Consider the following 57,671-nt stretch of genomic DNA (forward strand, 5'->3'; position numbering starts at 1 on the left):
AATAAAGCCAACGCACCAAACTTAAATCCTGCTTCTTGTATTTTTTCCGGAACAGGTTTTCCTGTTAAAAGCTCTATAAGATAATAGAGTAAGTGTCCGCCATCAAGTACCGGTAACGGTAAAAGGTTAATTATTCCTAAATTAATGCTAATTAATGCTAAAAAGCCTAAAAAATAAACAAAACCATACCCTGCACTATCACCTGCTCCTTGAGCAATTGCAATTGGACCACTTAAATTCTTAACTGATACATCACCTGTAATTAATTTGCCAATCATATTAAAACTTAGCGTAATTAAGTTCCAAGTCCGGTGAACACTTTCTCCAATTGCTGGAAATAAGCCATAGCTAATGTCAATACGGTATTCATCTGGCCAGTTATCAGATTTAGGAGAAACGCCTAAGTAACCAATTAATTTACCATTTTGTTCAATACCTTGCGGTGTTACTGCTATTACCTGTTGGTTACCAGCACGCTCAATAGTTAACGAAACTGTCTCATTTGGGTAACGTTTAATTTTATTAGCAAAATCTAACCAACCTTCAGCTATAGTCTCATTGTTAATAGCAACAAGCTTATCACCTACTTGTAAGCCACTTTTTTCTGCAGGACTATCTTTACCGATCGCTGCTAGTTCGTTATAAACAGCTGGTCTGTACGGTGTAATTCCTAAACTCGTTAAAGCAGTTGTTTTTTCTGGTGAAAACTGCCAATCTTTTGTTAATAGACTGTGACTACTTACATATTGGCTATCGCTACTTTTTGTTTTGATTACAATAGTATTAGCGCCAATTTCGCCAATTAAAGCTAAATTAACATCCTGCCAATCTTGTGTTGTTTTACCCGCAACCTCAACAACTTGCACATCACTTGGTACTTGTGCTTGAGCAGCTATAGAATTAGGGCTAATACTGCCGATAACTGGTTTAATACTTGGTACACCAATTAAAAACATGAGATAAAAAGCAAAGATAGCAAAAGCAAAGTTAGCAAAAGGACCGGCAGCAATAATTGCTATTCGTTGGTACACCGACTTTGAATTAAACGTTTTATCTTTATCTTCTTCAGCAACATCATCAACACGCTCATCAAGCATTTTGACATAACCACCAAGCGGGATCATAGCGACAACATATTCAGTACCATCTTTTCCCGTTCTACGCCAAAGTGCTTTACCAAAACCTACAGAAAAACGTTCAACTTTTACACCATTTTTACGTGCAACCCAAAAATGACCATATTCGTGCACAGTAACTAAAATACCTAGGGCAACAACAAAAGAGGCTGCATTCCAAATAAAATCAAACATTATGCTTTTTGTTCCTTAATATACAGGTAAAACTCATGAATACTCTACTAACAATTGTTGAGCAAATTCTCTAGCTCGTATATCTAAGGAAATAACCTCATTTATATTACTTACCTGTTCTGAGACAAATTTTTTCACAGAAGTTTCATTTATTTTGTAAATATCGTTAAATTTAATTGTTTCATCTAAAAATGCCGCTACTGCAATTTCATTCGCTGCATTAAGAGCTGTACATGCAGCTTGACCGCTTTCACAAGCCTCAATTGCTAATTTCAAATTAGGATACCTTTTAAAATCAACAGATTGAAAATCAAATGACGTCGTATTAAAAAAGTCTAAGGGCGCAACGCCAGAGTCGATTCTTTCAGGATAAGCTAATGCATGAGCAATAGGTGTACGCATATCAGGATTTCCCATTTGCGCAATAACGGAGCCGTCGATATATTGTACCATTGAATGAATAGTGCTTTGTGGGTGTAACACAACTTCGATATCATCTGCTGTCACATTGAACAACCATTTAGCTTCAATAAACTCTAAGCCTTTATTCATCATGGTAGCAGAATCGACCGATATCTTTCTGCCCATTTCCCAATTAGGATGTGCACAAGCTTGGTCTGGTGTTGCCATTTCAATGTCACTTAACGACCAAGTTCTAAATGGTCCGCCTGATCCTGTTAATAATATTTTACTAATACCATTTTGACCTAACTGGCAGTGCCCCACTCGTCCTTGCTCTTGCCAAGGTAAACTTTGAAAGATAGCATTGTGTTCACTATCTATTGGCAATAATTCTGCTCCTGATTTCTTAACAGCCTCAATAAAAATAGCACCAGAAGTGACTAAGGCTTCTTTATTAGCTAATAACACTCTTTTACCAGCTTCTACTGCTGCTAATGTTGCCATTAGCCCTGCTGCTCCGACAATTGCAGCCATAACTGTGTCAGAATCCTTTGAAGCAGCAATATCTAAAAGAGCGTCATTACCAGATTCTACCGTGATATTATTAAGCCCTTCTTCTGCTAGACGTAGCGTTAATAATTCAGCATGAGATTCAGAGGTCATTACAACCGTTTTAGGTAAAAACTCAATACATTGCTCAACAATTTTATCAACACTTTCATTGGCAGATAAACTCACTACGTTAAATTTTTCAGGGTGTAAACGAACAACCTCTAACGTACTCTGCCCAATAGAGCCTGTTGAACCTAAAATACAAAGCTCACGCACAGTTACTTGTTTACCTGACTTTTCTTTTATCACAAATCTTACCAACCAAATAATACGTAACAAAGTGCAAAAACAGGCGCTGTTGCAGTTAAACTATCAATTCTATCTAAAATTCCGCCATGTCCTGGCAAGATAGATCCACTATCTTTAACACCTGCTTGGCGTTTAAGCATGCTTTCATTTAAGTCGCCTAATACCGAAACGGTTGTAATTAACACGGTCACTAACAAGACTGTAATAACCTGTCCTTGATTCCATGCTAATAGATAGGCAGCAATAGCAACCAGAATACAAGCAGAAGCAATACCACCAAGGAAACCTTCAAAGGTTTTTCCTGGACTAACATTTGGCATTAATTTATTTTTACCAAAAGCTTTACCAACAAAATAGGCACCTATATCAGCACTCCATACCATTAACAATAAAAACATTAACAACTGAGCACCATGATAGGTGTCGACTTGGTAGTCATTCGCACGAATTACCATAAATGCTAGCCAAGTAGGTACTAGTGTTAGCCAGCCAAAAACACCACGAACTGAGCGATGTTTAGACCAAAAACCACTCGCTTTAGGATATGAAAGCATTAAAAAAGCAGAGAATATCCACCACGCGACAGCTAGCCATAATACGGCCAAAGCATAGCTATGTAACTGCCCAGAACTTGTCCATAAATCATTCAGTGATACGGTAGTCCAAAGACCTGCAATCAGAAAAAGTGTCGTTCCAACGAAACCTACTCTTCGAGTTGTAGTGTCAAACCCCATAAAAGGTCCCCACTCCCAAGCACCAATACCAATAATAACTAGCAATAAAATTGCAAAATACATTAAAGGTAAATAAAAGATTGCCGCAATTGCCGCAGGTGCCAAAATTAAAGCAGTAATAATACGTTGTTTAAGCAAGTTATATCCTTTTTATTTTAGTAAGTGCTAAGCCATCTTTGTTATAGTTTTTCTGACTTAACTACTTTTATTCTTCTATTTGTTTAACTTGTTCACCCGTTTTACCAAAACGGCGCTCTCTTTGAGTAAAAGCATCAATTGCTTTATCAAATTGCATTTCATCAAAGTCAGGCCATAATGTTTCAGTAAAATAAAACTCTGCATAAGCGGCTTGCCATAATAAAAAGTTGCTAATACGATAATCACCACCTGTACGAATCAGTAGATCAAGTTCGGGTAAATCAGCTAAACAAGTTTGTTTGTGCAGTGAATTTTCATTGATATCGTCAAGCGACATCTCATTTTTTTGAACTTTGCTTGCCAGCAGTTTTGCCGCATTAGCAATATCCCAACGTCCACCATAATTTGCAGCTATCGATAACACTAAGCCATCATTTAATATCGTTAACTCTTCTGATTTTTTGATACTTTTTTGTAATTTTTCAGAAAAACGACTTAAGTCACCAATCACTTGAAAGCGAATATTATGCTTGTGCAAGCGTTTAACTTCTTTGGTGAGCACAAACATAAACAAGTCCATTAGGACACTAACTTCTTTTTCTGGTCGTTGCCAATTTTCACTACTAAAAGCAAATAAAGTTAGCGCTTTTACGCCTAATTGACGCGCGCCCTTAACAACAGCTTGAACAGAGGAAACACCAGCTTTATGACCGGCAACGCGCCCTTTTCCCTGAGCTTGCGCCCAACGACCATTACCATCCATTATAATAGCAATATGATCTGGAATTATTTTTCCTTCATCTAGTGATGCTATGTCAGTAGCCACTGATTATCCTTTCATGACAAGTAAATTTATTATACAAAAACGCCAGTCAGTAATTACTACTATCTGGCGTTATTTACAAAAAACGAATTAAATTTCCATTAATTCAGCTTCTTTTTTCTCTAAAATCTCATCAACTTGTTTCACATAAATATCGGTAACTTTTTGAATACTGTCTTCAGCTTGATGATGCTCATCTTCACTGATTTCTTTATCTTTTAACAAACTTTTGAAGTCAGAATTAGAGTCACGACGAATATTACGAATTGCTATTTTACCGCCTTCAGCTTCACCACGTACTACTTTAACTAAGTCTTTACGACGTTCTTCAGTTAATGGTGGCAACGGAATACGTATCAAGGTTCCGTTTGACTGTGGATTTAAACCAAGATCAGATTTCATGATGGCTTTTTCTACTGCTGCGATCATACCTTTATCAAAAACAGTAATTGAAAGGTTACGAGCATCCGGTACTGAGATATTACCTACTTGGTTTAAAGGGCTTTCCATTCCATAATAATCAACCGTAATATTATCTAGTAATGAAGCGTGAGCACGCCCAGTTCTAATCTTATTCAGACTACCCTTAAGAGATTCAATGCTTTTTGCCATACGCTCTTGCGCATCTTCGATAATTTCATCTATCACAATGTTTCTTCCTACAATTATTTAAATAATGTTAAATTCACAATTTATACAAACTTTATAAAGCTTAATTGCTTTTTTTTCTAAAAATCAATTAAGTTTATTTATTCTTAATTACTGTGCCTTCGTCCTGTCCCATGATGACAGCTTTAAGAGCACCAGGCTTGTTCATGTTAAAAACACGAATAGGCATATTATGGTCGCGTGCTAAAGTAAAAGCAGCTAAATCCATAACTTTTAATTCTTTGTCTAATACTTCATCAAACGTCAATTCGCTGTAAAGTTCAGCTGCCGGATTTTTCATTGGGTCTTCTGAATATATCCCATCAACTTTTGTTGCTTTTAACACAACATCAGCCTCAATTTCTATACCTCGCAAACATGCGGCAGAGTCTGTTGTAAAAAAGGGATTACCAGTACCAGCAGAAAAAATAACAACACGGCCTGATTTTAATAAACTAATGGCATTAGCCCAATTATAACGTTCACAAACACCCGCTAAATCAATTGCAGACATTAATCGAGTGTTCACAAAAGCACGATGTAATGCATCACGCATAGCCAGCCCATTCATTACTGTGGCTAGCATACCCATTTGGTCACCTACAACTCGATTCATTCCGGCTTGTGCAAGCCCTGCTCCACGAAATAGATTACCACCACCAATAACAAGACCTACTTGAATATCCATTTCAACTAACTCTTTAATTTCTTGCGCCATGCGATCAAGAATTTTTGGATCTATGCCAAAACCTTCTTCTCCCATAAGAGCTTCACCACTAAGTTTAAGAAGAATACGTCGATAAGATGATTTGGGGTTAGTACTCATATGTGAAAATTCCTATTTGGCTCGCTGAAAAAAGGCTAGGGTCAAAAAAGACCGCAAACATTTTAATACGTTTAGCTTATCCAAGAAAGCCTTAACTGAAAAAACCACTATTATTATTCCAATTTTATGAAAAACCTAAAAAAAAGTATAAAAAAATGTATAAAAAAACGCCTACCTTGCAAATGCAAAATAGACGTTTTTTATTAATTCAAAAATTTTGATGAATTTAACTTAACAACAGAAGGTATTATTAATATCACTCAGAAAAACTAGTGATTAAAATACCTCTTGATAATATTAACGCTATGACATCAAATATAAAGAATATTAAGCTTTAGCAGCTGCGATTTGCGCTTCAACTTCAGCGGCAAAATCTTCATCTTTCTTCTCAATACCTTCGCCCACTTCAAGACGAGTGAAAGAAGAAATTGTAATACCTTTTTCTTTTAATACTTCACCAACAGTTTTCTTAGGCTCCATAATAAAAGCTTGACCAGTTAAAGATACTTCACCTGTGAACTTACGCATGCGACCAGAAACCATTTTTTCAGCGATTTCTTGTGGCTTGCCTTCATTCATAGCAATTTCAATTTGAATTGCTTTTTCTTTTTCAACAACTTCAGCAGGAACGTCATCAGGAGTTAAAAATTCAGGCTTACTTGCAGCAACATGCATTGCAATATGTTTAAGTGATTCAGCATCACCTTCACCTGCAACAACAACACCAATAGTAGCACCGTGACGGTAAGAAGCTAACGCTGCACCTTCAACATACTCAACACGACGAATATTGATGTTTTCACCAATTTTAGTCACTAAAGCAATACGCTTTTCTTCAAATTGTGCTTGTAATTCTTCAATTGTTACTTTTGATGCAGCAGCAACATCTAATACTTCATTAGCAAACGCTAAGAAGTTAGCATCTTTTGCAACGAAATCAGTTTGACAGTTAACTTCTAATAATGCAGCAACGCCGTTTACATCTTTAATTAAGATAGTACCTTCAGCAGCAATGTTGCCTGCTTTTTTAGCCGCTTTTGCTTGACCGTTCTTACGCATATTTTCAATCGCAAGTTCCATGTCACCGTCAGCTTCTTGTAACGCTTTTTTACAATCCATCATGCCCGCAGCTGTGCGTTCACGAAGTTCTTTAACCATTGCAGCAGTAATTGCCATGAGTTAATTCCTCTGTTTGCAGTTACCCCCATCATTACCGCTTAAACATAAAGTGTTAAACAACAATGTGATGGGAATAAATAGTAAATTAGGTGTCATAAAAGCAAAGCTGTAAATATAAATTTTATAACAATGCTTTTATGATTAAACGAATTATTGTACTTAATTATTTTTAATTACGCTTAGTTAATGAAAAAGCGTAATCAAATAATTATTCAGTTTCAACAAAACCGTCTTTTTCTGCTTGAACAACAATGTTTTGTTCACGGCCAGAAATTACAGCATTAGCAACAGCATCACAGTATAAAGTTACTGCACGGATTGCATCATCGTTACCAGGTACAATGTAATCAATGTTATCTGGATTTGAGTTAGTATCAACAACAGAAACTACTGGGATACCAAGGTTATTTGCTTCTTTAATAGCAATATGCTCATGATCAGCATCAATGATAAAAATAACATCAGGTAAACCACCCATGTTCTTAATACCACCTAAGCTCTTATCAAGCTTTTCCATTTCACGAGTACGCATTAACGCTTCTTTTTTAGTTAAAGCTTCAAAAGTACCGTCAGTGCTTTGAGACTCAAGATCTTTTAAACGTTTAATTGATTGACGAACTGTTTTCCAGTTAGTCAACATACCACCTAACCAACGGTGATTAACGAAGAATTGGTCTGATTTAATTGCTGCATCTTTGATAGCATCACTTGCAGCACGTTTAGTACCAACAAATAAAACTTTACCTTTCTTAGATGAAACATTGTTAATGAAAGCAAGTGCTTCATTAAACATAGGAACTGTTTGCTCAAGGTTGATGATATGAACTTTATCACGAGAACCGAAAATAAACGGCTTCATTTTTGGATTCCAGTAACGAGTTTTGTGACCGAAATGAACACCAGCTTTAAGCATATCGCGCATTGAAACGTTTGACATTGTATTTTCCTTTAATGGGGTTAAGCGTTCATACATCCAATACACACGACCCTTTTACTGTAATCTTGAGTTACTTTATTAAGTAAACAACAAGATATTTTCCAGCGGGGCACCCCGGTATATCTTTGATAGATGTATGTGAGTTTATAATATAATCAAGCTGACTTTAGCAGACATGACCTGTTTAATTGGCACTAAAATAAGGACTACTTTTCGTTAAAAAGTAAACTCCAATATTTCAGCGCCGCATTTTATACCATAAAAACGCATCTTTAACCAGAAAAAAATTCACTGGGATAATTACTATTATCACGGTAAAATTACCTGTAAGTAAGATAACTAATACGCTCAAACAATCAATTTTTAGGTAATCCATGACAACACAGAACATACCTGCACAGCTGTTTTTTCTATATGACAGCCATTGCCCTTGGAGTTATGTAACTACCAAGCTTGTGAATGAAATTAATCAAGCATTTCCTGCCATTACTATAAATTTATGGCATGCTGCTTTTTTTGATGGTAAGAATGATGATTCTACCAGTAGTAAGCTTAACGAAATTAAAGCCGTTGAAAACTTAGCTAATATAAAATTTCCACCGGTTTATAAAAAACTACTCGAAACCAATAAAAGCTCTATATTAGCGGCTAACTTAATGACTTGGGCACAACATAAAACGCCACATTTAGCATTAACGTTGCTAAATGCATTACAAAAGGCGCATTTTGAGCAAGGCAACAAGTTAACTAATCAAGCTGATTTAGATGATATTATCAATGAACTGAAATTATCACCACCAACGAAAGTGTTTAAAAATGATAAACTCAGCAAAGATGTTTTTATGCAGCTAGAAGAAATATATTCACTGCAAGAAATGATGAATACTGAAGCAATTCCAGCTTTATTATTGGCAGTTAATGATCAATTAATATTATTGAACCACAATTTTTATTTAACTCAACCTAGTGCCATTATTGAAGCGGTTGAATTAGAGCTAAATAAATATCAATAGAAATAATCTATTTCAATTGATATAAACACACTTAAATTTAAGAAAGAAAAGAGAATTCAATGACCATACCAATTAAAAGCCAAGATGAAATTGCTAAAATGCGTATAGCAGGGCAACTCGCTTGTGATGTATTAGAAATGATTGCTCCACATGTAAAAGCAGGAGTCACAACTAATGAACTAGACGCCTTATGTGCTGAATATACTGAAAAGGTACAGCAAGCCATTTCTGCCCCCCTAAATTACCATAACTTCCCAAAGTCTATCTGTACCTCTATTAATCATGTTGTTTGTCATGGTATTCCAGACAATACAGTATTAAAAGATGGAGATATTATCAATCTTGATATTACCGTTATTAAAGATGGTTATCATGGTGATACCAGTAAAATGTTTTTAATTGGAGAAGTTTCTCCTGAAAACAGCCGCCTATGCCGTTTAGCTCAAGAAGCCTTATATATTGGTCTAAAAAAAGTAAAGCCTGGCGCTACTTTTGGAGAAATTGGTACTGCTATTCAAAAATTCATTAAAAGCAAAGGTCGCTATTCTATTGTTAAAGATTATTGCGGTCATGGCATTGGCGTTGAATTTCACGAAGAGCCACAAATTGTTCATTACAAAAACAATGATAAAACCAAAATGCAAGAAGGCATGTGTTTCACTATTGAGCCAATGATCAACTTAGGTAAGGCAACAACTGTTTTAGACAAAGATGACAATTGGACTGTTTATACCAGTGATAGTAAAAATTCTGCTCAATGGGAACATACACTGGTTGTTACTAAAACAGGCTGTGAGATTTTGACCTTAAGAAAAGAAGAAAGCATTAGCCGTATTTTACATAACTAAAAAATATCAGTCACTTTCTGAATCAAAGGTAAGCATGTGAATAATCATCCAATAGAAAGCCATATAATCCCTTCAGATTTTATAGAGCGCTTAGCCATTACCGCTGACACTTTATCTAGCAAAGATATTTGCCAATTAACACTTAACTTCAATGAGTGGCTAAAAGCAGCCTTTTCTGAACATGATGTTCAAGACCTTTTGACTGCTCGAGCAATGTTTGTTGATAACATACTTGCTAAGCTTTGGTGTCAACACCACCTTGACGAATCTCAAATAAGCTTAATCGCTGTAGGCGGTTATGGCCGTGGTGAACTGCATCCTTTTTCAGATATTGATATTTTATTATTAACTCAACCTGATATTGATTTAGTTTTAGAAGAAAGAATTTCGAGTTTTATCACTCAGCTATGGGATATAAAGCTAGATATAGGACACAGTGTACGTTCAATTAAAGAATGCATTAAACAAGCAATTAATGATGTCACTATAGCAACGAACTTAATGGAAATGAGGCAAATAGCTGGTAATGAAGCACTTACACAGCAACTATTACCTTTATTAAACGATGATGCATTTTGGACTTCTAAAAACTTCTTTCTAGCTAAACGAAAAGAGCAAAAACAGAGACATTTACAATATCACGGTGCAGCCTATACTCTAGAGCCGAACTTAAAAGCAAACCCAGGCGGATTACGTGATATTCAAACAATTGCTTGGGTTGCAAAGCGTCACTTTCTCGCTGATTCCCTTGAAGAGCTTGTAGAACATCAATACCTTTACCCTAATGAATTATCTGAACTAATTGAAGCACAAGACTATTTATGGCGTCTGCGTTTTGCCTTGCATTTTGTTGCTAAGCGTAGCGAAAATCGTTTGTTGTTTGATTATCAAGCCGATGTCGCGAAAATGATGGGCTTTGGTGATGAAGGTAAAGCACCTGTTGAACGAATGATGAAGCGTTTTTATCGCATCATTTCTCGAGTTTCAGAACTTAACACGATTTTATTGCATCGATTTCAACAAGAAACAATTCAAGATCCTAAAGAAGCTGATATTAAAGTAATTAATCAGGATTTTGAATCTGTTGATACCCTAATTAATGCAACCAGCAACAGAGTTTTTATGCGTTCAGCAAAAATGCTCGAAATGTTTTTAATTATTGCTCAAGAGCCCAATATCAAAGGTATTCATTCAAATACACTACGGTTAATGAGAAATGCAAGACGTCGGTTAGTTTCGGGGTTAGTTGATTATGCTCAGTGTCGTCAAATTTTCATGGCTATTATTAAACACCCAAGAGGACTAGGTTTAGCGTTTAATTTGATGCACCGTCATGGAATTATTGGTTCTTATCTCCCGTTATGGCGCAATATCGCAGGTCAAATGCAATTCGATTTATTTCATGCTTACTCTGTTGATGAACATAGCTACCGTGTTGTCAAAAACTTGTATCAGTTTAGCCAAAAAGAACATAACCACAAATTCCCTTTGTGTAGCAAAATAATGCAAAAAATACGTAAACCAGAAGTTTTGTATTTAGCAGGAATTTTTCATGATATAGCGAAAGGCCGTGGCGGCGATCATGCTAAATTAGGCGCTGTCGATGCGTTAATATTTTGTCAATCTCATCAAATGAGTAAACATGACAGTAGAATGGTTGCTTGGTTAGTTGAGCAACATTTAATAATGTCAGTAACAGCACAACGTCGCGATATTAATGATGAAAATGTTATTCGCACTTTTGCTGGCACTGTCCGTGATGAAGCACATTTAGATTATTTATACTGTTTAACCGTTGCAGATATGCGAGCGACTAATGAAAGCTTATGGAATAATTGGAAAGCCAACTTATTACATGACTTATACTTTAATACCCTAAGAGCACTACGTCGTGGTTTATCAAAGCCAGTTGAAACACGTTCTAAAATCCGTGAAAATCAGCAGCAAGCTAGAGATATATTAGCGACAACTCATATTGATAAAAGCCAATTGGATTCTTTATGGCGAGAATTCAGAGCCGATTATTTCTTACGGTACTCGCCAGAGCAAATAGCCAGACACTGTCAACGTATAATAGGTCACGATAGAACAGAGCCACTAGTCATTATTAGTACGAAGCCTTACCGAGGTGGAACAGAAGTTTTTGTTTTTGCGAAAGAAAAAGTAAATACCTTTGCTAGTATAGTACAAGTATTAGGGGCTAAAAAACTTTCCATACATGATGCAAAAATTATTACGACAAAAACAGGCTATACCGTCAATACCTTCATCATCCTAGACTCACGAGGAAAAGCCTTAAAAGAGAGCTACCAAACCGCTGAAATAACGAAAGCTCTTAGCGAAAAGCTTAAGCAAGATGATTGCGGTGATATTCCATTGCAACCGGCAAGAAGAGAAGTAAAACAATTTAAGTTTCCATTAAAAGTAAGCTTTATTAAAATTAAAGCCAAAAGTAAAACAATGATTGAAATTATTGCACTAGATAGAGCTGGCTTATTAGGTAATATCGCGCAAGTTTTTCAACAATTACATATTAATATTCATTCAGCTAAAATCACAACTTTTGGCGAAAAGGCTGATGATGTTTTCACTATATCAACCTATGAGAACATGGCATTAACCGAAGAAGAAAAACAACAGCTTTCTGATAAATTAACTCAGGAAATAGATTAAAATAAATTTAAATAAGTTTAAATAAGTAATAGGAATTTTAAATGACCGACTTAACGGCTTTAGCAAACACCATAGAGCAAGCTTTTGAAGATAGAGCAAACATAAGCCCTGCAACAGTTACCAATGAAGTAAAAACAGCTGTATTAGCATCTTTATCAGCACTAAATAATGGCTCTGCACGTGTTGCTGAAAAAATTAATGGCCAATGGCATGTCCATCAATGGTTAAAAAAAGCGGTATTACTTTCTTTTCGTATATGGGACAACCAAGTTATAGACGGTGCTGAAAGTACTTTTTTTGATAAAGTACCAATGAAGTACAGCGATTATACACAAGAAATGTTTGAGGCTGATGGGGTGCGTATTGTACCTGGCGCATCAGTACGTACGGGTAGTTTTATCGGTAAAAATGTCGTAGTGATGCCAAGCTTTGTTAATATTGGTGCTTTCGTTGATGAAGGGTGTATGGTTGACGGCTGGGCCACCGTTGGCTCGTGTGCTCAAATAGGTAAGAACGTTCACTTATCTGGCGGCGTTGGTATTGGTGGTGTATTAGAGCCCCTACAAGCAGGTCCAACAATCATAGAAGATAATTGTTTTATCGGCGCACGCTCTGAAATAGTTGAAGGTGTTATTGTCGAGGAAGGTGCCGTTATTTCAATGGGCGTTTATATTGGCCAAAGTACACGTATCTATGACCGCGAAACCGGTGAAATACATTATGGTCGTGTTCCGGCAGGCTCTGTTGTTGTCCCTGGAAACCTCCCATCTAAGTGTGGAAAATATAGTTTATATGCCGCAATAATTGTGAAAAAAGTGGATGCAAAAACACGTGAAAAAACAGGCATTAATGAGCTGTTACGTTTAGCTGACTAACAACCAGAAAATTGAGACATTAATGGTTCAATGATCTAATTCAGTTAAAATTACAAAAAAGCATTACACAAAAAAGACGGTAAGTTAGCTAACTTACCGTCTTTTTAGTTTATTATACTCGGGATTGCCAACTATTTTTTAAGTTGCTCATCCATTTCTTCAATTTTCACTTTCCAAATCGCTGGTCCTGTAACATGAGCAGACTCACCTGCGCTGTCAACGGCAACGGTTACTGGCATATCCTCTACTTCAAATTCATAAATAGCTTCCATTCCTAGTTCTTCAAAAGCAACTACGCGCGCTTTCTTCACAGCCTTAGAGACTAAATATGCTGCACCACCAACGGCCATTAAATATACTGACTGATGTTTTTTAATATTTTCAACGGTCGCTGCGCCACGTTCAGATTTACCGATAGATCCTAAAAGGCCGGTTTCAGATAGCATCATGTCATTGAATTTATCCATACGTGTAGCTGTGGTAGGGCCTGCAGGACCAACAGCTTCATCACCAATTGCATCAACTGGGCCTACGTAATAAATAAACTTATTAGTAAAATCTACAGGTAATTTCTCACCTTTAGCTAACATGTCTTGAATACGTTTATGGGCGGCATCACGACCGGTTAAAATAGTACCACTAAGCAGAACAGTTTCTCCTGTTTTCCACTCAGCTATATCAGCTTTAGTTAAGCCATCAACGTTAACACGACGGACATTCTCGCCGACTTCCCAAGTAATATCAGGCCACTCTTCAAGTTTAGGTGGTGTTAAATCTGCTGGACCTGAGCCATCTAAATGAAAGTGAATATGGCGTGTAGCCGCACAATTTGGAATCATTACTACAGGTTTAGACGCAGCATGAGTGGGCACAGCATTAATTTTCACATCAACAACTGTTGTTAAGCCACCTAATCCCTGTGCGCCAATACCTAATTTATTAACACGTTCAAAAATCTCTAAACGTAATTCTTCTTCTGCGTTTTGTGGGCCTCTATCCATCAATTCTTGAATATTAACAGGGTCCATTAAACTTTCTTTTGCTAATACACCTGCTTTTTCAGCTGTACCACCAATACCAATACCTAACATACCTGGTGGGCACCAACCAGCTCCCATAGAAGGTAATGTAGCGACAACCCAATCAGCAATAGAATCAGACGGGTTTAACATCGCCATTTTTGTTTTATTTTCACTACCGCCGCCTTTGGCAGCAATCATAACTTCAATTTCATCACCTTCAACTAAGTCAATATGAACAACTGAAGGTGTGTTATCTTTTGTATTTTTGCGAGCTCCGACTGGGTCTGCAACAATAGATGCACGTAAAGGGTTATCTGGATTCATATAAGCACGACGTGTGCCTTCATCCACCATTTGCTGAACAGTCATATCAGTTTTATCCCACTGAACAGCCATACCTACCTTAACGAAACAAGTTACAATGCCTGTATCTTGGCAAATAGGACGTTTTCCTGTAGCTGACATACGTGAGTTAATAAGGATTTGTGCAATGGCGTCTTTTGCCGCGGTATTTTGCTCTTTATGGTAAGCTTTTTCTAGCGCTTGAATAAAATCGAGCGGATGATAATAAGAAATATATTGAAGTGCATCTTCAATACTATCGATTAAGTCTTGTTGCTTGATAATTTTATGGGACATGTTGCTCTCAGCTTTCGTTAAAAATATAAATTCATTTGGGTATATAAAATGTTTCCATTATAATACCTCTCTATTGAAACTGCTGCTAGTAGCCAATAGCAAAATTTGTAGATTTATACTCAACATAAACCGAACAAATACCTTATAAATACGTCAATTAGTAGAGTGACTATCACCTTGCATTCCAATACCCTACCTTCATTTAATCCATTGAAACTTTCAGTTGAGCAATTAACATTCGAAAATGAAGTTACTCCTTTAGATTTATTCACGCCATTATCAAATACTCCTTGGTCTATTTGGTTAGATTCAGGACAAAGCCAGCATATTGATGTTTGCTTTGATATTTTAGTGTGGCACCCCAACGTTACTTTATGTACATATGGTGACAAAACGACAATATGCGATGTAAAAACTAAACACACATATACAAGTGAAGAAGATCCTTTATCTTTAGTCGAAAAAGTTCAACAACAGGTATTATTGCCGCTTGAAGTATCACAACAAATGCTTCCTTTCTTAGGCGGAGCTTTAGGCTACTTTTCGTATGATTTAGGGCGACGTTTTGAGAAGTTGCCAGCACAAGCAGAGCAAGATATTACATTGCCAGAAATGGCTGTTGGTATATATAGTCAAGCAATAATATTTGATCATAAGCACCAACAATTCTATTTAGTTTGCCCTCCTGAAAACCGTTCAGAAATAACGTGTTTTTTACAAACGTTATTGAAAAAAGCAAAAAATAAAGCGACTAATGCTAAACAAACACAGTTTACCTTACTATCAGACTGGCAAAGTAATATGGATAAAGCCAGTTACACAGAAAAATTTGGTCAAGTTCAAAACTATTTACTATCAGGCGATTGTTATCAAATTAATTTAGCGCAACGTTTTAAAGCACAATACCAAGGTAATGAATTTGAAGCATATTGTGCTCTTAGAGCAAAAAATAAAGCCCCTTTTTCTGCTTTCATACAATTAGACAATGCTAGTATCTTAAGTGTTTCTCCTGAACGTTTTTTACAAAAGAAACAAAATAAAGTTCAAAGTAAGCCCATAAAAGGTACTATGCCTAGAAGCACTAATAAAACAGAAGATCAAAACAACGCTGACATTCTCGCTAATTCAACAAAAGATCGTGCTGAAAACTTGATGATTGTTGATTTACTTCGCAATGATATATCTAAAGTATGCAAGCCAGGGACAGTTGTTGTGCCTAAACTATTTGATATTGAAAGCTTTCCAGCAGTACATCATTTAGTTAGTACCGTCGAAGGAGAAATTGCAGAGCACAATAGTGCGAGTGATTTGTTACGAGGTGCATTTCCAGGTGGTTCAATTACTGGTGCACCAAAAATCCGCGCGATGCAAATTATTGAACAACTTGAACCACACCGACGTAGCGTATACTGTGGTAGTATTGGTTACATTTCAAGCTGTGGTACTATGGATACCAATATTACTATTCGCACATTAATTTGTGAAAAAAGCCAGAAAAACACGTCAACTACACCTAATCATATATATTGTTGGGCTGGTGGTGGTTTAGTTGCTGATTCTATTGCAGCAAGTGAATATCAAGAAACATTTGATAAAGTAAATTGTATTTTGCCTGTGCTAAAAAAGTTGGGTAAATAAGAGGAAAATAGTAATGAATAAAAATGAATTTCTCTTTAGATTTCATCTGAAACAACACTATGATTCTTGTCATACATATCAACATAAAGCGCCATTAAAATCAGCTGCTGTATTAATTGCGCTGTTTGATAATAATAGTAAAGCTGATGACCCTTTTTCACCTGATGGCTTACAAGTATTACTAACAAAAAGAGCGAGCCACTTAAAACATCACCCCTCACAAATAAGTTTCCCCGGCGGTAAGGTGGAATTAACCGATACTAATTTAGTTCATACGGCATTAAGAGAAGCACAAGAAGAGGTGGGGTTGGATCCTAAAGCGGTCAATGTTATTGGTCAATTACCTAATTATGAAATTATTAGTGGTTATCAAGTGACACCAATTGTCGCCATGATTAACTCCCTTCAAACATACCAAAAAGATGAAAATGAAGTAGATGAAATATTTCATGTACCACTAAAGCATTTTTTACAGGATAAAAACCATCATATCGTCAAATCTTATCGTAACGGCTGCCATCACAATGTCCACTTCTATCCTTACCGACACTATAATATATGGGGAGCAACAGCTTCCATGATAAAAGACTTGGTCACGCGAATAAAATAATATAGGTTGTAACAAACAGTAAATTTCAGCTATCATCACATAAATTAATAACAACAAAATATAAGATTATTCAAATTTTATTCGGTATTTAATTATGATTAGTGTATTTGATATGTTTTCAATTGGCATCGGACCATCTAGCTCTCATACAGTTGGCCCGATGAAAGCTGCAAAACTTTTTGTGGATTCACTTAAAGCGGAGGCATTACTGACTAAAACGAATAGAGTAAAATGTGAGTTATTTGGCTCTTTAGGTCAAACAGGTATTGGGCACGGTACAGGTAAGGCCGTTATTTTAGGTTTATCTGGTGAAGCACCTGAAAGTATTCTAGTAGATTCCATTGATAAAATTCTTGCTCAAGTAGTTGAAACTAAAAAAATTAAACTCGATGGCAGTCATATCGTCAACTTTCCTAAAGATAATGCCATTATTTATCATCATAGAAAAACATTACCAGCACACGCGAATGCAATGACTCTTTTTGCCTATCACGACGAAACCCTTCTTTTAGAACAAACATATTACTCTATTGGTGGTGGCTTTATCGTACAAGACATTGACTTTGAAAGAGAAAAAGATAAAGCGTTATCACTACATGAAAATATCGATAAACCACACAAGTTTACTAATGCCGCAGAATTATTAGCAATCGCTCAAGAAAAAGGCCTTAGTATTAGTACAATCATGATGGATAATGAAAAATGTTTAAATGATGAGGCATTTATTCGTGCTGAATTGATAAATATTTGGCAAGCTATGCGTAGCAGTGTCGATCGTGGCATCGCCACTGAAGGTATTTTACCAGGTGGTTTAAAAGTAACTCGCCGTGCACCTGCTCTATATCGCTCTTTAATGGTAGAAAGATCTAATGATCCATTAACAGCAATGGATTGGGTCAACTTATTTGCACTTGCTGTTAATGAGGAAAATGCGGCCGGTAGCCGTGTTGTTACGGCACCAACAAATGGAGCTGCGGGTATTATTCCAGCCGTATTATGTTACTACGATAAGTTTGTCAAACCCGTTTCTGATGATGATTGTAGCCGATACCTACTTACTGCAGCAGCTATTGGTATTTTATATAAAACCAATGCTTCTATTTCCGGTGCAGAAGTAGGCTGTCAAGGAGAGGTAGGCGTTGCTTGTTCTATGGCTGCTGGTGCACTAACTGAAATTATGGGCGGAACACCTATCCAAGTAGAGAATGCAGCAGAAATAGGTATGGAGCACAATTTAGGTCTGACCTGCGACCCTGTTGGTGGTTTAGTCCAAGTACCTTGTATTGAACGAAATGCAATGGGCTCAGTAAAAGCAATTAATGCATCTAGATTAGCACTTCGTGGTAATGGCACATCGAAAGTATCTTTAGATAAAGTAATCAAAACCATGTGGGAAACAGGTAATGATATGAAAACAAAATATAAAGAAACTTCTCGAGGGGGTTTGGCAGTAAATATCACAGAGTGCTAATTCACTGCCAGTATAAAGTTTGGTTAATCAACAATTGATGTAATTGATACCGTAGCTAGTCGATGGTTTATTTAGTGGGTAACTCTATATCAGCAAACATTTCATCGACTTCTGTATTGTTTTTTAACAACATAGCTTGAGTCACAACATGCTTATTTAAATGTGGAGCAAATCGTTCAATAAAATCAAACATATAACCACGTAAAAAACTACCTCGTCTAAAGCCTATTTTTGTGGTACTTGCACTAAATAAATGACTAGCATCAATAGTTACAAGGTCATGATCAATTTTAGGATCAATCGCCATAGTAGCAATTACACCAATACCAATACCTAAACGAACATAAGTTTTAATTACATCAGCATCTGTGGCTGTAAAAGCAATTTTAGGTACAGCACCAGCTTTTTCAAATGCAGTGTCTAATTCAGAGCGCCCAGTAAAACCAAACACATAGGTAACTAAAGCATATTTAGCAATATCCTGAATCGTTATATCTGTTTTGCGTGCTAAAGGATGATCTTTACACACGATAATACTACGGTTCCAGTGATAACAAGGCAGCATAACCAAATCGTTATAGAGGTGTAGTGACTCAGTTGCTATAGCAAAGTCAGCATCACCTTTTGCCGCTGCATCACTAATTTGTGCAGGTGTCCCTTGAGACATTTGTAGTGATACTTTGGAGTATTTTTTAATAAAACCTTGTATCACTTCAGGTAAAGCATATCGTGCTTGCGTATGCGTAGTTGCAATACGTAACTTTCCTTCATCAGGCTGAGTATGCTCGCGAGCAACAGCTTTGATACCTTCAACCTTTGAAAGTATTTGTTGGGAAATATTAATAACTTCTTGGCCCGCAGGCGTAACATGAGTTAAATGCTTACCACTACGACCAAAAATTTGAATTCCTAATTCATCTTCCAGCATTCTAACTTGTTTAGAAATACCTGGTTGGGAGGTGAAAAGCACTTCTGCCGTAGCTGAAACATTCAGGTTATTATTCAGCACTTCAACGATGTAGCGCAATTGTTGCAATTTCATATATATACCAAAGCCAAGATTTTTAGGAACACTCTTAGACCAAAAGGATATACTTAATTGAACATTTATTCCATGTTAAATTGCATTTTTTGTAAATAAAATTCAACATTAATGGAAAAAACACCTAAAGATTATTTTATTATAATTTATAACCACCAATAAGATTGGTTAATTATTCCCTACACTTGAATGTTCATTTTAATATTCAGTTTTCAAAGATTAGTTTTAATATGAAGTACTCTAATTAAATCTGGTAATTAAATGTAAGTTAGGCTTTGCTAAACATGACATTTTTTGTAGACTGACAGCTATCAAAGTGAATAATTGTTCACATTATTAAAACAAGAGCTTTAACATGATCGCTATTATCATAGGTTTACTCATCACACTCGTTGTATTAGTTGTGGTTGTCAGTGCCTTTCAACAACATAAAGAAAAGCAAGATGCAGAAAAAAGAGTTAAGGTAGCAAAGCAAAAAGCTATTATGGATGAAAGCGAAGAACTGATACTTAATTTAGTTAATCTTCCTTCCAGCCCAAAACTAACCCGAATATTAGCTAATCGAAGCTTAACTGCCGCAACTACAATGCGAGAATTAAAGCCTGAGGTTAAGGGGCTTGAAGATAGAATTAACGCGCTTAAGGCTCAAATCAAGGCAGCAGAAGAATTAACAACTAGCCAAGGTAACGATGAAAATTTTGTACTTCCGGAGAATGAGCAGCAAGTATTAGCGGTTCTACAATGCATTAAAAAACTACGTGTCATAATTAAATCTGAGCAAAAAAAGGGTGCCCTTGATCCGCAAACGTTTACACAAGAGGATCAACGTTTAGACGCAATGCAATTGAAAATTAATATAGAAAGTTTAATGAAACGAGGCATACAAGCACAAAATAAAGAGATGTTTGGCTCAGCACGCCAATACTTTGAAAAAGCCTTACAAACAATGGCGAACCATCCAATAAAAACAGACTATATCAATACAAAAACTAGTGAAATAGAGCAACAATTAGAAGATATAACAGACTCATTAAAAACAACCAACGCGTCCGATGCCGCGAAAAGGGCGAAAGAAGAAGAAAATGAATTAGATATTTTATTCCAGCCTAAAAAGAAATGGTAGCAACACTACCTTTAGCTTGATATAGATTAAAACTAAGCCAGCTTTTGCTGGCTTTTTCTTATAGCTTTACCCAATGAGATTATAACGTGGAAAAAAATAATTCCATTACACTAAACTCCTTCTTACGTAGAACAATGAAGGCTTATGCTTTAAAGGCTCACATAAGAGAACAAGGCTGTGAACTTAAACGTATTGGTCGCTCTCGTCATTGGCTGCTTACTGCAAACTTTGAACAGCTACAGGCAATAATTACCTTTATAGAAGCCTCAAATGAACCGAGTTGGTCATGGTTAACTAAACTGTTAAAAAGTGAATACCAACACTTGAGTCATGATGAGCTACTCAGGATTGCATCAACAATAGACAATGTCACGATAAGTGCGCTTATTGCCAGAACAGACTGCACTATAGCGCAAGCAAGGAAAATTATCGATGAGTTGGAAGGGTTTGATTAGATCGATAAGCTTGTGGCGAGCCTTGAGTTAATAGTGATGAAGTTAACTTATAAATAATCAACTTCTCTTTTTAACTCACATGGCTCACCCCTTTAAAAAATCAATCTTCTTTAGCAGTTGATTTTTTCTTATTGGCTACTTTCTTTTTTGCTACTTTTTTCTTGGGTTTAGGAATATCTTCAACCCACTCACCATCGATGTACTTTGCAGTCCATCCTGTAGCTTTAGGCTTATCATCAGTTACAATCTCAGTCATAACATACTGCTCTTTCGTTTTACGACTATAACGTACAACTGATAAGTTACCTTCATGATCTTCTGCTGGAGCATCTGCCAAGTAATAAAACTTAGGAGAAATTCTGTCTCTAAAGCGCTTCAACTCAGCAACTTTTGGCGCTCTGGTTTCACGAGACCGAGGAAACGTGTTCGCAGCCAAGAAAATACCCGCAGCACCATCACGCAAGACAAAATGTGCATCAGATTTTTCACACGCAAGTTCAGGTAATTGAACAGGATCTTCTTTTGGCGGCGCGGCCTCTCCGTTTGCCAATAGCTTACGTGTATTTTTACATTCAGCATTAGTGCAATCAAAATACTTACCAAAACGGCCTGACTTCAACTCCATATCAGCTTCACAACGATCACACTCTAATACCGGACCATCATAACCTTTAATTTTAAATGTGCCCTGCTCTACTTCAATACCATCACAAATAGGGTTATTACCACACACATGTAACTTACGGGTCTCATCAATAAGGTAACTATCCATAGCAGTGTTACATTTTTTACAACGATGCATTGCTCGTAACGCTTCTGTTTCTTGATCTTCAGCCAAGACACTAACGGCTTCTTCACCTGGTGTTAAGTTCATTGTAGTGGTACAACGCTCTTTAGGTGGCAAGGCATATCCTGAACAACCTAAAAACACCCCTGTAGATGCAGTTCTAATCCCCATTTTACGGCCACAAGTAGGACAGTCAATATCAGTTAAGACAGGGTTATTATTTGGCATACCACCTTCTTCAGAGTCCATATTAGCTAAAGCTAATTTTTTGCTGAAGTTCTTATAGAATTCATCTAAAACACTTTTCCAATCAAGTTCACCTGCAGCAATAGCATCAAGCTCTTGCTCCATATTCGCGGTAAAGTCATAGCTCATTAATTTTTCAAAACTAATTGACAGGCTATCTGTGATTATTTCACCCATTTTTTCAGCATAAAAACGTTTTTTATCTAAACGTACATAACCACGATCTTGAATGGTTGAAATAATCGATGCATACGTTGATGGTCGACCAATAGAGCGTTTTTCTAATTCTTTAACCAGTGAAGCTTCACCATAACGAGCTGGTGGCTTAGTAAAATGCTGAGTTGGCTCTAAATGATCAAGTGTTAATACCTCACCTACCGCTAAATCAGGTAAGTGTTTATCATCACCTTTAGCAAGTTGAGGGTGAACACGTGTCCAACCGTCAAATTGCATCACACGACCTTTCGCTTTTAAATCAAAATCAGCAGCGCTAATAGTAAGTGTACTAACCGTATAACGTGCCGCTGTCATTTGACAAGCAACAAACTGACGCCAGATTAAATCGTAAAGTTTTTTAGCATCAGCATCAATGCCTTCCATAAAGGCAGATTCAACTTTCACATTCGATGGACGAATCGCTTCATGCGCCTCTTGAGCACCAGCTTTAGAGCCGTATACCTTCGGTTTTTCAGGAAGGTAATTTTCACCAAAACTTTTACTAATAAAAGTACGACACATTTCGACAGCATCTTTACTTAAGTTAGTTGAATCGGTACGCATATAAGTAATGTGACCGGCTTCATATAAACGTTGAGCTAAACCCATGGTACGTTTAACACCATAACCTAATTTAGTACTTGCTGCTTGTTGTAATGTAGAAGTAATAAATGGCGCAGAAGGCATACTCTTTGACGGTTTATCTTCACGTTTACTAACAACATAATTGGCAGGTTTTAACAGCGCTAATGCTTTATCTGTATCTGCTTTATTGGTAGGCTTAAAAGCCTTACCATTTTCGTGAGTAACATCTAAGGTTAATGCTTCTCCCGTGCTAGCGTGTGTATCGGCAATAATATCCCAAAACTCTTTAGGATCGAATGCTTTAATTTCTCTTTCTTTTTCAACAACTAATTTAACAGCAACGGATTGAACACGCCCAGCCGATAATCCTCTAGCGACTTTTTTCCACAATAGAGGGCTAACCATAAAACCAACAACACGATCAAGAAAACGACGTGCTTGCTGCGCGTTAACACCAGGCATACTTAATTCACCGGGTGTTGAAAATGCTTGTTGAATAGAGCTTTCCGTTATTTCATTAAAAACAACTCGACGGAATTTAGCATCATCACCACCAATGAGCTCTTTTAAGTGCCATGCTATCGCCTCTCCCTCGCGATCCAAATCGGTTGCGAGATAGATGGTGTCAGCTTTTTCAGCAAGTTTTTGAAGTTCGGTTACAACTTTTTCTTTACCTGGAAGTATTTGATAATTAGCAGCCCAGTTCTTTTCTGGATCGATTCCCATTCGATTAACTAACGCTAATTTATCACGTTTTGCTTTATATTTAGCTTTTGCTTCCGGTGCCATTTTACGCACTTCTGCAGGTGATTTAGCGGCGACTTTTTTACCCGTACTACTATGAGGTAAATCGCGCACATGACCAACACTCGACTTTACAATAAAGTCTTTACCTAAATATTTATTAATTGTCTTCGCTTTGGCTGGCGACTCGACAATAACAAGTGATTTTGCCATAAAAATTTGTAATCCTGCTTATTCGACAGTTTATCTACACATGAAGATAAATTAATTTTTGTTTTATTATTCATTTATTATTTGAGTTAAAAAGTGCGAGCGTGCCCTTTAACCTCACCCAAACAAAGATAAAAATAGTTTCATTTTAAAAAATATAGTTGCATACCTATTTATACATATATCTATAAATATGCAAATTAACAAGTATTTATTTTTGCACTTACTTACTCGCCTATAACTAAAGGCTGCTTTTGGCTATAATAACCAAAGACGAATACCAACTAATAACATCAAGCTTAATTACACCACTTAATGCCCTTTTGAGCGCAATCATAATCGACTTTGCTAGAAAAAATAAGGGTTAAATTCTAAAAAACTAATTTAAGCTTGTAATTTTCAATAATAAAAACCGCTAACTGAGATAAATATGTCGCAATTACCAGAACAACTAAAAGATAAATTAACACAATGTTTATGCCCGCCTGGTAACGGTGTTTTTACCGTAAATACAGCCAAGGAGCGTAAAGCGCAATTACATCAAACAATCTTCGGTCAAGCCACTGGCATTGATGATTTATGGAAAAGCTCGTTAAATAGGCTTCCTGATGCTTCTAACGCCGTTATTTTAGGTATAGCATCAGATTGTGGCGGTGGAATATTACGTGGTGCCAATTGGGGGCCCTTATTTATTCGTTCGACACTACTTGAAAATTATCCTGACCTGAACACTTTTGATTTAGGTGATGTTCGCGTTATTCCTCACTTACTGTCAGATAAGTATTTAAACGAAGCCACCCTCAGCAATTGTCGTAAAGCTTTGTATCAAAATGTTCAAAGTAACTATTGCGTTAGCCCCTTAAGCATTACTGAAGATGTTCTGCATGATTTTTATGCTGCATTTCCTGAAAAAGGTATTTTTGGTTTAGGAGGGGACCATAGTGTTAGCTACCCTTTAACAAAAACATATTTACAAGCTAAGAAGGAACAAGGTAAGCGTGTTAGCATTATTCATTTTGATGCCCACACAGACTTATTAATAGAACGTTTAGGTATCGATTTATGTTTTGGCTCTTGGTGTACCCATATTTTAAATGACTTACCGGCACCTGAGCATTTAATTCAAATAGGTATTCGTTCAAGTGGTAAACCAAAGTCACATTGGGAAAATACCTTTGGCGTCAAACAACATTGGGCACATGAAATTAAAGAGGTAGGCATAGAGAAGGTTATCAGTAATATTCTTGCGCAATTAGCAGAACAAAATATTGATGAACTTTATGTTAGTTTTGATATTGATGCTATTGACGACAGTTATGCTTCAGCAACAGGAACACCAGAGCCTGACGGATTAATGCCACAAGAAGCCATGCAAATATTACAAGCCATTGCAGAAAAATACCCAATAACAGCTGCTGATATGATGGAAATAGCTCCCTTTACTGATAGTTCAGGGCTGGGCGTAATTAGCCAAGAAAAAACATTAAAAGTAGCGGGGGAAATTTCAGCTTTTTTGATAAATGAAATAAGTAAATAATAGTTATTAATCAGCCTGCCATAGCTTAATTACAGTCAGCGATACTGATTAATAACTGTTACATTAGATAGGATACTACTTTCAAGTAAATGTGCTATTTATCAACCTCTGTCTTAAAGAAGTTAATTAATTATTTTTAAATTGATAAAAAAATCCGATAACAGTGTCCTGATATCGGATTTTCAATTATATAAAAAACTGTTAATGAATTTTTAAATAGTTATCACTTACGCCGCAATGCTCATATGGCGCCTGAACTGTATTAATAGTTAATTAATCGTGATACCTATCCCATTATAAATTGTTGAGCTACCACTAGGTGTGATAACTTCGACAATTAAGCTACCAGATTTAGGCTCTGTTTCACCTTTAATATTGACGCTAAACGTTTCACCGCCATTATGATTATCATTCCCCCAAACAAAACTACTTGGGCCAACAATAGAACCTACTGAAGAACTGAAATTAATCTGTGTACCTGCTGGCATAGGTTGATTATGTAAATCACTGATAGTTATTACAGCCCCACCAACCGATTCGCCATCAATATGTACAATGTCATCATTTAAGTTATAGTCTGGATTCATAATCTCAGCTGTATCTTCATCAGAATCATGATCATACGTTGCTGAAACACCATCCAATGTTGTTTCTCTGGTAAAAAAAGCCTTACTACCAGACATAACCAAAACAATTGAACCTCTGACATTTATTGATTTATCCGTTTCAGAGCAACCAGCATGAGCAGGAATAGCACATAAGACACCATTATATTTATTATCTTTATCTGTAAAAAGGTTATCACTATTAAAATCTGTAAACTCTTCTAATTTACCACTATCATTGACATCACGCCCTTCACTCGGGTTATAAAAACCATCTTCATTATGATCAACAAAAGCTTCTGTTAAATCATAGGAACGACCACTAATGTCCGTGGATAAGAAGGTTGTCATTTCATCAGCATCGAACCGACCATTCCCGTTTAAATCAGGAAAAGATTCTTCACCAATAGCCGTAGCAAGTATCGTAGCTCTACCGCCATACTTTTGTCCTAAGGTATTTAAACGCTCAGATGGGTGAACTCTATCCGCCAAAGTACCATCAATCAAGGTATATGGATCCGAAGTCGTATGTTGTAAAACATGACCTTCTGGTCTCGTATTCTGACTATTCCATACTACGCTACAAGTACCATTCACAGTAACACATGATGGTTCAATTCTCCCCCCTTCGGTGGTAAAGCTAACGGCAGTACCATCTGGAACTGGGTTATTATAAGCATCAGCTAATCGTGCGGTCACAACAACTTCAGTTCCATCAATATTCCAACCTTCTGGGTTAAGTATATCAGCAGATAAACTAAAACTATCTTGATCTGGTATCCCTGTAGAGATCACTAATAAACTAGATTGCGATGCGATTATAGGGTCACTATCATCAATCTCAGCTTTAACTCTCACCGATGTAGCAACAGTCCCCGAATTAACAACCGTTTGTGCAATACCTTCACTATTAGTAGTTGCACTTTCAGGAATTAACTTTATTCCACCAACATTGGAGTTTAAAGAGAAGTTAATAACTTGGTTATTCACTGGGTTACTGTTTGTATCTAATACTCTGAATTTAATTATTGAGCTTTCTGATCCGCCAACAGCACCAGTTCCTAAAATACCAATAACTTCAGGTGAAGATGAAACAAACTCGATACTACCAATATCCGCAGCCTGAACATTAACGACAGCAGTTGCAGATAAATTCATATCACCAACATTAGCAGTCACATCTATTTGATCATCATGAACGCAACCTTTGGCTAAATAGGTACTGGTAGCTACGCCATTAGAAGTAGTTACGGGGGAATTTAACGAAGCAGTTTCCGGCGTCGTACGCGTACAGCGTGAAGAAAAGTCAACTTCCACAGGATCTTTATAAAGATTACCTTGTTCATCAATAATTCTGACTGTCACTACTGTCGTCGCACCTGCTGATATTTGAGATAACCCTAATTCAGCTACTCCATCAGCAAAAGGTTCACCACTTCCTAGACGAACAACAACATCTATTGCGCCTTGATTCTTAAAATAAAATGGTTCACTTTCTTCGCCACTATCAAGGAGAGCTATTATCTGACCTGTACCTGCAGAAACACCAGAGTTTAATGTAATATTAGCGAGACCATTTATATCAGTTGTTGCAGTGCCTTTTTCTGGAGTAAAAAATCCATAGTCTGCATCATCGATTTGAAATAGAACACGTGTGTTGCTTAAAGGCACACCTGCATTCAAAACCGTTGCAGTTAACGTAGAAGGCAGTTCTTCATCAGCGAGAGCTAATGTAATAGTTATGGCATCATTCGAGCCATTACTGCTACCTGCCTCACCATCTACTGAAAACCCCTCATCACCGCCACCACATGCTACTAGTGTAGTTAACGTCATTAATAACAGAGTGAAACTAAAGCGTCGAAGTAACTCCATAAAAGGTATTCCTATTGTCTTTTAATTAATTTACATAAATCATATTAACTGATAAATAACAAAAAAGTACAATTTAATCCCTTAAATTTTCCAAAAAAGCTTAAGCATCAAGCAAGTTAAGAAAAAAATTAAATAATCCAAACGCTAAATTTGCAAAACAGTTTTTAATCCTCTTATTTATTGTTAATCTATTAAGCTAATAATATTAATAATGTATTTACACACTATGACAACTCTCCAAAAAAGCAGTTTAACTACCCGAATAGTTATCGGTATGATTTCAGGTATAGCCCTAGGTTCTTTTTTACAGGTGCTAATGCCTAATGGTGACGACTTAGTTTTCAACTTATATTTATTCGAGTTATCACTTCAAAATTTTCTTGTCGATGGCGTACTTGAAATTATTGGCCAAATATTTATGGCTAGCTTACGCATGCTAGTAGTGCCATTAGTTTTTGTATCACTTGTTTGTGGTGTTTGCTCACTTCAAGATACGACCAAGCTCGGCAGAATAGGCGGTAAAGCGATTGGTTTATACCTAATAACAACGGCAATAGCGATTAGTTTTGCTATTTTCGTTGCTATTATTATAGGCCCAGGAGAAGGCGTAGGTATGACAGCTAATACAAGCTTTAGTAGTCGAGAAGCTCCTTCATTTGCTCAAGTCATTATTCAAATGTTTCCAACCAACCCATTTGAAGCGTTTGCACAAGGAAAAATGCTACAAATTATCATTTTCGCCTTACTTTTTGGTATTGCTATTGCTTTATCTGGTAAGGCAGGTGAACGAATAGCGAGTTTATTTGAAGACTTAAGCGAAGTTATAATGCGCTTAGTAGCAATACTAATGAATCTTGCGCCTTACGGTGTATTTGCATTATTAGCGACGTTATTTACTACGGTTTCACTTGAAACCTTTGGTAATTTAATCGTTTATTTCTTAGTTGTATTGTTTGTATTAATTGGTCATGCCGTAATTACCTACCCCTTAATACTCAAACTAATGACAGGTTTAAACCCTATTATTTTCTTAAAGAAAATGCGTGATGCTACTATCTTTGCTTTTTCTACAGCGAGTTCTAACGCGACCATTCCCGTAACTCTAGAAACAGCAACAAAAAAGATGGGAGTGAAGAATTCAATTGCTTCATTTACAGTACCTTTAGGTGCAACTATTAATATGGACGGTACAGCAATTATGCAAGGTGTTGCTACTGTATTTATTGCACAAGTATTTAGTCAAGATTTGACCTTAGCAGATTATGTAACTGTAGTATTAACAGCAACACTTGCCTCTATTGGTACTGCTGGTGTTCCTGGTGTAGGTTTAATTATGTTAGCTATGGTACTAGAACAAGTCGGTCTACCGGTTGAAGGTATTGCTTTAATTATTGGTGTTGATCGCCTATTAGATATGACGAGAACAGCGGTTAATGTCACTGGGGATAGCATGGTAAGTATTATTGTCGCAAAATCAGAAGGACAATTTGATAATGATATGTATTTGGATGAAAAGGCTGGCAGTAAGATTGAAGATATCGATTTCCATCATTTGAAAGACTAAGTCTTAGCAGTTTTAAGTAAGCTGCATACTTTACTACACTATAAATACCTTCTATATGCTATTATCAGCAGCAATATAGAAGGTTATATAGTGGGTATTTTAAACGACCTAAACAAATATGATTTAAGTAAACATAAGTTAGATAAACCTTAGCAAGCCTTTCTAAGGTTTATCATTTATTTTTAGCCAGGAAAGATACGGTTTTTCTGCATTAACTTACCTAATATACCGTCAACAGAAAGTGACGCGGCTTTAGAAAACTTTTCTGCTAAACCTTTCTTAACTTCATACTTAATTGCAACAATTTTATGACTTTTACTTAAGTTTTGTAAATAATCATCACTTGTCTGAATACTATCAACTAAACCTAACGCTAATGCCGTTGTACCAAACCAATGTTCACCCGTGGCAACTTTAGCTAAATCTAAACTTGGTCTGTGTGCGCTAACAAAATCTTTAAACAGTACATGAGTTTCTTCAAGCTCTTCAATAAATTTTTCCTTACCTTTTTCGGTATTTTCACCAAACATTGTAACGGTACGCTTAAATTCACCCGCAGTGAATTGTTCAAAATCAATATCATTTTTCTTTAATAACTTATTAAAATTAGGTAATTGAGCAATAACCCCAATAGAGCCAAGAATAGCAAAAGGTGCTGCAATGATATTATTTGCAACACAAGCCATCATATAACCACCCGACGCAGCGACTTTATCAACAGACACTGTTAAAGGTATTTCATGTTGGCGAATTCGGTCTAACTGTGATGAGGCTAAACCATAGCCATGAACCATGCCGCCGCCACTTTCTAATCGAACAAAAACTTCATCATCTTTCGTAGCTACAGACAAAATAGCAGAAACTTCCTCACGTAAAGAGCTGACTTCTTTAGCGTCTATGCTGCCTTTAAAGTCAAGCACAAACACTTTGGGCTTACTCTTAGTTTCAGTTTCATCATCTGATTTTTCCTTTTGCTTAGCTAATGCTTTATCAGCCTTAGCTTTTTCTTTTGCTAATTTTTTATCCTTTTTTTCTTTCTGTTTTAACTCTTCGTCATTTAATAAAGCATGAACAATTTCCTGTTCAACTTCTTCAAATTGTTCAGACAAGTCGGTAATTTCTAACTCACCCTTTTTATGTTTATGCTTAATAGCTGAAGCTGTAGCTAACACAACAATAGCAACAACAGCGATGACAAAAGTTATTGTTTTAGCTAAAAACAAACCATATTCGTATAAAAATTCCAAGCTTATCTCCTGAGCGTTTTACGCTATTTTAAATTTTTCAAATCAAGGTGTTATATGGGGATAAAAAAAATAAAAAAAAGCCCTTAGTCTTGACCAAGAGCTATATTTCAAATCACATACCTAATTAGAACTAATATTTATTTCACTAATAATATTCGCACTAATATCTTCTTCGCTAAACAGTAATGGTCTTAAAGCTGTGGTTTCTGAATATAACCTATTCTGATCATCGACATGTACAGAGTCAGTATTTGATGACTGAGAATAGCTAAGTAACCCACGAGCACTTGGCCCATTATCTGTAAAATTAACAACAAACATCCAGCTTGAACCATAATTTATATGATACCCTTCTGTTGTTAACCCTGAAGGGAGCGGCTGTGCTGTTTCTATATCAACAACCGCTGGATATTGATGTATTGGCATTAAGGTATCATCAGATTGAGCTGAAGAAAACACATTAAACCCACCTTCCTGATGCATACTGCCTGCCCATGAAAATTTAGTTCCACTCGCATTACCACTTGCCATCGTTTTCTCGGTAAACTGTATATCACCTATCATTGCACCTAATGTTAAACCTGAGGCTTCCACGTTTTTAATTGCTGCAGCCAGTGACTTTAACGCTGAGCCGTCATTAACTAAGGTATTAGGTGTTGTGCTTGCTAAATCAGGATCAAACGGAACTGAAAATTGACTTGTACTATTAAATTTAAAAGAAAATTCTCTAAATAAGTGTGCACCACTACTCTCTTTATTAAAGCGTTTATCCCAATTAGCCAAAACTGAACAACCAGCAGAAACATCAACGGTAATACCGTTATCTAAGACCACTAATGTATTACCTTGTGCCTGACATTGTGCGACTAAATCATCAACCACTGCTTCTGCTAAATAAGCACGATTATTTAATAGCGCTTCCTCAACTTCTTGAGCGGAAAACTTATTATCCTCACCAGAGCTGTCTGCTAACATTTTCAACCCCATACGAGTCCTTAATGATAGGGGACTAAAATCATCGCCATATAAAATTGAAGCGCCCGATAACGGCGTTGTTGGATTGGTAAACCAATAAGGATCATTGGAGTTTTGGACATAGTCGGTATTTAACAGTTGTGGTGCTTGCTCATAACTATTCAATCCATTAGGTTCAAACAATGCAGTATTGCCCGGAAGAATATCAAAACCAACCGATTGACGTGTTCCTACTAATACAGGGTCTGTTCGCATTAAATCAAGGGCGGTATCATTTAAATTTAATACACGGGATTTATCTATATAAAAAGCATTTCCCTGATCATCTGCATACATAGTATTCACCCAAGGAATACCATCAAAATCTTTAAACGCCTGTTGAAACTCGTCAAGGTTAGTCGCTAAATTCATGGCTAACCAATGATCAATCATATCAGTATTTTCTTTAGCAGCATCTCGTAACGTAAAAGCATTACTCTCTGTCCACTCCATACCATTATTTGGCGGCGTCTCAATAATTAAACCATGATGTGAGTAATAGTAATCTTTAGATAAAATGACCGACTGCCCACCGCCAGCGGCTACTTCAACAAAGTAAGTTTTCTTTTCTATATCACGACTTTCGCCATCCATATTATATTGTTGCTTATTGTCACCTTCTAAGCTTAATTGATAAACAACAAACCGACGTGACTTAGAAACAGTATGTGTCCACCCTAAATTTTGGTTAAAGCCAATATTTTGAATAGGAAAGCCTTGCAGAGCGCCGCCCATAACATCCATAACGCCAGGAATAGTAATATGTGATTGATAGAATCGTAAGTGACCTGTGTGTGGAAAATGTGGATTAGCCAGAAGTATACCTTTGCCATTTTCTGTTTTATCTTTGCCTATTCCCCAGCCATTCGATCCTAAATCTCCCAAATCTATATTTGTATTACCAAATGTAGAGGATACCGATGCAACATTAGCAATGATTTCATTTGCATAGCCAATTGACGATTGTTCAGATGCACCTTTTGTTCTAGCACCAACATAAGGTAGATATTCAGTTGCACTATTTGGATTCGCTAAAAAGGCAAGTTGCATAAACGTTGAGTTAGCGCCACTCGCATATTGAGAAGTTGCAAATAAATAAGCGGTTAAGTCTATCGGTGTAATAGCTGTCACCCAAGATGCTCCTGCACAAAAAGGCGCTAAATTCTCATTCCCCGTTTCTTCTATATATTTATTGTAACCGGCCACATACCCCTCAATTGTTGCACGGGTATTTTCTGACAAGCTTGGGTATAATTCTTTTGCTGAGTTCATTACACCTAATGCATGATGGCCAAAGTCAGAAATAATATTACCAGAATCACCTGAGCCTAAAACTTTATCAGGACCAAAATATTTAGCACGTTCACTACGTACTTTCAGTATTTGATCTGCCAAAATACAAGCATTATCTTGTGCATAAGCGTAACCCGAACCGAAAGCAACACTTTGTAAATTATCACCTGTAATATGAGGTACGCCATAGCTAGTGCGCCGTATATTAGCGCTTAGTGTTCCATCTTCATCAAAAGCCACCAAACTTGGAGACACTACAGGTGGCTCTACCGGTGCTGGCAACTCAGTGTTTTTATCATTATCACTGCCACAGGCGCTTAAGCCAAAGAGTATAGCCAAACTTAAGAAACATCCGTTTTTATTAATCATTTTATATCCCCGATTATTTATTATTGTCACACTAAGACTAACATTAATAAAAACAAAATCATCAGAGGATTAAGGTTAAATAACTATCAAACTTAATACTTTAATTACTATTTAGCATATGACTATCCAATTTTATACATGCTCTTTTTAAGTAAAAAAAAGCCTTTAGTTGTAAAACTAAAGGCTTTTGACAATTTAATGTCCCATTCTGATATGTGTTAGCAGTTATTTAACAACAGCATCATTTTGCACTGAAATAAGATGTCCGTTACTACTAAAGAAATTAGCCACTTGGCTTTGCATCTCTGTGGTGGCTGCACTAGTCATAGCTGCATCAGGGGCCTCACCTCTTGATCCTGGTGTAGGATCTAAGATCGAACCATGATGACCAAATAAGTAACGTACAGCACCAGATATTGATGAGTCTGCATCCTGAGTTGTTTCCGAAACACCTGGTAAGCCTAATAAAGCAATAGCACCTTCGGTACCAGCGAAAGGAGCTGTTGATACAGTATTAGGAATAACTTGGTCGCTTAAATTGTCACTACCATTACCAACAACTTCAATTAAGTGTGTTGGCGTATCGGTAGCAACCATCATAGCGGCATAGTTAGCTGGGTCACCAGCATCAACCACTGTCTGTGCAGCAAAAGCAAATTGCGTAAAAGTACCATTTAATTCGGCTTGTTGCTCAGACGTAAGTAAGGCATAAAAGGCTCTGTAATAACCAACTAACTCAGTCTCTGAAGGTGCTGTTTCACTCAGGTGAGCCTGTGCAACATAACCTTGGAACGCTTCTGATGCTGAATAAGCTAAGTTTGATTTAATTACGTCCCCAAAAGCGCCTGACTCCATTAAGAAGTTAGCTACCATGATACCTGGCATTGCAAGGCTATTTGTTTGAACAGCAAATAATGGATCAACTTGTGGATCAAGAGAAGTATTCGCTAATGCGATAAAATTCATCCCCGTAATTGCACCTAAAGAATGACCTAGAAAATGTACATTAGAGCTATCAATATTAATTGAATTACCTTCTGTATGAGTCCCACCCAAAAAATTCAAACCTAATCGTAAGCCCATTAAGTCAGAGGTTGATTGGCGTAAGTTATCGCGGGTAGTCAATAAACTAGCTAAGTTCATATAATGTGTAGCAGATACCGTTGAAGCATTGATATCGTCTACACCATCAGGTGTTCCTGCAGGTCCAGTTATATCAAATCCTCGACTACCATGTAATGGATGATCGATAGCTACAGTTGAAAAACCATAAACTGAAAGAAGACCAGTAACTGCTAGCATATCTTCTTTTTTAGAAGTTATACCATGTTGCAGAATAACCACTGGCCAACCATTTTCAGGCTCAGCTAAATTAGCTGGTAAACCTAAGCCTTCTCGAACCGCATTAGCAACATTTACATCTGGCGTTGTCATTTGTACAACAAGCGACATCTCTGTATTAGCTTTAGGTACTGGACTATATTTAGTTAGGTTACGTTCTGTATCAATACCTAAATCACGAAGCCCTGGCGCTGCCAACCCTTGAGCTTGAGAAATAGCCATACAAGTTCCATCTGATACACTCGTCGCATCAGCAGGAATTACTTCAGGGTTACTTACTGCAAGACCAGCTAACATAGCGCCAGAGTCACATAAAGACTTCCACCAATCATTAATAGGTGCCATTGGGTTTTCAGCTGAAGGAATACCTAAATAATAAGGTAGTGTAATATTACCTTGCATAAAATTAGCAGCTGAATATAAAGGCACTAGAGTGTCAGGTATTTTTCCTACTAATATATCAGCAACTGTCATACCAGTATCTTGTACGCCGATAGTAGGTACTCCTTGCATCGCATTCGCGACCATAGCTGGAACATTATTAGCCATTAACGCTTTAGTTGTAGAAAGTACATCAACTGTCGACTGCGTAGTAAATGCCATGGTATAGATAAGTGAATCTTTATCAGCACCTGCCGCAACAACTGCAGCTTCGTAGCTATTAATAACGGCCTGTAAACCTTTTTGTGCATCAGTAGCTAGTGGGTGAGTGGTAATATTTTGACGAACTGATTCATAGGTTGTAGAGCCTGAAATAGCCTTACCATTATTATCTTGTAGATTGTTTGTTAATGCTAACACATAGCCTGTTTTAGCTTTAAAAGGCTTTAACGGGATAACAGCAACACTATTGCCTGATGCCTGAGTAATAAAATCAATACCAAAAGTTAATTCACCAACAACGGTACAAGCAGCACCACGAGGAACTTCTTCACACCCAGTATCACCTCCCATTAAGGTTTCATATATTTTTACAGATGCAGCGCTAAAAGCAGAGTTGCTATCAAGTGATGTACCTTCAGGAAAATCAATAGCAAGTACAAATGGGTTCGTTGTCGACCAACCATCTAAAGTGCTTAAAGCAAAAAATGGATCTGAAGAATCAGTAGGATCACTCACAGGTAGATTTAATGAGCCATCTTGACTACCTTGAAATAGTAAATCATTAGGTACTGATAAAACGCCTCCTGCAGGGTCAAAGACAATTCTTGCCGGTGCCACAATAGGTGCACCATTTTCAACCGCATCTTGTTTTACATCTTCAACGGTTTCACTATCACAGCCACTTAAACCAAGTGCGCTGATTATAGCTAAACTAAGAACTAATTTTTTCATTTTTATCTCCCCAATGCTTATTTTATTTCTATTATTTTTTAATAAGTATATGCTATTTGTTATAGTCGTTTACCTCAGATTACAAAGTAAACGTCAAATTAACTAATTAGACCAGTTAATAAACTTAACGCAAGCGCTGACAATGTGCCAGTTGTTTTTCTATTTTAATTGATTTATTTCTCGTTATTAGAAATAAACCTAAGTAAAATGCCTATTATACAAATTAAAAGTCATTAATACCTAAACTCGGATAAGAAATGTTTGAATATACTATTATAGATAAAAGTTTAGAAAATAAAATAATACTCATCACCGGTGCAGGTGCAGGTATAGGTAAAGAGGCAGCAATAACTTACGCGAAACTCGGTGCTACAGTTATTTTACTTGGAAAAACAGTAAGTAAACTTGAAGCAGTTTATGATGAAATAATCGCATTGGGCTTAGCTGAACCAGCAATTATTCCGTTAGATTTAAAAGGAGCAACTAAGCAAAACTATATTGATATGGCAGCGACAATTGCCAATCAATTCGGTCGATTAGACGGCGCATTACTGAATGCTTCTATATTGGGAGAGTTAACACCTTTTACTCAAATACATGAGCAGATATTTAACGATGTGATGAAAGTCAATGTCAATGCTCAATACCTATTAGCACAAGCATTAATTCCAACGTTAAAGCTAGCACCCACCGCCTCGTTAATATTTACTTCTTCAGGCGTTGGCAACCAAGGTCGCGCATACTGGGGTGCATACAGCATATCTAAATTTGCTACCGAAGGGATGATGCAAGTAATTGCCGATGAGTATGAGAATTCAACTTTACGCACCAATGCAATTAACCCTGGAGCGACAAATACGGGAATGCGCACTAGCGCTTACCCCGCAGAAGATAAAGACAAATTAGCAACAGCAAAGGATATTATGCCGCTTTATGTTTATTTGATGTCAGATGACAGTATTGCGGTGAATGGAAAAACCATAAAAGCACAATAAACTAATTAAATCACAACTATTGTCTAGGAAAGTATTCTGATGAATACTTTCCTTAAACTAATCAGTTACAAATTACCTTAACTCTCTTCTTAATATTTTACCCACATTAGTTTTAGGTAATTCATCCCTAAATTCTACTAGTTTAGGTACCTTGTAATTGGTTAAATTTTCACGACAGTGCTTAATTATTGTTGCTTCATCTAAACCTTTTTGCTTAGCCACAACAAATATTTTTACCATTTCACCGCTAGCTTCATTAGGTATTCCGATAGCCGCAGCTTCAGCAACTCCTTCATGCATCATTACTACTTCTTCAATTTCATTAGGGAAAACATTAAAACCAGAAACAATAATCATATCTTTCTTACGATCGACTATTTTAAAATAACCATGCTCATCCATATAAGCAATATCACCTGTTGCTAACCAGCCATCTTTTAAAATTTCAGCTGTTGCCTCATCACGATTATAATACCCCTTCATCACCTGAGGTCCTTTTACCCACATTTCGCCGGCTTCTCCTAAGGCAGCTTCACTACCATCATCTAACATAATTTTAATATCAGTTGATGGTGCCGGCAAACCTATGGTGCCATTATAATGTTCTTGGTTATAAGGACTTAGGGACACCATTGGCGCACATTCTGTTAAACCATAACCTTCTAACAGTCGAGAGCCTGTCACTTTTTCCCAACGTTCAGCCACAGGCCTTTGAACAGCCATACCGCCACCCAAAGACATTTTAAGAGTTGAAAAGTCGATATCTTTAAAGCCTGGTGTATTTAATAAACCATTAAACAATGTATTCACGCCAGTTATTGCAGAGAACGGATATTTACCTAACTCTTTAATAAACGCAGGCATATCTCGTGGATTAGTAATAAGTAGATTCGTGCCGCCTAAGGTGATAAAAGTTAAGCAATTCGCTGTCAATGCGAAGATATGATATAGCGGCAACGCAGTTACAACTAATTCTTTTCCTTCTTCAAGCAGCGGTTTTATTGCGGCTTTAGCTTGCTCTAAATTAGCAACCATATTGCGATGCGTTAACATAGCACCTTTTGATAAGCCAGTTGTTCCACCGGTATATTGCAGAAAAGCCAAATCATCACCGCAAAGCTCAACAGGAGTAAAGTCTAATTTTCTCCCTTTAGCTAAAGTAGTATTAAAAGGTACCGCATGAGGTAAGTTAAAAGCAGGCACCATTTTTTTAACATACTTTACAACCGCATTAACAACCTTACCTTTTACAAAACCAAGGCGATCACCTAAAGATGTCATAATGACATGTTTAACCGGCGTTTTATCTATAATATGTTCAAGTGTTTGTGCAAAATTTTCAATAATTAACATTGCTTTAGAATCAGAGTCTTTAAGCTGATGCTCTAATTCACGTGCTGTGTACAAAGGATTGACATTAACTACTGTTAAACCGGCCAGTAGAGCACCAAATAAAGCAATCGGGTACTGCAAAGTGTTAGGCACCATAATGGCAAATTTATCACCTTTAACCAGCCCAAGATCTCTTTGTAAATAAGCCGCAAAAGCAGTTGCTTGCTCTGCTAATTCAGCATACGTTATTTCTACTCCCATATTAATGAAAGCAGCCTTGTTACTATACTGACTAGTATACTTATTAAACATTGCCACTAATGAAGGATATTTATCTGGATTTATTTCAAACGGGACTCCAGGGGGGTAACTTTTTTCTAGCCAGATTCTTTCCACAATATCTTCCTCATATATTTTTTTAGCAACGACTTAATAGTGTAGCTTATTGTTTGTATATATCACTTCATCAATGGTGAAGCTTTAATTAGCAAACAGTTTTATCAAATTTCAACTGATACTACCAGTTAAATTTAAACACTTGTTTGAATTATTAACAAATTAAGACTAATTGACTATAAAACACTTAATTAATTCAGCAGTTTTCTCTGGATTCTCCATATGAACATGATGTCCACCAATAAGCTTTTCGCTCGAAAAATTGGTAAATAAAGCACCAAAATCTTTCATACCTGAACTCACCATATCTAAGCCATTACTTCCATAAATCAATTTCACTGGACATTGTATATCCCGAATAAGTTGCTGCGCCTGTTGAAGTGTTAATCGATAAGGAGAAGTATTACGTAAACGTGCATCACTTCTCCAACGGTAACCTTGTGCTTCTTTAATTATACCACGTTCAACAATTAGTTTGGCGTGTTCGTATTTCAGATCAGACACATTAGCACGTGCATGAACAGCTGATTCCATGCTCTCATGATATTTTTTCTTAACACCCGACTTTCTTATCTTTAATGAGCTATCTCTTAGTCTACTTAGCATACCTTTACGTAACTGTTTAGTGGTTTCATCAGCTGCTGAGCTGATGAAACCAATAGAGTCTATTAATGTCAATGATTTAACTTTTTCAGGAAAAGCGGCAGCAAATGCACTGGCTATCATCCCCCCCATTGAGTGGGCGACAATATCGATTTGTTGCCAAGAATTAGTTTCAAATAGCTGTAATAAGTCATAAGTCCAGTCGATAAAGTGATAGTGAGCATCAGCGCTTTTATGGCTTGAGTTGCCATGGCCAGCCCAATCTATAGCAACTATATGTTTATCTGGTAGCTTTTTTTGAAGATAAGGCATGAGCGGCAAAAAACTAGCAGCGTTATCAAGCCAGCCATGCAAACAAAGCACGATATTATTTTCATTATCTTTCTCTCCACACGCTAACCCTTGTATAGTCATAGTTTCAAGTGAATAGCTAACTTCTTTAATAGCGTTAACTGCAAGCATAGAGTCCCCTTATTTATTTGCTGTTTTATATAAGGAATATAAAGCAAGCAATGCGATTGAAAACCAAATGAATACCCAAATCAATTCAGGAATATAGGTAATGGACGCTAAGGCAGCACCATCTCCTAAATGTCGACCATCAAGCAAGTATGATGGACTAGATAGGCTATTCAATAAAATTAAAAGCCCTATTAGTTGCATTAAGCGCTGAAGATAATAAGTTTTATGTAACTTAATAGTAAGTAAAAATAAACAGGCTAGCACGCCTAAAATAAACCAAGTTAATAAATCTCGTCCCCAAAAAACAATAGAGCTAAGCAATAATAAAAATAATGAAATAGAAAAAATTTGCGCTATTTTTTTATGGGCACTAGCTAATTTATAAATTCCCCACCCCCAAAGCGTTGCGCCTGCATAGCCAGCAAAACTAATAACAAAACTAATCCCCCCTTGCGTAGTACATAACCCAGCACCATTAGTAAATAATTGTATGCGGAGAACTTCCCCCCCTGTTAGCATTGCAGCTATACCATGACTAACTTCATGAAAGTAACTCTCTAACCAGTTAAATGGGATGGAAACCAAGGGTAATTGCTTGATAACAATAGCAACAAATAAAAGAATGAAAAAATGGTATTTAGTCCACAAGCTTGATGAACTAAGCTTGTTATTAGATGAACGAGAAGACATCGGTGCTCGACTTATAAAAATAAAATAGAAGATATACTAACGTATTTGCCTGCCACTAAAATAAAGCAAATTAAATAAAATTGTTAAGCAAATAAGTCAACGCCAAAAATTTTTTGTACCGATTCACGTTGAGCCAAATTATTTACCGATTGATAACTTGCTACAGCCGTTTCATTGTTTGATGAGACTTGATTAGCAAAAGAATGCTTATCATCATTTTTTTGTGTCAGTGATGGTTGTAAGGTTTGGTTCTCTTTAAATAAGGCAATAGCCTGCTCATCAATAACAAAATTAGGTGTCGCTTGTTTATTTGATGATGTTTCCTGCTCTACTTTACTCGGGTCAGCAGAATCCCTCGACTCATTAATCGATGTATTCTGCTTATGACTAATATTAGCAGTAGATAGTTTCCCATACGCAGAGGTAGAGCCTACAGAATTAGGTATATTCATAAATATAATCTAACAAAATATTTATTCATAGGCAATTTATTCAACCATACTTATTGATAAGTATTTATAATCAAAAGCTTATCAATATTTACTTTCCTGGTAATTTTTTCCAAGAAACCGTGTCGCGAACATAAACAGGTTGAGCATCTTCGGCCTTAACACCTTCACCTTGTTCGAGTATAGCTTTACCTATAACAAGCATTGCTTCCGCACTAGGAAACAAGACATCAGGTGTACCTTGATTACTTTTTAATGCGGTTAACTCTTCTTTATAAGCATCCCAACCAGTACCAACACCATAAATAGGTTCAGTAACTATACCCGCTAAACGCGTATTCACTGCCTCGGGTGCACTTACCGCTTCACATTGTTTGTCGGCAAGCACTTGCTCTTGCATTATATTATTTTCATCAAGTACAAAGTAAGCGTTATAAACTTCTCCCATGCGTGCATCAATAGTCGAAATCACTTTAGTTTGTTGATGCTTTATAAAAGCTAATTGCGCCATGGCTTGTAAACTTGACACGCCAATAACAGGTAGGTCAGCAGAGAAAGCCAACCCTTGAGCAACTCCAACGCCAATTCGTACACCAGTAAAGCTACCAGGACCACGCCCAAAAACTAAGCCATCACATTGTGATATTGTGATCCCTGCTTCTTTTAATAATTTATCGACCATAGGTAATAATTGTAAACTATGGGATTGTGGACATAACTCATAACAGCTATAAAGCTTACCTTCTACTTGTAAAGCAACTGAGCAAGCTTCCGTTGAAGCATCAATGGCTAAATAATTCACTATTCTCTTACCTTTTAAATTTCTAATTAATACCTTCAAGAAAGGCTATTGCTTTAGTTAAATCTCTGCTTCGTCTCATTTCAGGAAGACTCTTCAAAAAAGTTTGCCCATAAGGACGATTAACTAAACGGTTATCACAGATCACCATAATACCACGATCACTAACATCACGAATAAGTCGACCAACTCCCTGCTTTAAAGCAATAACAGCTTGAGGTAACTGTATCTGTGCAAAGGCATCCCCTCCTTGACGTCTAACATCTTCACAACGCGCTTGTAGTAAAGGATCATCAGGTGAAGCAAAGGGTAACTTATCAATAATAACACAGGTGAGTTTATCACCTCTTACATCAATACCTTCCCAAAAACTAGCTGTAGCAAGTAATACTGCGTTATCTTTTTCTACAAATTGTTCTAATAAAATTCTTTTTGCCATTTGCCCTTGAACTAGCAAAGGGTTATCAATATCAACAGCTAAGATTTCCGCAACTTGGTTCATAACACGATAGCTAGTAAACAACATAAAACAAGCACCTTTACTCGCGATAATGAGCGGTTTAGCTAATTCTGCTAAATGTTGAGCACGGTTTCTATCATTTGCTTCAGGTAAGTAGCGCGGAACGATTAATTGCGATTGCTGCTGATAATTAAACGGACTTTCCAATAATAGTTGACTGGCACCTTGTAAACCTAAATGATTAGCAAAGTGTTCAAAATTATTATCTACAGCTAGTGTTGCCGACGTAAATATCCAACCAGCTCCAGAATCTTTAACATAAGCGTTAAATTTATCCGCAACACTTAGCGGCGTTAAATGAAGTACAACATGTCGCGGAGTTGTTTCGTACCAAAAGCTCATGCCATTAATATCAACATTAGCCATAACATCATATTGCGATAACAAATTAACGGCACGGTCAAAGCAGTTATCAATAGCTTCATTGCGAGATACACACAATTTTATTACTTGATATAAGAAGTCCAAATCAACTTTTAACCGCTCAAATTTTTGTATAAAAGATTGTAACTGATATTTTTCTCGCCAATTTCCCCGTTCAGGATCGTAATTAAATAGCAACCTAAATTCTTGACAAGTTTTTTCTAATTTATCTGCGGCTAATCCTAGTTGCTTCATATCAGTTAATTTACTACGATAAATTTGTGATACATCCGTGCATAAATCAACAAGTTGACGGGTAGAAAATGCTTCGCCAAAGTAATCACTAGCGATATCACCTATTTGATGAGCTTCATCAAAAATGACCACTTGTGCTTTAGGGATTAACTCACCAAAACCAGTGTCTTTAAGTGCCATATCAGCAAAGAATAAATGATGATTAACCACGATTAAATCGGCATCAATAGCCCTTTGTCTCGCTCGAACTAAGTAACATTGTTCATAATCAGGGCAGTCTTTCGCTAAACAATTATCTAACGTACTAGTAATAAAAGGAAATACCGCCGAATCTTCGGTGACATTAATCAATTCACCAATATCACCTGTTTGTGTGCCATTAGCCCATGCTTTTACCTTAACCAAATCATTTAACGTATTAGCATCTAATTGGCCTCGTGTTTCTTGATATTGCGCTAAACGATAACGGCATAAATAGTTAGATCGCCCCTTTAATAAAGCAACCTGAACATTACTCGCCAACGCTTTTTTAACCAGAGGAATATCTTTATGAAATAATTGCTCTTGCAGGTTTTTCGTGCCCGTTGATACAATAATTTTAGTATTAAGTTCATCACCACTTGAAGAAGAATTAACACTTAGAAAGGCAGGGATTAAATAAGCAAAGGTTTTACCTGTACCTGTGCCGGCCTCAACAATCAATGATGATTGTTTTTTGATCGCTATAGCCACTTCCAATGCCATGTCAGTTTGAGCTTGACGAGGTAAAAAACCGTCAATAGCCTTCGCTAATGCACCATTAGAAGAAAATGCTTGGGCAACTGGAGTCATGATGAAATAGCATGAATAGAAATGAATAGAATCATGAATTATACGGAATTATTGCAAAACTTAAAGATAATAACTTTAACAACTGTCAAAACAGAAATAAAAAACAAATAATAATGTTTATGTATTCAAGACCAGCTATATAGTATTTAGCTATTGCATTGACCACAATCTTTTTATCTTCATATGATGTTATATCCCAAGAGGAAAAAATTAACAACGGATAAACTTATTGTTATCACTGGCACACGCTCACCTAAATTACTTTTAAATATAAAGATCTAAATGTTTATTACCATCTTCCGACTCAGTAATAATACTAGTATCACTCTCTACTTTTTTATTCTCAGTTAACTTATGCTTATTATTTTGTTTTTCGTCATCTAGCTTTGTATTTTTAACATGACTATCGTTACTGCTTTCATGCGCTCTTTCAGCTGAAGATTCACTCTCTTGTTGTGGATCTTTTTCTTTGTCACTATTGTCGTCAACATGTTTTTCATCAAAATATGTATCATGATTTTCAATGTGATCTAAATCTTCAGTTAATTTACTTGTGTCAGCAGTTTTTGATGGCCCCTTAACCTTATTATTTGTCGGTTTAATAGGAACTTGCACTACACGTGTTAACGCTGTGGTAAAAATATCCATAACCATCCCGTATCGTACCGTTGTTTCTTCAATAGAATTATAATAACAATCGTGATAACTCTTTATCGTCAAGTTAAACAAAAACTTTAGCTAAGACAACGATTATCGGCCCTAAGACGCGTTAATTATAACTAAAAGAGAGGTTTTATGATAATGGTTATTGGATATGAGTAATCTAGAATAACATAGAGAGGATAGTAAAAAACGAGTAATTACTACCCTCTCAATTATTAAGCTAATTACATTGAGTAACGTATACCAAACATTACTCGACGCTCTAATTGCTCTAAACTAATAGGCAGTAAAAGGTTATTAGATTGCATTTTTGTAACCGTTTCTTCCGTTATGTTTAATACATCAAACTGAATCGAAAAATTTTCAGAAAGGTTGTAGTTTGCAGATAAATCTAACTGACCATAAGCATCTTGATATTTAGCTTCTGGAAAGTAATCTACATATTCACTTCGCCACGCATAAGACAATCTTGCATCAAAAGTTGAATTATCATAGTAAACAATGGCGTTATAACTATTTTTAGATAATCCAGGCAAGGTTGTACTACGAATATCAGTTTCATCAGCAAATGAAGCGGCACTGTCGGTATAAGTAAAGTTCACTATAGTACCGAAATTACTCAAACTTTCTGAGATGAAAGTAAAAGGACTTTGAAAACTGACTTCTATACCTTGTACTGATGCATCAGTACCATTTTGTGGCTGAGTAAAATCAATAGGACCAGTAATTAATTCATTTGATATTTGATGACGATAAGTTGTCACTTCAGTAGAAACAGAGTTCTCAACTAACGAATCAATCTTTTTATAAAAAAATGCGGCGGCTAAAAGTGATTCTGGAGCAAAATACCACTCTGCACCAAAATCAATATTGTTAGATGTATAAGGTAATAAGTTTACATTACCTTTGTTACCTTCTAAGCGAGATGCATCAATCGTTGTTGATGGAGACAAACTTGCTAATGGCGGGCGAGTCATTGTTCTTGAATAAGCAGTACGAAGAAGTACATCTTCACCTAATTCATAGCTTAAATTAAAGCTAGGTAGAAACTCAGTATAGTCACTTTTATAAGTAACCGGCTCTATTATACCATTTTGAAACAGTGACCCAGTAGACTCTATTTCTGTACTAATATATCGTAATCCAATATTAAAATTAGCATTATCAGTGACAAAATTAGCTTGAATGTAAGCAGCCAAAGTTTGCTCAGTTATCCCATAAGTTCCTGTAGCACTTGCTTCGGCTTGGTAACTATTATTTTCTACGTCATCACCGTGCTTTCCTTGCATATAGGTTGCCTGCATTAAATTGTGATCAACATATAATAATGAACTTGGGCCATTTATGCTATCAACGCTGTAATCTCGATTACTACCTAAAACACTGGCTAACGTCATACCAGCACCCGAAAGTAGATCATCCTGCCCTTGCGCTGGACCATCACCCCAAAAGTCATTCCAGGCACTTTGATTATTTGCATAATGCTCTGGATTCATATGTTGAACTGCACTCTCCCCCATCTGCCAAAAATCATAATCACGAGTTTTTTCTCTATCGCTCGCTGAAAAACCATAATCAATGCTCACTAAATTCTCTAAATCCAATACTTGTTCAAAATCAACTTTTGCAACTAATTCTTCATCTTCATTTTTACGATCTTTACTGAAGGCGACATTGAATAAAAAGTTTTCAGCATTGTTTTGATCTGCATAATATTCAGCAGAACTACCCACTGGGTAAAACTCATAACCGGCGCCAGCTCTTTGTATTTGTGTGGCTATTCGATTATAAAAAGAATAAAGATAGGTTTCTTCATCACCTGTACGTTTGGTATAACCAATTAAGGGTTTAATTGTTAATGAGTCACTCACATTCCAATCAGCGCTTAGTACATGAGAAGCAAAGGTTTCTTCACGATCAATATTCTGTGTTCCTACTCGATTTCTTGCACGAGGAAAAGCGGCATTGATAATATACTCATTACCCGCAATATTCTGAAGTTCAGCGGTTTCAGGCTCTCCCCCAATATCCCATTCTAAGGTAACATCTATGCGGTTGTATTCTCGCAAGGTATCAGAGGAAACATAAATGTTATCAAAAGTGAATTGTAGGTTTTCAGATGCATTATATTGAAGTGTTAAAGTGGTCCCTAACGATTCACGGTTAATATCATTACGTAAATATCGAGGATCATCAGGGATAAAAGCATGGCCATAATTTGGCGCCTCATGCACATCTCCCCCTGTTGCGCGGTAAGTAATATTTGGATCTAAAGTCGCATATTTCCATGTACCACTCTCATTTACTACCGTATCAACCTCAGAATATGCAACAGATGCAGCTATCCCAAAAACATCATCAAAATTATTGCTAAAAAACATCGATGCTCTAGGCGTTGTTTCTTCAGATAAACTACCATAACTCCCCTGAACGGAGGTGCTAAATTTAGGATCATTGGCGTCATAAGTAAACGGTTTTGGTGTTTCCAGATTAACAACACCAGCCAATCCGCCTTCTGTTTGTTTGGCTGAGGCTGTTTTATGTATTGTAACTTGATTAAATAATTCTGAGGCGAGTAAACTAAAATCAAATTCTCGACCGCCTTCAGCATCCAGTTGTCCGCTAAAGCCAGATGAAGTAGAAGAGACCCCATTAATTTGTACCATGGTAAACTCTGGGCCTAAACCACGTAAATTGATGGTTGAGCCTACACCAAATTCACGTTCAATAGTGACACCTGGTATCCGTTGCAGTGATTCAGAAATATTATTATCTGGAAATTTACCCAAATCTTCAGCACTGATTGTATCAACAATACCGGTATTAAGCCGTTTATCGCCAAGTGAACGATTTAAGCTTCCTCTTACACCTTTTACTTCAATTCTCTCGATATCAGCCGCTTTTGTAACTTTTTTTATGTTGTTATCAATTGCTTTATTCTCGACTTCTTCTGCTGTTGATGTTGCAGAAAACAACATAGTAAATATAGTCGCTAGCATTGTTTTTTGAGTATTCATTTGTTCATTCCCAAAGCTTTTGTTGTAATTGATATTCGGGGACAGTGGCTTTATCAAAAAAGCTTTCTTATCTGAAAGTTCACCTTCAAGGTCACTATTTTGCAACAAGACACTCAGTGCTTCTTGAACAGAATATTGACCTTGAACTAAACTACCCGTTTTATTTTTAACAAGGTCATAAGGGAATAGAAATGATATCTTGGCGACATCTGATAAATCATTAAGGGATTGGCTTAATGGTTGAATTGGAATATTAAATTCATATTTATCATTTATTATATTATTTTCTTTTGCTTCTACATAAATAGTATAAAAGGCAAAAGTTAATAAATTAATAACTATTAACACCTTACTAACTTGTCGTTTAATAAGACGCATCAAAAATAGAAATCTACTATTCACTAAGATCATTTATTTTTCTTTTACTCGTAATTGGACATGTTTATCATTCAGTTTATTAACACTAATACCAAACCCAGACTCTAAAACATAAAATAAAGTATCAGTTTCACCTATTTGAAATTGTCCACCAATTCGCATGGACTTTAATTTAGGATCAAGTACATCAATTTGCACCTGTGTATGCCGAGTTATCTCTTTAATAACTTCTTCCAAAGATTCGCCAGCAAAAACTAACTTGCCTTTTTTCCACGAAAGAAAACGACTCACTTCACTCGTATCCAATTCATCAATATCACTAACAATATTACTCTGGGTTGGAATACTAATACGCTGACCCGCAGATAAGTTACCTAGTATTTTTTTTACTTTTACAGGTTGAGCCACGGTCTGTAGTAGAGGAGTAGTTGAGTTATTGCTACTTTTTGGCTTTTCAAAGTTCCCTTCTATTTTCAATGCCTGATAATCATCCGGAATAACAACTAATGTATTATCAACTATCGCTAACTCTACTGTTCCCTCACTCACTAAGACTTCTATAGCACCCATCACTTTATGAACAGTAAATGCTGTGCCTGTAGCTCGAACTAATCGGTTATCAGCATATACTTCAAAAGGCCTCGTTTTATCTTTAGCTACTTCAAAATGTGCCTCACCTTCAAGTAAGTTAATACGTCGATATTCATCTGTATAATTTACCTGAACTCTAGTACTACTATTTAACCAGATAATAGAACCATCAGGCATAACCCTGCTCAAGTTTTCACCAACCCCTGTATCAAAAATTAAGCCTTCACCTTTCATTGTTGATGCATTATGAGTCAATAAAAACCAAGTAAATAAGCAAATCAACAATGGGCTAACAAAGGCAACTCTAAACAATTGATTTCTTTTTTTTATGCAAGTTGATAGAAAAACGTATATGACTAGTAAAGGATAAAGTAAGCCTCTCAACATTATTAAAAACAATGAAGGTTTATGTATTTCTTGAGGTAACATAACCGACGACAATAAATCCATTTCCCCCCAGCTATTTACCATACTTTCTAAACATTCACGATGTACGCTACTTGTTCGTATCCAAGCATTAAGCTCCTCTATTTGCGCTTTCGAGAGTTCAGGTGTATCTTCGAGTAACAGAACCCATTGTGCCGCTTCTTGATTAATAATAACTTTATTGGTAAATCCTTTAACATTAGTACTCATAATTTTCTCCCTGTTTTAGCAGGAACTTTAGACCTTTCCATTGTTGAATCTTCGTTGTGTTCATTATTATACTTCGTTACAGCCTCATTGTAGGCACACATTCCTTTAGTGATATAATTACTTACTGTAATAGTAGAAATATTCATACGTTTGGCAATGTCTTTTGTAGAAAGACCATAAACTTTCCTCATCACGACAGCTTGTCGACATTTATTCGGTAAACTTGCTATAGCTTCACACATTACTCCCAATTTTTCTTGTGCAATTACATTACTTTCCAAACTTTCTAAATCCAAATTAACATCAACTAAATCAATATCTTCAACGTATTCATTTAATTGTGTAGATGCTTTTCTAAAATCCGAAACGATTAAGTTTTTAGCGACACGAAACATAAATGATTTAGGCTTTAAGACTTCATTTTTTAATGAAGACTTATATGTACGTAGGAATGTCTCCTGGCAGACATCATCAACATCTTGTGAATTAACGACATAGCTAGAAATAAAATATTTCAATGATGATTTATAACGTTTAAAAGCACTCAGCACGCCTTCCTCTGATTTATTCAGACCTTTATTACTATTATTTTTTGAATTCAAAATACTTCCAAATTTATCATAATACAGATGAACACTAGTTAAGAGGTGATCCTCCTATATGTAAGATGTAAAAATACAATAAAATGATCCCCAGTAATATGACGTATTACTTAATAAAATCTACTATAACTATTTAAAAAAAATTAAACCTCGTGATAAAATAAACTACAGCTATTCGTATCGATAAGATTAAGAGAATACACCATAGAACAAATAACAATAAAAAATAGTCATTTATTCCTTGAAGCTGAATTCGTTTATCAGTATTCTAGTTACACAGCTAAATCAGACACTCATTAACCTTAAGTTAAAAAATTATGACGACTAACCTGAACAACCGACATCACCATCATATGGAACTGCCCGTTCAGGTATTTTATTATTTATTTTAAATAAAAAAAGACCGCGATGGGCAATGGCTTTTTCGCGGATTAAAACTTAAGTATTATATTTATGAACCCCCGAAGAGCCTTAAATCTTTCGGGGGTTTTTCGCATTTTATGCCCCTGAAAATTGTATATACAAATTTTTAGCATTAAAAACTTATAATTAGGAATCGAACAAATGACATCATCAGAGCCACGTTTACGTATAGCAATGCAAAAATCAGGACGACTTAGTGACGATACTCAAGCACTATTAAAGCGTTGTGGATTAAAACTTAATGTTACTGACCGCCGTTTATTGGCACATGTTAGTAATATGCCTATCGACATTATGCGCGTACGTAGTAGTGATATTCCAGGTCTAGTAATGGATGGCGTATGTGACTTAGGTATTGTTGGTGATAATACGCTTGAAGAAGAAGAATTATCACGTGCACTTATTGGTAGCAAAAACAATTATATTAAAACCACAGCATTAAACTTTGGTGGCTGTCGCTTTTCAATCGCCATGCCTGAAGAATTCGAATATACAGGGTTACAATGTTTAAACGGTTTACGTTTTGCAACCACTTACCCGCAATTATTAAGACGCTTTGCTAAAGAAAATGACATTAATGTTGAATTTTGTTTATTAAAGGGCTCTGTTGAAGTAGCACCAAGAGTTGGTTTAGCCGACGGTATATGTGATTTAGTATCAACCGGTGCCACTCTTGAAGCAAATGGTTTAAAAGAAGTTGCTGAAGTATTTCGCTCTAAAGCTTCATTAATTCAACGTTCAGAATCTTTAGGTGATGAAAAACAAGCTATCCTAGATACACTACTTCCGCGTATTCAAGGCGTGATGAAAGCAAAAGAAAGTAAATACATTATGTTACACGCACCTAAAGATAAAATTAGTGAAGTAAGTGCATTAATGCCAGGTAAAGAAACACCAACTATTTTACCTTTAGCAGGACGTGATGACATAGTAGCCGTACATGTTGTGGCAACTGAAACTTTCTTCTGGGAAACTATGGAACAACTAAAAGCGCTAGGTTGTAACTCCATACTTGTTATGCCAATTGAAAAAATGATGGGCTAAATTCATTAAGTTATTGATTGGTTTGTTCAAGCTCGACATAAAAGTACTTACTTGGCTAGCGTCAACCTAGTACTTTCCGTTTCCTCTTGTACCAGCTATTTTCGCGTTAAAATAATTTATATAACCTATATATAGACATAGAGAATATTATGAATACCCAAATAATCGACTGGCAAACAATATCACCTCAGCAAAGAAAAGACGCGCTTGCTCGTCCTGCTATTGCTGATAATGCGCTTTTATCGACTCAAGTTGCTAACATCTTATCTAGAGTACAAAACCAAGGTGATAAGGCGCTATTTTCTTTAACCGAGCAATTTGATGGCATTGCCTTATCAACGTTATCAGTAACAGCTGAGCAAGTAGCACAAGCTAAGTTAGCATTAACTGACAAACGCCTTAAAGCCATTAACACCGCATACGAACAAATAAAAAGTTTTCACAGTGCGCAAACGCCAAAAGATATTTTTGTAGAAACTTGCCCAGGTGTTCGTTGTACACTAAAAACCGAATCAATTGAAAGTGTTGGTTTGTATATTCCCGCTGGCAGTGCTCCGCTTCCATCAACTGTTTTAATGCTTGGTGTACCTGCTCAACTAGCAGGCTGCAAACGTACAGTGTTAGTTTGTCCTCCAGATAAAAATGGCAAATTAGCGAATGAAATATTAGTGGCCGCTTCACTTTGTGAAATCACTGAAATTTACACTGTAGGTGGTGCGCAAGCTATTGCTGCTTTAGCCTATGGCACAGAAAGCATTCCAGCCGTTAATAAAGTATTCGGGCCTGGAAATCGTTATGTTACCGAAGCGAAAAAACAGCTCTCTCAACAAGTCGCTGGCTTTGCTATTGATATGCCCGCGGGCCCTTCTGAAGTATTAGTTATTGGTGATGCGCAAGCTAACCCTGCTTTTATTGCTGCTGATTTACTATCTCAAGCTGAACATGGTGCCGATAGCCAAGTTATATTTTTAACCGATAGTGAACAACTGCTCAGTAAAGTTTCAGATGAACTTGATAAACAAGTACAATTATTATCAAGAAAAGATATCGCGCTACAAGCTTTAAAGCAATCAAGATTAATTTTAACTAAAGATTTATCGCAGGCAGTTGAAGTATCAAACCTTTATGGTCCTGAACATTTAATTGTACAAACAGAAGATCCTCAACCTTTATTAACAAATTTACGTAATGCCGGCTCGATTTTTGTGGGTGCTTATACGCCAGAATCTGCAGGTGATTATGCCAGTGGAACCAACCATGTTCTACCAACCTATGGTTATTCAAAAGTTATTTCAAGTTTATCATTAGCTGATTTTTCTCGCCGCTACACGGTACAAGAAATTAGTAAAACAGGTTTACAAAATCTTGCAGAGTGTATTATCGAACTAACCGATGCAGAAGGGTTAGACGCTCACCAAAGAGCCGTCACTATTCGCTTAGAAGAAGGTGAATAACATGACAATAGCGAACAAGTTAGCACGGGCAGAGCTCGTTGATATGGTGCCTTATCAGTCTGCTCGCCGGCTTTTTGCCAGTGGTGATTTATCGAATAACACAAATGCTAGCGCGAACAAGAAAATATGGCTTAATGCCAACGAAGCTCCAGGAAATGGCGAATATCAAGTCACAAGTGAAAATATTAATCGTTACCCTGACTTTCAGCCCGATAACCTATTAAATGCTTATAGCAATTATTGTGGCCTTGAGCGTTCACAAATACTAGCTACACGTGGTGCAGATGAAGGTATCGAGCTTATCATTCGCAGTTTTTGTCGTGCTTATCAAGACAGCATATTAATTTGCCCTCCTTCTTATGGCATGTATGCAATTAGCGCTGAAAATCATGGTGCAGGCATAGTTAAAGTACCACTAAAAAACAACATTCTTGATCTTGAAAGTATGAAGTCGCAAGTAGGTAAAGTTAAAGTTGTCTTTTTATGTTCTCCTGGAAACCCGACCGGCAATTTATTACCCAAAGAACAAATAGTTCAAGCGATTGAATTATTTAAAGATACTGCAATAGTTGTACTAGATGAAGCCTATATCGAATTTTCTCCAGAACAAACAAGTACTACGCTACTTGCGCAATACGAGAATGTTATTGTACTAAGAACCTTATCAAAAGCGTTTGCTCTAGCTGGCCTTCGATGTGGTTTTACTTTAGCAAGTAACGATATTATTACCCTACTTAGTAAAGTTATTGCTCCCTACCCTGTATCTGCACCGGTAGCTGAAATTGCCAGTTTAGCGCTTAGTACTGATTTAACAAAAATGACTCAGCGTGTACAGGACTGCAATACACTTAAGGCAGAGCTTACCATTTGGCTTAACGAACAATCTTGGTGTAGTGAAGTATTTGCAAGTGATGCTAACTTTGTTTTATTTCGTTGTACTACGCAACAAGAAAAAACACAAATTTTTGACTTATTAGTCAGTAAAAATATTCTCATCCGCGATCAGTCTAAACAACTACAATTAGATAATTGTTTACGTATCAGTATTGGTAGCGAACAAGAAATAACTCAACTTAAAGAAGTATTATCATGAGTAACAAACAAGAGAAAATATTATTTATCGATCGTGATGGCACCTTAGTTGAAGAGCCAATAATTGATAAACAACTAGATACCCTAGAAAAATTAGTTTTTGAACCAAACGTAATCCCTGAACTGTTAAAACTGCAAGCGAAAGGTTTCAAACTTGTGATGGTGTCCAACCAAGATGGTTTAGGTACAGATAGTTTCCCACAAGCTGATTTTGATTTACCTCATAATAAAATGATGGCAATTTTTTCGTCACAAGGTGTCGAGTTTCAAGATACTTTATTATGCCCCCATTTTGAAGAAGATAACTGTAACTGCCGTAAACCAAAACTTGGATTAGTAAGTGATTACTTACAGCAAGGTCGTGTAGACTTTACTAACTCTTATGTTATTGGTGACCGAGAAACTGATATGGGCTTAGCGGCTAATATGGGAATTGTCGGCATAAAGTATAACCGTGATAGCCTTACTTGGTCACAAATAAGTGAAAAAATCTTATCATCACTAGAACAACCTCGTACGGCAACAGTTACCAGAACAACCAAAGAAACAGATATTACTATTAGCGTCAATTTAGATAAAAAAGGCGGTAGCAAAATTGATACCGGTTTGGGTTTCTTTGATCATATGCTAGATCAAATCTGTACCCATGGTGGTTTTAATTTGCAATGTAGTGTAAAGGGGGATTATCACATAGATGACCATCATAGTGTCGAAGATACTGCACTTGCCTTAGGTCAGGCATTAAAAGAAGCATTAGGTAATAAACGTGGTATTGCTCGCTTTGGTTTTGTCTTACCAATGGATGAATGTCGTGCTGAATGTTCAATCGATTTATCTGGTCGCCCTTGGCTTGAATTTGACGCGAAATTTACAGCAGACAATGTTGGCACTATGTCAACGCAGATGGTTTCGCATTTTTTCCGCTCACTAGCTGACTCCATGCTAATTACTTTGCATTTATCAACCACTAAAGGAAATTGTCATCACCAAGTTGAAAGCTTATTTAAAGTGTTCGGTCGTGCATTAGGTCAAGCAATTAAAGTTGAAGGTGATGAATTACCAAGTTCAAAAGGAACATTATAATGACCAGCTTTACCTCTAACAAAGGGAACTCTGATAAAAGAAACAATGTCATTGTTGATACTGGTTGCGCTAACTTATCATCGGTGAAATTTGCTATTGAACGTCTTGGTTTTACCGCGACGATCACTGATGATATAGCGCAAATTAAAGCCGCAGACAAAGTGATTTTCCCAGGTGTTGGTAGTGCTAAACATGCAATGGCTAACATTATTGAAAAAAACTTAGTTGCCACTTTGCAAAGTCTCACTCAACCAGTACTGGGTTTTTGTTTAGGTATGCAATTAATGACAGAATCCTCCCCTGAAGGTGAAAAAGACGATCTTGTGGATTGCTTAGGTATAATCCCAACCCAAGTGACTCCACTTAATGCTAAAGGTAACCGTTTACCACATATGGGCTGGAATACATTAACGAAAGTAGCAGAACACCCTGTATTAAAAGGTATTAATATTGGAGATTACTTTTATTTTGTTCATAGTTTTGCCGCGCCTGTTAGTGAATATACGCTAGCAAGTTGTGAATATGGTACTGAGTTTTCGGCCATTATTGCAAAAGATAACTTTATTGGTTGTCAATTTCATCCTGAGCGATCTAGTGAATTAGGTAGTAAAATTATTAAAAACTTTTTAGAGTTCGACTCTACTCAAATAGAACCGGAGTTAAGTACATCATGATGATTCCCGCGATAGACTTAATCGGAGGCGAAGTAGTTCGCTTATATCAAGGCGACTATAGCCAAAAAACCAATTACAAAACCACAGTACAAGAACGTCAACAAACTTACGCTGCATCAGGGGCTACCGTCATGCACTTTGTTGACTTAGATGGTGCAAAAGATAGTAGCAAACGTCAATTATCAACGTTGAAAACCGTAGTAAACCATGAAACCATGATAACGCAAGTTGGTGGGGGCATACGCTGTGAAGATGATGTAGAACAGTTACTTGACTTAGGCGCAACTCGTGTTGTTATTGGTTCTCTTGCTATCAAACAACCCCAGTTAGTCATTGAATGGGTAAAAAAATATGGCGGTGAAAAAATTGTTTTAGCACTCGACATAAAAATTGATGAACAAGGGAATAAAACCTTACCTACTCATGGTTGGATTGAAGACAGCGGGGTTAATTTAGAAGACTTGCTTGATGAATATATTGAAGCTGGTATCAAACATATTTTATGCACAGATATTTCAAAAGACGGTACGCTTTCAGGCTCTAATGTTGATCTTTATATTGAGTTATGTGCTAAGTACCCGGCTATACAATGGCAAGCTTCAGGCGGTATTGGTAGTTTAGACGATATCAAAGCCCTCATAGGAACAGGCGTTAGTGGCGTTATATTAGGTCGCTCCCTTTTAGAAGGTAAATTTACACTTGAGGAGGCTATCGCATGTTGGCCAAACGCATAATTCCCTGTCTAGATGTTCGCGATGGTAAAGTCGTTAAAGGTGTACAATTTAGAAACCATGAAATTATTGGTGACATTGTCCCTTTAGCTCAAAAGTATGCAGAAGCAGGTGCTGATGAACTGGTTTTTTATGATATTACCGCTAGCTCTGATGGTCGTGTTGTGGATAAAAGCTGGGTTAGTCGCATTGCACAAGTCATTGATATTCCGTTTTGCGTTGCTGGCGGTATTAAAAGTGAAAATGATGCAAAAGAAATACTAATGATGGGCGCTGATAAAATTAGTATCAACTCTCCAGCACTTCGAGATCCAACGTTAATTTCACGCCTTGCTGATCATTTTGGTCAACAATGTGTCGTCGTTGGTATTGATAGCTTTTATGATAAAGAAACAAATCAATATCAAGTTTACCAATTTACTGGTGATGAAAATCGCACTCAAAAAACAAACTGGACAACGTTTGAATGGATACAAAAAGTCGTGAGTTTAGGTGCTGGTGAGATTGTTCTTAATTGCATGAACCAAGATGGTGTACGCCAAGGTTATGATATTGAGCAACTAAAACAAGCACGTGCTGCTTGTAGCGTACCATTAATTGCATCAGGTGGCGCAGGCACAATGCAACACTTTGCTGACGCCTATCAGCAAGCAGATGTTGATGGCGCACTAGCAGCGTCGGTTTTCCATAAAGGCGTAATCCCAATACACGAATTAAAAGTATATTTAAAATCACAAAACATTGAGGTAAGACCATGTTAATTAACCAAGAAAATGTGAAAGATCTAGCATGGCAGAAAATGGATGGTCTTATTCCAGCCATTATCCAACACGCAGCTACAGGCGCAATATTAATGCAAGGTTATATGAACCAAGCATCGTTAACTGCTACGTTAGATACCGGTAAAGCGACATTTCTTAGTCGCTCAAAGCAAGCACTTTGGGTAAAAGGTGAAACATCGGGTAATTTTCTAAATGTTGAACAAGTACTTACCGATTGTGATCAAGATAGTTTATTAATTGCTTGCACCCCTATTGGACCAAGCTGCCACTTAGGCACAGAATCTTGCTTTCCTGAACAAAAATTAACAACACAAAACTTTTTGAGTCAGTTAGAACAAGTAATTGCCAGCCGTAAAGGTGATGATCCTAAAGAAAGTTACACAGCACACTTATTTTCTCGTGGCACAACAAAAATGGCACAAAAAGTAGGAGAAGAAGGTGTTGAGGTTGCACTTGCGGCCGTCGCGGAAACGAAAGAAGATTTATTAGGTGAGTGTGCTGATTTGTTTTATCACACACTAGTGTTACTTGCTGATCAAAAAATCAATTTAAGTGAAGTAATGGCGGTATT

Annotated in this window: 45 protein-coding genes (1 of these 45 running past the window's edge); 20 read left to right on the top strand and 25 right to left on the bottom strand. The window is 36.6% G+C overall.

The window, feature by feature from the left end; genetic code table 11:
* The 8 genes from rseP to rpsB form a co-directional block, all read right to left on the bottom strand.
* Nucleotides 1-1,310: sigma E protease regulator RseP (gene rseP / locus Q4496_RS10680; protein WP_303610433.1), on the bottom strand; the 1,310-nt coding region annotated here is incomplete at its 3' end.
* Nucleotides 1,311-1,343: 33 nt separating this feature from the next.
* On the bottom strand, nt 1,344-2,540 hold the full coding sequence (gene ispC, locus Q4496_RS10685) for a 1-deoxy-D-xylulose-5-phosphate reductoisomerase (RefSeq protein WP_303610453.1): 1,197 nt from the start codon (nt 2,538-2,540) through the stop codon (nt 1,344-1,346).
* A 38-nt stretch (nt 2,541-2,578) separates the two neighbouring features.
* Nucleotides 2,579-3,445 (bottom strand): phosphatidate cytidylyltransferase, encoded by an 867-nt coding sequence (locus tag Q4496_RS10690; RefSeq protein WP_215973732.1) that lies wholly within the window; start codon nt 3,443-3,445, stop codon nt 2,579-2,581.
* Nucleotides 3,446-3,512: 67 nt separating this feature from the next.
* The gene (gene uppS, locus Q4496_RS10695; RefSeq protein ID WP_215973731.1) at nt 3,513-4,271 is read right to left on the bottom strand and encodes a polyprenyl diphosphate synthase; all 759 of its coding nucleotides are present in this window, start codon (nt 4,269-4,271) and stop codon (nt 3,513-3,515) included.
* An 87-nt stretch (nt 4,272-4,358) separates the two neighbouring features.
* On the bottom strand, nt 4,359-4,916 hold the full coding sequence (frr, locus tag Q4496_RS10700; protein ID WP_215973730.1) for a ribosome recycling factor: 558 nt from the start codon (nt 4,914-4,916) through the stop codon (nt 4,359-4,361).
* Between the two features lie 97 nt (nt 4,917-5,013).
* Nucleotides 5,014-5,742, bottom strand: coding sequence for a UMP kinase (pyrH, locus tag Q4496_RS10705; protein WP_215973729.1), 729 nt, complete (start codon nt 5,740-5,742; stop codon nt 5,014-5,016).
* A gap of 327 nt (nt 5,743-6,069) precedes the next feature.
* Complete coding sequence (tsf, locus tag Q4496_RS10710; protein WP_303610434.1) at nt 6,070-6,918, bottom strand: translation elongation factor Ts; 849 nt, start codon at nt 6,916-6,918, stop codon at nt 6,070-6,072.
* Between the two features lie 211 nt (nt 6,919-7,129).
* A complete protein-coding gene (gene rpsB, locus Q4496_RS10715) occupies nt 7,130-7,858 on the bottom strand; it encodes a 30S ribosomal protein S2 (protein ID WP_215973727.1) in 729 nt (242 codons plus the stop codon).
* Nucleotides 7,859-8,232: 374 nt separating this feature from the next.
* Between rpsB and Q4496_RS10720 the strand changes: the two genes are divergently transcribed.
* From Q4496_RS10720 to dapD, 4 genes are read left to right on the top strand one after another with little or no spacing between them, the layout of a single operon-like run.
* Nucleotides 8,233-8,871 (top strand): DsbA family protein, encoded by a 639-nt coding sequence (locus Q4496_RS10720; protein ID WP_252727563.1) that lies wholly within the window; start codon nt 8,233-8,235, stop codon nt 8,869-8,871.
* Between the two features lie 59 nt (nt 8,872-8,930).
* Entirely contained in the window at nt 8,931-9,719 is a 789-nt protein-coding gene (gene map, locus Q4496_RS10725; RefSeq protein ID WP_215973726.1) for a type I methionyl aminopeptidase, read from the top strand.
* Nucleotides 9,720-9,755: 36 nt separating this feature from the next.
* Nucleotides 9,756-12,392: a [protein-PII] uridylyltransferase gene (glnD, locus tag Q4496_RS10730; protein WP_215973725.1), complete on the top strand. Its 2,637-nt coding sequence runs from the start codon at nt 9,756-9,758 to the stop codon at nt 12,390-12,392.
* Nucleotides 12,393-12,433: 41 nt separating this feature from the next.
* Nucleotides 12,434-13,267, top strand: coding sequence for a 2,3,4,5-tetrahydropyridine-2,6-dicarboxylate N-succinyltransferase (gene dapD / locus Q4496_RS10735; RefSeq protein ID WP_215973724.1), 834 nt, complete (start codon nt 12,434-12,436; stop codon nt 13,265-13,267).
* A 131-nt stretch (nt 13,268-13,398) separates the two neighbouring features.
* On the opposite strand, the gene Q4496_RS10740 is transcribed toward dapD, so the two are convergent.
* Nucleotides 13,399-14,928 carry a fumarate hydratase gene (locus tag Q4496_RS10740; RefSeq protein WP_215973723.1) on the bottom strand — a complete coding sequence of 510 codons (1,530 nt, stop codon included), beginning with the start codon at nt 14,926-14,928 and terminating at the stop codon, nt 13,399-13,401.
* Nucleotides 14,929-15,138: 210 nt separating this feature from the next.
* On the opposite strand from Q4496_RS10740, the gene pabB reads away from it, so the two are divergent.
* The 3 genes from pabB (at nt 15,139) to Q4496_RS10755 (ending at nt 18,647) form a co-directional block, all read left to right on the top strand.
* Nucleotides 15,139-16,566, top strand: a complete 1,428-nt coding sequence (pabB, locus tag Q4496_RS10745; protein ID WP_303602065.1) for an aminodeoxychorismate synthase component I — start codon at nt 15,139-15,141, stop codon at nt 16,564-16,566.
* A gap of 13 nt (nt 16,567-16,579) precedes the next feature.
* Nucleotides 16,580-17,176, top strand: coding sequence for a CoA pyrophosphatase (locus tag Q4496_RS10750; RefSeq protein WP_215973722.1), 597 nt, complete (start codon nt 16,580-16,582; stop codon nt 17,174-17,176).
* A gap of 94 nt (nt 17,177-17,270) precedes the next feature.
* Nucleotides 17,271-18,647, top strand: coding sequence for an L-serine ammonia-lyase (locus Q4496_RS10755; RefSeq protein WP_303610435.1), 1,377 nt, complete (start codon nt 17,271-17,273; stop codon nt 18,645-18,647).
* Nucleotides 18,648-18,714: 67 nt separating this feature from the next.
* Here Q4496_RS10755 and cysB read toward each other — a convergent pair whose 3' ends face one another.
* Entirely contained in the window at nt 18,715-19,689 is a 975-nt protein-coding gene (cysB, locus tag Q4496_RS10760) for an HTH-type transcriptional regulator CysB (protein ID WP_215973720.1), read from the bottom strand.
* A gap of 355 nt (nt 19,690-20,044) precedes the next feature.
* Between cysB and Q4496_RS10765 the strand changes: the two genes are divergently transcribed.
* Nucleotides 20,045-20,812: a hypothetical protein gene (locus Q4496_RS10765; protein ID WP_215973719.1), complete on the top strand. Its 768-nt coding sequence runs from the start codon at nt 20,045-20,047 to the stop codon at nt 20,810-20,812.
* 86 nt (nt 20,813-20,898) lie between these two features.
* Nucleotides 20,899-21,267, top strand: coding sequence for a ribosome recycling factor family protein (locus Q4496_RS10770; RefSeq protein ID WP_215973718.1), 369 nt, complete (start codon nt 20,899-20,901; stop codon nt 21,265-21,267).
* 100 nt (nt 21,268-21,367) lie between these two features.
* On the opposite strand, the gene topA is transcribed toward Q4496_RS10770, so the two are convergent.
* Nucleotides 21,368-24,058, bottom strand: coding sequence for a type I DNA topoisomerase (topA, locus tag Q4496_RS10775; protein ID WP_215973717.1), 2,691 nt, complete (start codon nt 24,056-24,058; stop codon nt 21,368-21,370).
* A gap of 427 nt (nt 24,059-24,485) precedes the next feature.
* On the opposite strand from topA, the gene Q4496_RS10780 reads away from it, so the two are divergent.
* Nucleotides 24,486-25,592 (top strand): arginase family protein, encoded by a 1,107-nt coding sequence (locus tag Q4496_RS10780; RefSeq protein ID WP_215973716.1) that lies wholly within the window; start codon nt 24,486-24,488, stop codon nt 25,590-25,592.
* Nucleotides 25,593-25,861: 269 nt separating this feature from the next.
* Here the strand turns inward: Q4496_RS10780 and Q4496_RS10785 are convergent, their stop codons facing one another.
* A complete protein-coding gene (locus tag Q4496_RS10785; RefSeq protein WP_303610436.1) occupies nt 25,862-28,072 on the bottom strand; it encodes a hypothetical protein in 2,211 nt (736 codons plus the stop codon).
* A gap of 226 nt (nt 28,073-28,298) precedes the next feature.
* Here Q4496_RS10785 and Q4496_RS10790 point away from each other — a divergent pair, with 226 nt between their 5' ends.
* On the top strand, nt 28,299-29,636 hold the full coding sequence (locus Q4496_RS10790; RefSeq protein ID WP_215973714.1) for a dicarboxylate/amino acid:cation symporter: 1,338 nt from the start codon (nt 28,299-28,301) through the stop codon (nt 29,634-29,636).
* A gap of 182 nt (nt 29,637-29,818) precedes the next feature.
* Here the strand turns inward: Q4496_RS10790 and sohB are convergent, their stop codons facing one another.
* From sohB to Q4496_RS10805, 3 genes are all read right to left on the bottom strand, one after another.
* Nucleotides 29,819-30,883, bottom strand: a complete 1,065-nt coding sequence (gene sohB / locus Q4496_RS10795; protein ID WP_215973713.1) for a protease SohB — start codon at nt 30,881-30,883, stop codon at nt 29,819-29,821.
* A gap of 120 nt (nt 30,884-31,003) precedes the next feature.
* On the bottom strand, nt 31,004-33,559 hold the full coding sequence (locus tag Q4496_RS10800) for an acylase (protein WP_303610437.1): 2,556 nt from the start codon (nt 33,557-33,559) through the stop codon (nt 31,004-31,006).
* A gap of 225 nt (nt 33,560-33,784) precedes the next feature.
* Nucleotides 33,785-36,235 (bottom strand): VolA/Pla-1 family phospholipase, encoded by a 2,451-nt coding sequence (locus Q4496_RS10805; RefSeq protein ID WP_215973711.1) that lies wholly within the window; start codon nt 36,233-36,235, stop codon nt 33,785-33,787.
* Nucleotides 36,236-36,492: 257 nt separating this feature from the next.
* Between Q4496_RS10805 and Q4496_RS10810 the strand changes: the two genes are divergently transcribed.
* Nucleotides 36,493-37,230 (top strand): YciK family oxidoreductase, encoded by a 738-nt coding sequence (locus Q4496_RS10810; protein WP_215973710.1) that lies wholly within the window; start codon nt 36,493-36,495, stop codon nt 37,228-37,230.
* 72 nt (nt 37,231-37,302) lie between these two features.
* Here the strand turns inward: Q4496_RS10810 and fadD are convergent, their stop codons facing one another.
* The 10 genes from fadD to Q4496_RS10860 form a co-directional block, all read right to left on the bottom strand.
* On the bottom strand, nt 37,303-38,958 hold the full coding sequence (fadD, locus tag Q4496_RS10815; protein WP_215973709.1) for a long-chain-fatty-acid--CoA ligase FadD: 1,656 nt from the start codon (nt 38,956-38,958) through the stop codon (nt 37,303-37,305).
* Nucleotides 38,959-39,126: 168 nt separating this feature from the next.
* Nucleotides 39,127-40,023, bottom strand: a complete 897-nt coding sequence (locus tag Q4496_RS10820) for an alpha/beta fold hydrolase (protein WP_215973708.1) — start codon at nt 40,021-40,023, stop codon at nt 39,127-39,129.
* Nucleotides 40,024-40,032: 9 nt separating this feature from the next.
* Nucleotides 40,033-40,713, bottom strand: a complete 681-nt coding sequence (locus tag Q4496_RS10825; protein WP_303610438.1) for a M50 family metallopeptidase — start codon at nt 40,711-40,713, stop codon at nt 40,033-40,035.
* 83 nt (nt 40,714-40,796) lie between these two features.
* The gene (locus tag Q4496_RS10830; protein WP_215973706.1) at nt 40,797-41,165 is read right to left on the bottom strand and encodes a hypothetical protein; all 369 of its coding nucleotides are present in this window, start codon (nt 41,163-41,165) and stop codon (nt 40,797-40,799) included.
* Between the two features lie 88 nt (nt 41,166-41,253).
* A complete protein-coding gene (tsaB, locus tag Q4496_RS10835; RefSeq protein ID WP_215973705.1) occupies nt 41,254-41,964 on the bottom strand; it encodes a tRNA (adenosine(37)-N6)-threonylcarbamoyltransferase complex dimerization subunit type 1 TsaB in 711 nt (236 codons plus the stop codon).
* A gap of 22 nt (nt 41,965-41,986) precedes the next feature.
* Nucleotides 41,987-43,930, bottom strand: coding sequence for an ATP-dependent DNA helicase (locus tag Q4496_RS10840; RefSeq protein WP_215973704.1), 1,944 nt, complete (start codon nt 43,928-43,930; stop codon nt 41,987-41,989).
* Nucleotides 43,931-44,194: 264 nt separating this feature from the next.
* Nucleotides 44,195-44,578, bottom strand: coding sequence for a hypothetical protein (locus Q4496_RS10845; RefSeq protein WP_215973703.1), 384 nt, complete (start codon nt 44,576-44,578; stop codon nt 44,195-44,197).
* Between the two features lie 239 nt (nt 44,579-44,817).
* Nucleotides 44,818-48,021, bottom strand: a complete 3,204-nt coding sequence (locus tag Q4496_RS10850) for a TonB-dependent receptor (protein ID WP_303610439.1) — start codon at nt 48,019-48,021, stop codon at nt 44,818-44,820.
* The gene (locus tag Q4496_RS10855) at nt 48,022-49,215 is read right to left on the bottom strand and encodes a FecR domain-containing protein (protein ID WP_303610440.1); all 1,194 of its coding nucleotides are present in this window, start codon (nt 49,213-49,215) and stop codon (nt 48,022-48,024) included.
* A complete protein-coding gene (locus tag Q4496_RS10860; protein WP_215973700.1) occupies nt 49,212-49,817 on the bottom strand; it encodes an RNA polymerase sigma factor in 606 nt (201 codons plus the stop codon). The genes Q4496_RS10855 and Q4496_RS10860 overlap by 4 nt, the downstream gene beginning before the upstream one ends.
* 564 nt (nt 49,818-50,381) lie before the next feature.
* On the opposite strand from Q4496_RS10860, the gene hisG reads away from it, so the two are divergent.
* From hisG to hisIE, 8 genes are all read left to right on the top strand, one after another.
* A complete protein-coding gene (gene hisG, locus Q4496_RS10865; protein WP_215973699.1) occupies nt 50,382-51,284 on the top strand; it encodes an ATP phosphoribosyltransferase in 903 nt (300 codons plus the stop codon).
* Nucleotides 51,285-51,433: 149 nt separating this feature from the next.
* Nucleotides 51,434-52,738 carry a histidinol dehydrogenase gene (gene hisD / locus Q4496_RS10870; protein ID WP_215973698.1) on the top strand — a complete coding sequence of 435 codons (1,305 nt, stop codon included), beginning with the start codon at nt 51,434-51,436 and terminating at the stop codon, nt 52,736-52,738.
* Between the two features lies 1 nt (nt 52,739).
* Nucleotides 52,740-53,831 (top strand): histidinol-phosphate transaminase, encoded by a 1,092-nt coding sequence (gene hisC, locus Q4496_RS10875; RefSeq protein ID WP_303610441.1) that lies wholly within the window; start codon nt 52,740-52,742, stop codon nt 53,829-53,831.
* The gene (gene hisB / locus Q4496_RS10880; protein ID WP_215973696.1) at nt 53,828-54,913 is read left to right on the top strand and encodes a bifunctional histidinol-phosphatase/imidazoleglycerol-phosphate dehydratase HisB; all 1,086 of its coding nucleotides are present in this window, start codon (nt 53,828-53,830) and stop codon (nt 54,911-54,913) included. The genes hisC and hisB overlap by 4 nt, the downstream gene beginning before the upstream one ends.
* A complete protein-coding gene (gene hisH / locus Q4496_RS10885) occupies nt 54,913-55,587 on the top strand; it encodes an imidazole glycerol phosphate synthase subunit HisH (protein ID WP_303610442.1) in 675 nt (224 codons plus the stop codon). The genes hisB and hisH overlap by 1 nt, the downstream gene beginning before the upstream one ends.
* Nucleotides 55,584-56,321: a 1-(5-phosphoribosyl)-5-[(5-phosphoribosylamino)methylideneamino]imidazole-4-carboxamide isomerase gene (gene hisA, locus Q4496_RS10890; protein ID WP_303610443.1), complete on the top strand. Its 738-nt coding sequence runs from the start codon at nt 55,584-55,586 to the stop codon at nt 56,319-56,321. Before hisH ends, hisA begins: the two co-directional genes overlap by 4 nt.
* Nucleotides 56,303-57,079: an imidazole glycerol phosphate synthase subunit HisF gene (gene hisF / locus Q4496_RS10895; RefSeq protein ID WP_215973693.1), complete on the top strand. Its 777-nt coding sequence runs from the start codon at nt 56,303-56,305 to the stop codon at nt 57,077-57,079. Before hisA ends, hisF begins: the two co-directional genes overlap by 19 nt.
* Nucleotides 57,073-57,671, top strand: partial view of a bifunctional phosphoribosyl-AMP cyclohydrolase/phosphoribosyl-ATP diphosphatase HisIE gene (gene hisIE / locus Q4496_RS10900; RefSeq protein WP_303610444.1) — the 5' portion only. It continues 22 nt past the right edge of the window; the window shows 599 of its 621 coding nt (coding positions 1-599); the start codon lies at nt 57,073-57,075; the stop codon falls past the right edge of the window. Before hisF ends, hisIE begins: the two co-directional genes overlap by 7 nt.

The organism is Colwellia sp. 5_MG-2023 (assembly GCF_030547795.1).
In the GTDB taxonomy this organism is placed as follows: Bacteria; Pseudomonadota; Gammaproteobacteria; order Enterobacterales; family Alteromonadaceae; genus Colwellia.

Excerpts from the sequence above, each read along its gene's own strand:
- pyrH (WP_215973729.1), bottom strand. The coding sequence starts at position 5,742 with ATGAGTACTAACCCCAAATCATCTTATCGACGTATTCTTCTTAAACTT.
- tsf (WP_303610434.1), bottom strand. The coding sequence starts at position 6,918 with ATGGCAATTACTGCTGCAATGGTTAAAGAACTTCGTGAACGCACAGCT.
- rpsB (WP_215973727.1), bottom strand. The coding sequence starts at position 7,858 with ATGTCAAACGTTTCAATGCGCGATATGCTTAAAGCTGGTGTTCATTTC.
- Q4496_RS10720 (WP_252727563.1), top strand. The coding sequence starts at position 8,233 with ATGACAACACAGAACATACCTGCACAGCTGTTTTTTCTATATGACAGC.
- map (WP_215973726.1), top strand. The coding sequence starts at position 8,931 with ATGACCATACCAATTAAAAGCCAAGATGAAATTGCTAAAATGCGTATA.
- dapD (WP_215973724.1), top strand. The coding sequence starts at position 12,434 with ATGACCGACTTAACGGCTTTAGCAAACACCATAGAGCAAGCTTTTGAA.
- Q4496_RS10740 (WP_215973723.1), bottom strand. The coding sequence starts at position 14,928 with ATGTCCCATAAAATTATCAAGCAACAAGACTTAATCGATAGTATTGAA.
- Q4496_RS10750 (WP_215973722.1), top strand. The coding sequence starts at position 16,580 with ATGAATAAAAATGAATTTCTCTTTAGATTTCATCTGAAACAACACTAT.
- Q4496_RS10755 (WP_303610435.1), top strand. The coding sequence starts at position 17,271 with ATGATTAGTGTATTTGATATGTTTTCAATTGGCATCGGACCATCTAGC.
- cysB (WP_215973720.1), bottom strand. The coding sequence starts at position 19,689 with ATGAAATTGCAACAATTGCGCTACATCGTTGAAGTGCTGAATAATAAC.
- Q4496_RS10765 (WP_215973719.1), top strand. The coding sequence starts at position 20,045 with ATGATCGCTATTATCATAGGTTTACTCATCACACTCGTTGTATTAGTT.
- topA (WP_215973717.1), bottom strand. The coding sequence starts at position 24,058 with ATGGCAAAATCACTTGTTATTGTCGAGTCGCCAGCCAAAGCGAAGACA.
- Q4496_RS10780 (WP_215973716.1), top strand. The coding sequence starts at position 24,486 with ATGTCGCAATTACCAGAACAACTAAAAGATAAATTAACACAATGTTTA.
- Q4496_RS10785 (WP_303610436.1), bottom strand. The coding sequence starts at position 28,072 with ATGGAGTTACTTCGACGCTTTAGTTTCACTCTGTTATTAATGACGTTA.
- Q4496_RS10790 (WP_215973714.1), top strand. The coding sequence starts at position 28,299 with ATGACAACTCTCCAAAAAAGCAGTTTAACTACCCGAATAGTTATCGGT.
- Q4496_RS10800 (WP_303610437.1), bottom strand. The coding sequence starts at position 33,559 with ATGATTAATAAAAACGGATGTTTCTTAAGTTTGGCTATACTCTTTGGC.
- Q4496_RS10805 (WP_215973711.1), bottom strand. The coding sequence starts at position 36,235 with ATGAAAAAATTAGTTCTTAGTTTAGCTATAATCAGCGCACTTGGTTTA.
- Q4496_RS10810 (WP_215973710.1), top strand. The coding sequence starts at position 36,493 with ATGTTTGAATATACTATTATAGATAAAAGTTTAGAAAATAAAATAATA.
- Q4496_RS10820 (WP_215973708.1), bottom strand. The coding sequence starts at position 40,023 with ATGCTTGCAGTTAACGCTATTAAAGAAGTTAGCTATTCACTTGAAACT.
- Q4496_RS10825 (WP_303610438.1), bottom strand. The coding sequence starts at position 40,713 with ATGTCTTCTCGTTCATCTAATAACAAGCTTAGTTCATCAAGCTTGTGG.
- Q4496_RS10830 (WP_215973706.1), bottom strand. The coding sequence starts at position 41,165 with ATGAATATACCTAATTCTGTAGGCTCTACCTCTGCGTATGGGAAACTA.
- Q4496_RS10840 (WP_215973704.1), bottom strand. The coding sequence starts at position 43,930 with ATGACTCCAGTTGCCCAAGCATTTTCTTCTAATGGTGCATTAGCGAAG.
- Q4496_RS10845 (WP_215973703.1), bottom strand. The coding sequence starts at position 44,578 with ATGGATATTTTTACCACAGCGTTAACACGTGTAGTGCAAGTTCCTATT.
- Q4496_RS10850 (WP_303610439.1), bottom strand. The coding sequence starts at position 48,021 with ATGATCTTAGTGAATAGTAGATTTCTATTTTTGATGCGTCTTATTAAA.
- Q4496_RS10855 (WP_303610440.1), bottom strand. The coding sequence starts at position 49,215 with ATGAGTACTAATGTTAAAGGATTTACCAATAAAGTTATTATTAATCAA.
- hisG (WP_215973699.1), top strand. The coding sequence starts at position 50,382 with ATGACATCATCAGAGCCACGTTTACGTATAGCAATGCAAAAATCAGGA.
- hisD (WP_215973698.1), top strand. The coding sequence starts at position 51,434 with ATGAATACCCAAATAATCGACTGGCAAACAATATCACCTCAGCAAAGA.
- hisC (WP_303610441.1), top strand. The coding sequence starts at position 52,740 with ATGACAATAGCGAACAAGTTAGCACGGGCAGAGCTCGTTGATATGGTG.
- hisB (WP_215973696.1), top strand. The coding sequence starts at position 53,828 with ATGAGTAACAAACAAGAGAAAATATTATTTATCGATCGTGATGGCACC.
- hisH (WP_303610442.1), top strand. The coding sequence starts at position 54,913 with ATGACCAGCTTTACCTCTAACAAAGGGAACTCTGATAAAAGAAACAAT.
- hisA (WP_303610443.1), top strand. The coding sequence starts at position 55,584 with ATGATGATTCCCGCGATAGACTTAATCGGAGGCGAAGTAGTTCGCTTA.
- hisF (WP_215973693.1), top strand. The coding sequence starts at position 56,303 with ATGTTGGCCAAACGCATAATTCCCTGTCTAGATGTTCGCGATGGTAAA.